The following is a 57,671-nucleotide window of genomic DNA, read 5'->3' as shown; positions in this document are numbered from 1 at the left end:
CCGCACCGAACCGCGAGGAGACCCGGTCGGACGGGAGTGCCGCGAAGTCACCGACGGTGCGCAGGCCCAGCCGGCGCAGCAGGTCCACCAACGCGGTCCAGGAACCGTCCGACCCGACCCCGGTCAGCTCGGTGACCCTGGCCAGTTCGGCGATGGGCAGCGGCGCGAGGAAGCTCCCGCTCTCCCCCACCGGCACCACCGTGCCGCGCCGGGCCGCCAGCGCGGCGGCGAACAGCCCGTCGGCCACTCCCACCTGGCACTCCAGGCCGGTGTCGATCGCCACCGCGTCGACGATCCGCTCACCCGCCCGGTCCTCACCCCCGAAGTAGGAGGCCGGGCCGCTGACGGGCAGGGTGAGCAGGCCGGGGCGCACCACCTCCACCCCGACCGCCACCCGCTCGACGGCCACCGCCACCGCCTCGAACTCCCGGGCGTCCCGGCCCTGGTCGTCGGCGACCACGACCAGGTCGGCGCACCGCGCCTGCGCCTCCCGCCGCCGGAGCCCCCGGCGGATCCCGGCGGCCCTGGCGGCCGACGAACAGGCCCGCACCCGGTTCGCGGAGAACACCGCGACCGGGTCCAGCGGGGACAGCCCCAGATCCCGTGCGGCGGCCACCACCGGCCAGTCCGGGCACCACAGCACGAGCAGCCGAGGCGGAGCGTCAGAACGGCGACGGCCGCCTCCCGGCGGAACGCCAGGGCGGTCCCCTGGGGACCCATCGCCAGCCCCGGCGCGAGAACCCACCCCGGCGCCGGCCACACCGGCCGGCGGCGCACCTCCCAGTGACGCCGCCCCGGGCGGGGGACCGGAATCCTCGCTCCCCTGGCCGGAGTCGGCCGCCGAGGGCGCTCCCCCGGGACCAGCACCGTCCGGCACCGCACCGCCCCCCCGCTCGGGGTGCCGCCCACCGGCTCCGGCAGCCACCCCCGGGTCCTCGACTCCACTCGGGGGTGACGTCGGCGAACGCCGGGAGCCTCGCGCCCCCGAGCCGCCGGGGAGGGCGGGTGGGGCCACACCGCCCGCCCGGGACCACTCGGCCGCGGTGGAGGGGGCGGGACCACCCGCCGGGTGGTCCCGTCGTCCGCCCAGCCCACCCAGGGCCTGGTCACACACCGGTCAGCCCCGTTCCCGGGCCGACGACCCGGGCCTGGCCGCCCGCCCACTGGCCGCCCCCGGCCAGGAGGAGCTCCGCGTCCTCGCTCCCGGCGAGGACGCGGCTCACACCCGGGACATCGGCGTTCCGGCCGGCCGCGTCCTCCGGGGTGGACGAACCGGCCGGCAACGTCAGGCGAACCCGTCGGGGTCTCGCCGCGGCACCCCGACCCCTCGCCCGCACGGACACCGTTCGCTCCAGGAGACGACCATCGCCCCGCCCCGGCCCCTGCCAGGTCGCCTCCGCGCAGCTCAGTTCGAGGTCGGCTCCCGGCCAGGGCTCCCGCCCCACCACCGGGAGCAACACGGCCGACCGCTGGCGTGCCCTGGCGCTCAACCGCCGGAGCCGGGTCTCCCCCACACCCGCGAAACCCGCGACCACCACCAGCTCGATGCCGTCCAGCAACGCGCCCACCACACCGGGCAGGTCGGGCCCGGGGTCAGGGACCAGCGGCATCCGGCGCACGGCCACCCCCGCCTCGGCGGCGGCCAGCACTCCGACGGCCGGCATCCCGACCACCGCGGCCCAGGAGCCAGCGGTCGTCGCCTCGGCGAGCAGCGACAGGAGCAGCGCGGTGGACCCGCGCACCGCCACCGTGCTGCCCCTGCGCAGACCACCCCACGGAAGCAGGGCGGCCAGTTCCGTTCGCACCGGCAACACACGCGGAGCCCCCGGACCAGCGCCCACGGCCATCCCCGACGCCGTGGCCACCCCGTCCATCGCGCTCAACGAGGCCACTGATGCGGCGACCACCAGCATCCCCTTCCGTGCCGGGCGACTGTCTCCACCAGACGGACACGACTGGTGGGCGGCCGAGCTGGTGCTCCGGCCGCGAGACCGCCACCGGGGGGAAGCCGGCGGACATGGGTCGGTGCACCCCACGACGGGCACCCCAACCAGTTGTTCGAACGCATGTTCGAACACGCTCCAGTAAACCCATTACCGGGGCAGACGTCAAGGGGCGCCCCCGACATCACTCGAGCGATACCGTGAACACCGGCCGGACCGCAGCGCCCAGGAGAAGGGGATCGTGACGTGAGCCAGCCGCCCCCACCACCGGAGAACCACGACAGGGCCGTCCCGCCACCCCGGGGAGCCATCGCGGTCCCCAGACCTGGCCGTCCTCGCGGCCGCCTCCGAGGAGCGGTCGCGCTGACCGGTGGCCTCGCGGTCCTGCTGGCCGGCGGCGGAGGCGTGGCCTGGTACCTCTCCCGTCCCGCCGAACCCGAAGCGGCCCCGATACCGCCCCCGACCTCCAGGGCGGCGCTGGACCACTGCGCCCTGGTCAGCGAGGAGTCGCTGCGAGCGGCGGGCACCCCCGACTTCCAGCCGTTCTCCCCTCCCGGGTCGAACGGCCCACCACCCGGCCAGTTGGTGGACGGCACGGCCTTCTGCTACTGGGGACCGCCGGTCGGCGCCACGGGAGGAGCCCCGGGGAACAGCCTCGCGGTCACCTTCGAGCGCCACCGGAGCGAGTCCCCCGGTAGGGCCGACGCGGAGGCCGCCGACTGGCTGGCACAACTCCGGCGGGACGGGCCGTCCGGCGAGGACGGGTTCCGGACGCTGCCCGATCTCGGGGACGAGGCCGTCATCCGCACGAGGACCCGGTACGACCAGGACGTCGAGGCCCATGCCGTCGCCCGGGCCGCCGACCTCGTCGTGCAGGTCGTCCACAGCGTCGGTCACCGACCGGACCAGGACGGCGCCGACGCCACCCACGCCAGCCGGATCGCCGAACACGTCGCCAGGGAGGTGCTGACCGCGCTCGCCAGCCGTTCGGGCTGAACACCCGGTCCCACGCGCGCCCTCCCCGGTGGCACCGGCATCCGGCCCACGGGGTGGAGGCCGGGCAGCGATGAACGTCGCGCTCACCCGTCCCTGGCCACTCGATCAGTGCCGTTCTCGGGGTTGACGACGCACCGGGCGAGCTGGCCCGCGAGCCACCCAGCTGTCCCTGTGACCGACCTCGTCAGGTCGCGACGTGCCCGTCCACCGGGTACCAACACTCCCGGGGTGCCATCACGCCTACCCGAATGGCCGGCGGGGCACGGTCGGCACGCCACCGGGAGCGCTGTCCCCACCGGGGGCACCGGTGACCTCCCGCCGGCGGCCCAGCGGGAGGCGTGCCGACGCGGCTGGTCGGAACCAGCTCACGCCCCGGGCTCAGTGGGCGAAGTGCCGGGTGCCGGTCAGGTAGAGCGTGACGCCGGCCCGCTCCGCGGCCGCGATCACCTGGGGGTCGCGCACGGATCCGCCCGGCTGGACCACCGCCCGGACCCCGGCCTCCAGCAGCACCTCCAGGCCGTCGGGGAACGGGAAGAAGGCGTCGGACGCCGCGACCGAACCCCGGGCCCGGTCCCCCGCCCTCGACACCGCCAGCCGGGCCGCGTCGACCCGGTTCACCTGCCCCATGCCGGCGCCGACGGTGGCGCCCTCGTTGGCGAGCAGGATCGCGTTGGACTTCACCGCCCGGCAGGCCCGCCAGACGAAGGCGAGGTCGGCCAGCGTGGCCCCGTCGGCGGGCGCACCGGTCGCCAGGGTCCAGTTCGCCGGGTCGTCGCCGTCCGCGTCGATCGCGTCCGAGGTCTGCACGAGCAGACCCCCGGAGACGGCCCTGGTCTCCAGGCCGCCCCGCGTCGGAGCGCCCGCCACCAGGATGCGGATGTTCTTCTTCCCCGCGAGGACCTCGACGGCACCCTCCTCGTAACCGGGGGCCACCACGACCTCGGTGAAGATGTCGGCCACCTGCTCGGCCATCTCGACGGTGACCGGCCGGTTCACCGCGATGACCCCGCCGTAGGCGCTCACCGGGTCGCAGGCGTGCGCCTTGCGGTGCGCGTCGGCCACCGCGGCCGCCCCCGCCAGTTCGGACACCGCGATGCCACACGGGTTGGCGTGCTTGATGATCGCGACGCAGGGCGACTCGTGGTCGTGGGCCGCCCGCCAGGCGGCGTCCGCGTCCACGTAGTTGTTGTACGACATCTCCTTGCCGTGCAGCTGCTCCGCCGTGGCCAGCCCCTCGGCGCCCTCGGTGGCGTAGAGCGCCGCCCGCTGGTGCGGGTTCTCGCCGTAGCGCAGCACGGCCGCCCGGTTCCAGGTCTGCCCGGTCCACCCGGGAAAACCACTGCCCTCGTCGTCGGGGGCGAGTTCGCCGCCCATCCACGAGGCGACCGCCGTGTCGTAGGACGCGGTGTGGCGGAACGCGTCGACGGCCAGCGCCCGCCGCTCCGCCAGGGAGGTTCCGCCCGCGCGAACCCGCTCCAACAGCCAGTCGTACCGCGAGGGGTCCACCACCACCGTCACGTTGGCGTGGTTCTTGGCGGAGGCGCGCAGCATCGCCGGTCCCCCGATGTCGATCTGCTCCACGCACTCCTCGGAGTCCGCGCCGGAGGCGACCGTCTCCCGGAACGGGTAGAGGTTGATCACCAACAGGTCGAAGGGCGCGATGCCCAGCCTGTCCAGCTGCTCCCGGTGCGACTCCCGGCGCACGTCGGCGAGCAGACCCGCGTGGACCCTCGGATGCAGGGTCTTGACCCGGCCGTCCAGGCACTCCGGGAAGCCCGTGAGCTTCTCCACCGGGGTCACCGGCACCCCGGCGTCGGCGATGCGGGCCGCCGTACCACCGGTGGAGACGATCTCCACGCCCGCCGCGTGCAGACCGGTGGCCAGTTCGAGCAGGCCGTGCTTGTCGGAGACCGCGACCAGCGCGCGGCGGATCGGCCGCCGGTCTGCGTCCTGGTCGGCGGTCTCGGTGTGGCCAGCGGTCACGGGATGTTCACCTCTCGTCCGGTCACGGTGCAGCCTTCCCGGGCCAGCCGGGCGACCGTGTCGACCAACAGCCGACGCTCCACCGTCTTGATTCGCTCGTGCAGGCTGTCCTCGGTGTCCCCCGGCAGCACCGGCACCGCCTCCTGGCCCACGATGGGGCCCGTGTCCACCCCGCCGTCGACCAGGTGCACGGTGGACCCGGTGACCTTGACCCCGTAGCGCAACGCGTCCGCGACGGCGTGCGCCCCGGGGAACGCCGGCAGCAGGGCGGGGTGGGTGTTGAGCACCCGTCCCTCGAACCGGCCGAGGAACCTGGGCCCGAGGATCTTCATGAAACCAGCCGAGACGACCAGGTCCGGCCGGTGGGCGTCCACCGCCTCCGTGAGCGCCGTGTCCCAGGCTTCCCGGTCCGGGTGGTCCCCCAGCCGGACGGTGAAGGTCGGGAGGCCGGCGCCCTCGGCACGAGCGAGCCCTCGGATGGCTGGGCGGTCAGCGCCCACCGCCGCGAGGGTCACCGGGAAGCCGGGGGTCCCGGTGGCGTCGATCAGGGCCTGCAACAGGCTGCCGGAACCCGACACCAGCACGACGACCCTGGCGGGCACCGGTAGTGCGAGCCGGACGGACGCGGGGTCGACATCCGAGTTGGGGGAGCTCAGCGTGTTCTCCTGATCGCTCGGCCGGAGGCGGGACAGTGAGCCGTCCCGGGCAGGGGTCGCGGCTGATCAGCGACGGTCGCCCACCCAGGAGGAGCGCCCCCAGCGTAGTAGCGGACCGTCCCGCGCCGGGCGTGAGGGGACCCCGGGCACGACGCGGAGAACCACCGGTCACTCCTCGTCCCCCCGGGGCCACACCGGCTCCCGCTCGCCCGGCCGGTTCGTCGCCCCGTCGCCGGCCGGCCCGGGGGGTGGGATCCGTGGGACGTCGTCCTCCGACTCGGCCGGAACCGGGGCAGGGGTTCGCGTCCCGCGCCCCCGCCCGCCGCCCAGGACCAGGACTCCGCGCTCGTCCGCCAGCCGTCCGAGCCGGGGCGGTCGTCGTGGCCGTCGGCCTCGCGGGGAGCGGGCGGGCCGGGCTCCGCGCCGTGTCCCTCGCCGGGGAGGCTTTCGTCGGCCCGGGTGCCTGGGGTCGTCCTCGGACGACCGGCGCGGGAACGCCGCCCTGGCGCGCCCCGACCGCCGCCCGACGTCTCCCCGCGCCCGCCCCGCCCCGTCGACCGCGGCCCTCCCGATTTCGGGGGCGGGGGTGCCATCCCCTGGTTCCGGGACGGCGCCGCCGGGGACCCGGTCGGCCCGCGAGGGGGACCCGGACGACGAGGTGTCGACCACGGGGGCCTCCGGGGCCCGCCCGGCGTCCCCGGACCACCGAGGCCCGGGGACCGCCGAGGAAGCCGGATCCCGGACGTCCTGAGTGGCCTGGGCATCCCCGGGCCACTCGCCGCCAGTCCCGTCCGCCGCCGCGACCGTTCCACCGTGGACGCCTTCGTGCCCCGCCACCTGGTCCTCGACGGTCGCCGCCGGACCCGGCCCGTCGGCCTGGTCCTCGCGTTCCTCCCTCCGCTCATCCGGGGAAGCGCCGTCAGCCTCGTCATCCGACGCGTCGGCCACCTCCACGTCGTCCGGCGGTGTCGGGTCGTCGGCGTCCCGGCCGGGGTGCCCGTCGTGGCCCTCGCCCGGCGTCGGGGCGCCACCCGCCGGGCCGGTGACCGATGCCGAGGGGTCGGTCACCGAGTGGTCGGCGGCACCGGCGGCCGTCGAGGCGGGCCGACGGGGGCCGAGGAACCAGGCGAGGAGCGCGCCGGGCACGGCGACCCAGCAGAAGACCGCGCTGGCGAACTCGCCGGCGGGGACGCGCATCGCGCCGAAGGGCCCGTCGGCGAGTTGGCCACCCGCGAGCAACGCGGCCGCGAACGCTCCGGTCGCGGCGACGGCCGCCGACACCGCGACCGGCCGCAGCCGGGCGACGGGGTTGGCGGCGTCGCCCCGGCATCGCCAGCCGACCAGCAGACCGCCGGCCAGAGGGCCGAGCACCACCGGCGCCCACGCCAGGTGCGGCCCCGTCCCGGGAACCGCCGCCAGCAGTGGGACGTCCGGGACGGACGCGGACTCCAGCCAGAACAACGACAGCTCGAGCTGGCCGAGCGACACCGGTACACCGGTGCAGAAGGCGGCGACGGCCAGGAGCATGTTCGGGAGGTAGGCGAGGGAGAGCAACAGGAGGCCCAGCGCCGCACCCGCGCCTCCCTCGGTGGTGAACAACTCGGCGGCGCGCCCTGCCGCGAACCCGAGGGCGACGACGAGGACGGCGGCGGCACCGGCCGCCACTGCCGAGAGCGCGAGGGCCGCGCCCCGGAAGCCGAGGGTGACGTGGGCCTCCGCTTCGGTGAACAGCCGGCGGTGCCAGCCGTCGACGAGGGCGGTGCCCACCAGCGCACCCGCTCCCGCCAGCAGACCAGGGTGGAGCGTGGCGGTGAGGACCGAGACCACCACCGGCCCCGAGCCGGGTGCGAGGCTGAGGGCGAGAGCCACCGTCGAGTGCGCCAGCGCGGTCGATCCGACGATCCACCACACCGCGCGACCCGCGCCACCAACCCGCCGGCAGGCGGCCCCGCCGCCGAGGCGACCAACGCGACCAGCAGGGCGGTCGGCAGGAGCGGCAGCATTCCCAGCGGGTGGTCGGCGATGAGGAGCGGCACCTGGAAGGCCGCCAGCCAGCCGGCACCGGCCGCACCCAGCACCGACGGCAGCGACAGCTCCGGCGCGCCGGCCAGCGAGAGCACCAGGGCGATGACGGCGGCGACCCCGAGGTAGCCGAGCACCAGACACCCGCTCGTGGCGGCGAACACGATCCGGACCCGTTCCCACCGCCCGGCGGGCTTCGCCGCCTCCGGGGTGGTGGCCTGATCGTCCTCGGAGCGTCGGGCGCGAGCCGTCTGCATCGTGATCATGTCTGCCAGACTGACAGAGAAGGTGCTCCGATCAGCCCAACGAGACTAGCTCTTTCGGGTGAGAAAAACGGCGGGCCGAGGCCCGCCGTTCCCCTGGTCACGTTGTTCGGTTGTCGTCCGGCCGTCCTGGTGGTCCACCGGTCCCCGCGTCGGTGGGCGTCGTCGGCCAGGTCTGGGGCGTCAGGCCCCGCTGCCGCCGGGGGGAGTCCCGGGCTGGCCGTACTGGCCGGGCTGCTGCGGCTGCTGGCCGTACTGGCCGGGGGCCTGGCCGTACTGGCCCGGCTGGCCGTACTGCCCGGGGGCCTGGCCGTACTGCTGCTCCTGCCCGTACTGACCGGGCTGGGGCTGCCCCTGCTGCGGGAACCCGCCGCTGGCGGGGTTCCAGCCACCCTGCGGGTAGGCGGGCTTCGGCGTCAGCTTGATGATCTTCTGCTCCAGCAGCCACGCCACGACCAGGGTCGCGGCCTGGAGCAGTCCGACGATGAGGGCGATGACCGGGACGGCCTCCATGTCCCCGGAACGGTGCACGATGACCTGGAGGAAGGTGAGGGCACCCAGCACGGAGAGGAGGGCCGCCGGCAGCAGCAGCCGACCCATGTCCGGCAGCAGGGTGAGGCCCGCGAGCACACCGGCGAGCAGCATCGCGGTCAGCGACGCGCCCGTGCCGGTGATGTTGAGGTAGACGCCGCCCAGGTCCTCAGCGAAGGCGAGCAGGTAGACGACCAGGGCCAGACCGGCCCCGGCGAGGGTGAGGACGAGTTGGAGGTTGAGCCCTCCGCTTGTGGGGGCCGGGCCTCCGGCCTGCGGGGGCTGGGCACCGTACGGGGCGGACATGGCGGGGTCTCCTCCACTAGGACGTGAACCGGCTGATCGGCTCCAAACGCTAACCGATACCGGGCTTGGACGGACCGATGCCCGGTCGCGTTCCACACGAAGAGCAGAGTGGGGCCGGTCTCCGCCCCGCGGAGTCCGGCCCCACTCTGCTCCCGGTGACCGCCCGGTCACCGGCGTTCACGCGCTCAGCCGAGGTTCTGGAACACCTCGCGTGCGAGCTGCGCGGTCTCGCTCGGGGTCTTGCCGACCCGCACGCCCACGGCCTCCAGCGCCTCCTGCTTGGCGGCGGCGGTGCCCGCCGAGCCGGAGACGATGGCACCGGCGTGCCCCATCGTCTTGCCCTCGGGGGCGGTGAAGCCCGCGACGTAGCCCACCACCGGCTTGGTGATGTTCTCCTTGATGTAGGCGGCGGCCCGCTCCTCGGCGTCCCCGCCGATCTCACCGATGAGCACGATGAGGTCGGTCTCCGGGTCCTCCTGGAAGGCGGCCAGCGCGTCGATGTGCGTCGTCCCGATGACCGGGTCGCCGCCGATGCCGACGGCCGTGGAGAAGCCGATGTCCCGCAGCTCGTACATCATCTGGTAGGTCAGCGTGCCCGACTTGGACACCAGACCGATCCGGCCGGGGCCGGTGATGTCGGCGGGGATGATGCCGGCGTTCGACTTGCCGGGGGAGATGACGCCGGGGCAGTTCGGGCCGACGATCCGGGTCTTGCCGCCGGTGGCGACGGCGTGCGCCCAGAAGGCGGCGGTGTCGTGCACCGGGATGCCCTCGGTGATGACCACGGCGAGGCCGATTCCGGCGTCGATCGCCTCGAACACCGCGGACTTGGCGAACTTCGGCGGAACGAAGATCACCGTCACGTCAGCGCCGGTGGCCTCCATCGCCTCGGCGACCGTCGCGAAGACCGGCAGCGCCTGACCGTCGAACTCGACCTTCTGCCCAGCCTTGCGGGGGTTCACGCCGCCCACGATCTGGGTACCGGCGGCGAGCATCCGACGGGTGTGCTTGCTGCCCTCGGACCCGGTGATCCCCTGGACGATGACCTTGCTGTTCTCGTTGAGGAAGATAGCCATCTCTGGTCTCACGCCCCCTGCGCGGCGAGTTCGGCGGCCTTGTCCGCCGCCTCATCCATGGTCTTCACCTGGACCAGCCCGGGCAGCGCCGCCTCGGTGAGGATGCGCCGGCCCTCCTCGGCGTTGTTGCCGTCGAGGCGGACGACGATCGGCCGGGTCACGGCCTCCCCCCGGCTCTCCAGCAGCTGGAAGGCGCTGACGATGCCGTTGGCCACCGCGTCGCAGGCGGTGATGCCGCCGAAGACGTTGACGAACACGGACTTCACGTCGGCGTCGGAGAGGATGATCTCCAGGCCGTTCGCCATCACCTCGGCGGAGGCACCGCCACCGATGTCGAGGAAGTTGGCCGGCTTGGCGCCCCCGTGCCGCTCGCCCGCGTAGGCGACGACGTCCAGGGTCGACATGACGAGGCCGGCGCCGTTGCCGATGATGCCGACCTGGCCGTCCAACTTGACGTAGTTGAGGTCCTTGGCCTTGGCCGCGGCCTCCAGCGGGTCCTCGGCGCCCTTGTCGACGAGGTCCGCGTGCGCCTCGTGGCGGAAGGCGGCGTTGTCGTCCAACGTCACCTTGCCGTCGAGCGCGATGATCTTGCCCTGCGGGTCGCGGACCAGCGGGTTGACCTCGACCAGCGTCGCGTCCTCACCGACGAAGCCGTCCCACAGCTTCACGATGACCTCGGCGACCTGGTCGGCGACCTCGGCCGGGAAGTTGGCGGCCTTGACGATCTCCTGGGCCTTGGCCAGGTCGACGCCGTTGATGGCGTCGACGGGCACCTTGGCCAGCGCCTCGGGCTTGGTGGCCGCGACCTCCTCGATGTCCATGCCGCCCTCGACGGAGGCCATGGCGAGGAAGGTGCGGTTGGCACGGTCCAGCAGGAAGGAGAAGTAGTACTCCTCCGCGATGTCCGAGGCTGGGGTCACCAGCACCCGGCGGACGACGTGCCCCTTGATGTCGAGGCCGAGGATGCCCTCGGCCTTCTCCTGGGTTTCGTCGGGGTTGTCGGCGAGCTTGACGCCACCGGCCTTGCCACGCCCACCGGTCTTCACCTGGGCTTTGACGACGACGGGGACGCCGAGTTCCTCGGCGGCGGCCCTGGCCTCGTCGGCAGTGGCGGCCACGGCGCCCGGCAACACCGGCACACCATAGTTAGCGAAGATGTCCTTCGCTTGGTATTCGTACAGGTCCACTCGAGTCTCCTGCGACGTCGGTGTCGGACTCAGCAGACCCTAGCGACCTGCGGGGACGCACGGGAAATCGCTGGCGGTGAGGTCAATCACGGCAGTGAGACGCATCGCACCGCCGGCCGGGGAGAGGGCGTCCGGTCGTCTGACCGCCGGCTCCGCGCGGACGCGGACGGACCCCGGCCCGAGGTCACGCACCGGCCCCCTGGGCCACGTTCCCGCGCACCCAGTCGACGATCTCGTGCGTGGGCGCTCCCGGGGTGAAGATCCGGGCGACACCGAGTTCGGCCAGCCTCGGCAGGTCCTCGTCGGGGATGATCCCGCCGCCGAACACGACGACGTCCTCGGCACCCTGTTCCCGCAACAGCTCGATGACCCTGGCGAACAACGTCATGTGGGCACCGGAGAGCACCGAGAGCCCCACCGCGTCCGCGTCCTCCTGCAGGACGGTCGCCACCACCTGCTCCGGGGTCTGGTGCAGGCCGGTGTAGATGACCTCCATCCCGGCGTCCCGCAGTGCCCTGGCCACGACCTTGGCGCCGCGGTCGTGGCCATCAAGACCCGGCTTGGCGACGACGACTCGAATCCGACCGCTCACGGTTTCCTCCTGGGGCGCACACGGGCACAGGCGGTGGCCAGGATCGCTGGCGAACCGCTGTCGCCCACGGGACGACGTTGTCCTCGGGGTCATGTCACACGAACCGCCACCCACCGCGCGAGGTGTTCTCCATCACCATCCGCCACCATCCGCCGAGAGACTAACGGCTGCCCTGGAACGTCGCCGCGCCCCGCCGCGACCGGGCGGCGAGCACCGCGCCGACCACGAGGGACACCAGGCAGCACCCGGCCAGCCACAGCCCGGCCCCGGGAGCGCCGTCCGCCACCCTCGCCACCGTGAGCGGGAGTTCGAGCATCCGCAGCGCGAGGAGGGCGGCCGCTCCCAGCAGGAGCCCCACCGCCTGGCCCGGCCGGGAGAACGGCGCGAGCGCGGCGGCCACGACAACGGCGATCAGGACCACGACCAGGCCAAGCGAGGCCACCCGGAAGTCGTTCCACAGGCCGGCGGCCGCGAAGTCCCGACCGGTGAGCACCGGGAGCCCGAAGGCCCCGACCGACCAGAGCAACGTCATGGCCACCGGTACCGCCAGCACCTGGTTGACGGTGCGCTCGCTGAGGTCGACGTCGTCCCGTTCCCCCGCGCCGGCGACCAGGGCGAGCACGCCGGCGAGCACGGCCAGCGGAACCGAGGCCATCGACGCCCAGGCCCCCGCCCCGAGTTCGACGCCCGGGTAGTCCAGCGTCATGAGGACGGGCTCCAACGCGCTCGTCACGGCCAGCGGAACAGCTGTCCAGCCGACGACGAAGGCGGGGCGGACCGCGACCGACCAGCGGGGCACCAGCATCGCGACCGACAGCCCGACCACCAGGAGCCCAGCGGGAACCAGGAGCCGGGCGGGGTACTCGGGCGGCTGGTCGGCACCCGTCACGACGACCAGCTGCCGCCCGGTGGCGGCGAGGACCGCCGCGACACCGGCCGCCAGCCCCGCCAGTCCCGCCGCCCGCCGCAGCCGCGCGGAGCCGGGCAGCACCACGGTGTCCGCATCGGGGCGCCGCTCGCTGGGCCGGGCCGCGCGCAGACCGGTCACCAGCCCGAGCGCGGCCAGCAGGGCAGCGGCGAGCAACGCCACCACGGGCCCCCAGCCCGCGCGCAGGTCCGCGCCGAGCAGGCCAGCCAGCAACACGGGCACCTCGAACCACGCCAACGCGAGCGCGGCGCCCACCAGGCCGCCGAGCACGGACTCCCCGGAGGAGGAGGTGGCGGCGAAGGTCGCGGCCAGCACGACGGCGACCGCGACGACGACGAGGCCGAGGCGTTCCCAGCCCGCCCCCTCCAGCGCCCCGCTCGGGAGGAGGTAGGGCGTCTCGGACTCGAACGGTCGCGTGAGGACCCCCGCCGCGGCCGCGACCGAGACGCACAGCACCAGCGCCAGCAACCCGGGTGAGCCCGAGGTGGCGCGGTTCTCTCCGCCGAACCCGTCGACGAGCCGGGCCCCGCCGTCGCCGCCGGTCGGTTCGGACAGGGCGAGGAGCCCCGCCAGCAGGACGAGCAGTGAGCCCACGAGCGAGAGCACGAGCCCCACCGATGGCGAGACCGGGTCCAGGGTGTCCAGGAGGAACAGCTCCGGCCGCGCGGCCAGGGCAGGCTCGACGGCGACCTGCACGTCGAGGACCAGGCGGCCGAGGGCGACGAGGGCCGGCCCCAGCAGCACCCACCTGGCGGCCACCGGCCGCCCCCGGGTGATCAGCAGCAGGCCCACCGCCGGGGCGAGGAGGCCGACCAACGCCATCCACGGCCACGAGGCGTAGGCGGGAGCGTGGCCCCCGTCGGTGACCCCGACGACCGGCGCCAGTGCCACGAGCACCCCGCCCGCCGCGGCGACCACCAGTGCGACACGCAGCCTCATCAGTGTGCTGACCTCCCGTGCTGTCCACGTCGGCGGCGAGTCGGCTGCCGGCGGGCTCCGTGGTCCCCTCGGCGCCCAGCCCCCACCGCGCCCGGCCGGTCCGGTTCTCCGGGCCGCCTCGGTCGATGTCGGGTGGCGGCGTCGTTTCCGGGCCCTTCCCGCGCCCGGGAGCGAGCCCTGGGTGAAGCTAACAAGGTCACGGGCTGAATCGCCGGAGCAGGCGGCCGTGTTGGTTGATCTTCCCGGATCGCCTGTCCGTCGCAGCGGGCGGCTACCGAGCGCGACGGGCCCGGCAGCGACGACCCCGGTGCCGGCCCCCGGCACCCGCCCATCCGAGCGCTGTCCACAGTGCCATCACGACCGTCGCTGACCTGCAAGGAAGTGACGAATTCAGTGGCACATCAGGAAAATTCGCCACCACTTCCCCTCGTTCGGGTGACATATATCACGTTTCACCCCGAGGTCCCGCCCGATCGACGCACCAGTACCGGCCATCCGAGCGACGGTTACTCCACTCGCCGTAAGAAAACCGGCGCCGTCGCCCCACCGTTCGACCCAGGGGTTCCATACCGAGAACGGTGATCACGCAAATGTCAACGGCACTGCCGGTGACAACTTGGAAGCCAGTGACCCCGGTCACCGATCCCGTGGTCCATTCGGGGCCCCAGGGATTTGCCCTTAGGGGTCGGCCCCCGTTACTGTCCCCCGGTCCGTTGTCACGGTCTGGTCACGAACAGGACGCGTCGCTGGTTACCCCGACCCGCGAACCGGGATCCCCCGCCCGGTGCCTCGACCAGACTCCCCGAAGACGGAAGGGCAGGCATTGGCTCGACACCGCTCACCTGGCGGCGCAAGCTCCCAGGTCGTTGAGGACGCGCTCGAAGGCGAACCCTCCAATCGGCCGAAGGGAGCGCACCGGCTTCCCCCGCCGCCGTCCGCGCTTCGCGGTCGCATCATGGTGGCCGCCGTGGCCGCCGGCGCATTCGTCGCCGCGGGCCAGACGATGCAGTTGCACCAACCAGACGGCAACAACCACGAGTCCACGGCGGACGGAGTCGTACCGCTGGCGGCGGCCGGCGGAGCGGCCGCCGCGGGACACCACCAGCAGTTCACCGGAGTTGGCGGTACCGCACCGGCCCCCGAGGTGCTCCCCGTCACCCGCACCTCGGACCAGTCGGACGAGGTCAACAACATCGTCAAGAGCCAGCAGATCGAGCAGGAGATCGCGGCGTACGAAGCCGAGCTGGCCCGCCCCAAGTTCTGGCTGCCGGCCGAGGGCCGCTACACCTCCGGGTTCGGCGCCCGCTGGGGCACCACCCACTACGGCATCGACGTCGCCAACGCCATCGGCACCCCGATCCGCGCCGCGCACGACGGCACCGTGATCGAGGCCGGGCCGGCGAGCGGCTTCGGCCTCTGGGTGCGCGTGCAGGCCGACGACGGCACCATCACCGTCTACGGCCACATCAACACCTACTCGGTCTACCCCGGGCAGAAGGTCAAGGCGGGCGAGCAGATCGCCGAGATGGGCAACCGGGGCTTCTCCACCGGCCCGCACCTCCACTTCGAGGTCTGGGACCCGGCGGGACGGAAGATCAACCCCGAGCCGTGGCTGAACGAGCGCGGCCTCTACCTCTGAGCCCCACTTCCGCCGGCGCGCCACCACGGGCGCGCCGGTGCGGACCACGAGCGGCGGGCCGGCCGCCTGGGCGCCCGAGCCACTGAGGGAGCCACGAGAAGCGGGCCGCGACCCGCCACCAGGTCCGCCCGGACTCGCCGTCCCGGCGCCCCCGGCGCCACCACCGCGCGAGCCGGTGCCGAGCGAACGGCCTCGTCCAGGCGAGCCGGACGGGCACCCCCGAACCGCCCGGCGACCCGGAGGCGCGGCGCTCCGCCACTCACACCGGCGGACGCGGGGTACAGGCCCCGCGTGCCGGCCGCGGGACCCCCGACGCCCCACGACCGACACCGGAGCCGTCGCCGACGCGCTGGACGCTTCCCCGATGTCGAGCGCCAGCGGACCCCGATCCGCCGCCACCCACATCCACCACGCCGACGACCGAACACCCGCATCCCGTTCCTGGCCACTCGCTTACCCAACCAACGCACAGTCAACCCGGGGCCCCCGACACAAATCGAACAGAGGTTCGAGGGCGGCACCCAATTCACCCGAAAAGAGCAGCCGCCGGGGCTGCCCCCACGCCCGGGTCCGGTATCCGGGGGTCGCCGGTCAGCTCCCGGTGCCGGCGGCCCCGTGCCGGCGCGAGGCGTCGTCCTGGCCGGACGACGCCTCGCCGGACGGCGGGGTGGGCCTCGCCGTCTCCCCCTGCTCGTCCAGGCCGTCGACCAGTCGTCGGTGCCCCCGCAGGACGGCCCACAGCGCGAGCGCCAGACCGAGTTGAAGCACCCCGCTCCCCAGGTAGAGGGCTCGCACGCCGAACTGGGCCGCCGCCACCCCGCCCAGCAACGCGCCGACCGGGAGCATCCCCCAGACCAGGGTGCGCCAGGCGCCCTGCACCCGGCCGAACATCTCCTGCGGGATGAGTGCCTGCCGCAACACCATCGTCGTCACGTTGAACACCGTCACGGCGGCGGCACCCACGAGCAGCCCCACGGCCAAGGTCGCCGGCACCACCACCAGCCCGGTGATGGCGAAGGCGCACCCGCTCACCAGGATGGTGAGCGGGATGATCCTGCTGCGGGAGATCCCGCGCACCAGGCGCTCCGAGAGCAGGCCCCCCACCAGACCGCCGGCCCCGGCACCCACCAGGAAGAACCCGAGGGCCGCCTCCCCCAGCGCCAGTTCCTCCAGCACGTACAGCACCAGCAGGGCCATGACGGCTTCCTGCGCCATCCCGACCAGGCTGACCAGCACCATGAGGGACCGGAGGAACCGGTGCCGCCACAGCCAGCGCAGGCCCTCGCCGATCTCCCGCCGCAGGTTCGCGCGCGGAGCCGCCCCGGTCGCGGCCACACCCGCCCCCTCCCCGCGCACCCGGTAGACACCGGGCACGAGGAAGAGCAGTACCGCGGCGATGAGGAAGCCCGCCGAGTTCGCCAGGAAGGGGCCCGCCGCGGCCACCACGAAGAGCGCACTGCCCACCGGCGCGCCCAGGAAGCTCTGGCAGGCGATCTCGGACGCCTCCAGCCGCCCGTTGCCCGCCTCCAGCTGATCCCGCCGAACCACCTGCGGCAGGATGGCCCTGGCCGCGCTGTCGTACAGCGTCTCGGCGGTGCCGAGCAGGAAGGCCGCGACGTAGAGCATCCAGATCCGCGCCTCGCCCGCCAGCACCGACGCGGCGAGCGCCCCCACCACGACCGCCCGGAACAGGTTGGCGGAGATCATCACCCGCCTGCGGTCCAGGCGGTCAACCAGAGCGCCGCTGACCAGCGCGAACAACAACCACGGCAGGAACGCGAACGTGGTGAAGCTCGCGATGAGCACCGGGTCCCTGGTCAGGGTCGCGGCCAGCAGCGGGAAACCCACCCGGCCGATGCCGTCCCCGAGGTTGGAGATCGTGCTCGACGCGAACAGGCTCCAGAACCGGCCGCCCAGGCCGCTCCGACGTGTCAGCACGCCGCCGGCCCAGCCCACCCGGCCGAGGAGGACGGCGGTCCGGACCGGTGAACGGGTGCTCGGACCGTGGGCGTCGCGGTGGCGGCAGGAGCAGAACGGAGCATCGCGCCAAACTATCCCCGGCACGGACACCTTGGCGATCCCTAGATCGCCCTAACGGCACTCCTCCGCTCGGCCGAATCCGCCGGCCCGTACCCGCCCGGGCGGTTCGGGGAGGCCGCGGGGTTCCCGCGACCTGGTCCTCCGCGCGAACTCGCGCTCCGGTGCCGTCCGGAACGGCCCCGTGGCGGACGAGGTCCGCACCGCCGCACCGCGCCTCCCGTCTCCCCGGAGACGCGCCCTCCTCGCGACGACCGCCCGGCACGACGTGAGCCGGGCTCGCGCGCCGGCGGGACCCGCCCGCACCCAGCGCCGGGGCGGGGCGGCCACGCCGCCGCTCAGAGCTTCGTCATGGGCACGCCGCCCATCAACATCAGGCGCACCTTCCCGGCGCTGCCGAAGTCGATGGTGGCGGTCGCCCTCGGACCGCTGCCGTCGGTGTCGACGACCGTCCCGAGCCCGTACTTGTCGTGGCTCACCCGGTCACCGACGTCGAGGGCGAGCGGCACCGTGGAACTCGCGCTGCTCCGCCTCCACCCGCCGAACCCGGTGGTCCTGGTGCCACCGGCGGCCAGACCCGCCTGCGCGGAGTCGGAACCTCCCCGGTCGGAGCCACGACTCCACCTGGTGACGGCGCCGGGGGCGGACCGCTCCGGCTCGGTGCGACGCCAGTCCAGCAGCTCCGCGGGCATCTCCGCGAGGAATCTCGACGCGGGGTTGGTCATGGGCTGCCCCCACGCGGAGCGGACCAGTGCCCGCGACACGTAGAGGCGCTGCCGTGCCCGGGTGATGCCCACGTAGGCCAGGCGCCGTTCCTCAGCCAGTTCCGTCGGGTCGCCCAAAGCCCGCAGGTGGGGGAACACCCCGTCCTCCATGCCGGTGCAGAAGACCACCGGGAACTCCAGCCCCTTGGCGGTGTGGAGGGTCATCAGGGTGACGACGCCCTCGCCGTGCTCCGGTACGGAGTCGGTGTCGGCGACCAGCGCGACCCGCTCCAGGAACGCGGCGAGCGATCCGGGCGCCGGCCCGTCGGGCTCGCCCCCGTCCTCGCCCTCGTCCTCGGTGACCGCCGCCCCTGCCTGTTCGACGAACTCCCGCGCCACCGTGACGAACTCGTTCAGGTTGTCCAGCCGGGAGGCGTCCTGGGGGTCGTCGCTCTCCTCCAGCTCCGCCCGGTAACCGGTCGAGCCGAGGATCCGCTCGGTCACCTCGGCGATGTCCGCACCCGCGTCCAGGCTGGCGCGCAGTTCGTCGAGCAGGTCCACGAACTCGGCGATCGGCCGTCGCGAACGCGGTTTGACGTCGGCGACCTCTCCCCGCGCCGCGGCTCGGAGCGCGGCGGAGAAGCCGACGCGTTCGCGGTCGGCGTGCTGGGCCACCAGTTCCTGGGTGCGGTCCCCGATCCCGCGCTTGGGCACGTTCAGCACCCGCCGCAGGCTCACCGCGTCGTCGGGGTTGTCCAGCACGCGCAGGTAGGCCAGGACGTCCCGGACCTCGCGCCGCTCGTAGAACCGCACCCCGCCCACGACCCGGTAGGGCAGCCCCAGCCGGATGAAGATCTCCTCGAAGACCCGGGACTGGTTGTTCGTCCGGTAGAAGACGGCGATGTCCCCGTTGGCGGCGTCCCCCGCGTCCACCAGCCGGTCGATCTCACCCGCGACGAACGCCGCCTCGTCGTGCTCGTTGTCGGCGACGTACCCGACGATGCGCTCGCCCTCGCCGGCGTCGGTCCACAGCCGTTTGTCCCGCCGCTCCGCGTTCCGCGCGATGACGGCGTTGGCCGCCGACAGGATGGTCTGGGTGGACCGGTAGTTCTGCTCCAGCAGGACGGTGTCGGCGTCGGGGTAGTCCCGCTCGAACTCCTCGATGTTGCGGATCGTGGCGCCCCGGAACGCGTAGATGGACTGGTCGGCGTCGCCGACCACGCACAGTTCCGCGGGCGGGACGGTGGGATGTCCGTCCTCCCCCTCCCCCGGCTCTCCCCGCCGGGAGGGGTCGACCCCGGCCGCCGCACCGCCGACCAGCTCCCGGACCAGGACGTACTGGGCGTGGTTGGTGTCCTGGTACTCGTCGACGAGCACGTGCCGGAAGCGCCGGTGGTAGTACTCGGCGATCGCGGGGAACCGCTGGAGCAGCTGGACCGTGCGCAGGATCAGGTCGTCGAAGTCGAGGGCGTTGCCCACCAGCAGCCGCCGCTGGTAGGCCGCGTACACGTCGGCGACCTTCCGTTCCAGGTCGGTGCCGGCCGCCTCCTCGGCCTCCTCCGGCGTCACCAGTTCGTTCTTGAGGTTGGAGATCCCGACCGCCAGGGTCCGCGGTGGGTAGCGCTTGGCGTCCAGGTCCAGGTCCCGGCTGACCTGGGTGATGAGCCGGCGGGAGTCGTCGCCGTCGTAGATCGAGAAGTTCGAGTTGAGCGACACCTCGGCGAGGCCGGCCTCGGCTGCCTCCGCCTCCAGCAGCTCGCGTAGGCCGCGCGCCTCCCGGCGCAGCAGGCGGGCGCACATGGAGTGGAAGGTCGACACCCACATGAGGTTCGCCCGGCGCCCGACCAGCGCGGCCACCCGTTCCTTCATCTCGGCGGCGGCCTTGTTGGTGAAGGTGATGGCCAACACCTGGCCCGGGTGCGCTCCCCTGGCGGCCATCAGGTACGCGATCCTGGTGGTCAGCACCCTGGTCTTGCCCGACCCGGCGCCCGCAACCACGAGCAGGGGCGCGCCGGTGTGGGTCACCGCCATCCGCTGCTGGGCGTTGAGGCCTGCCAGCAGGTCCTCCGGGACGGCGGCGGGGTCGTGGCCGTGGTGGGCGGGAGCATCCGGGGAGAGGTCGAAGAGCGCGCTCATCAGTCAGCCACCGTACTCCCACACCCTCCGCGGCCGGACACCACGGATCCCAGTGCGTTCCGCCCCGGCGCCGACGGGCGGAACTGGTCACGGTCAGCGGCTGACCGGGGGAAACCCGCTCCCGATCAGGCGATGGAGCTCGCCCGTCGGCCCACCGCCGTCCCAGCCTGTGGCAGACTCGTCGACGTGCGGCAGGTCTTCTCCTACTTTAGCTACGGGCACCGGACTCCGGCGCCCGTGGTCGTGTGACCTGCCAGCACCCCCACCACGCAGCCCCCGGAGTCCCAGGACCCGGGGCTTCGCGCGCTCCGGATCCGGGCCCACACCCTTTCCCTGGAGGAGTCCCGTGAACAACTCGGTACCGGCCAGCACGCCAGAACGCCCCGACCGCGTCCCCACCGAGGACGAGGTCGCCGACCTGCGGTTGGAGATCGACCGGCTCGACGCCGAGATCCTCCGACTCGCCCAGCGGCGGGCGGAGGTCTCCAAGACCATCGGACGCGCCAGGATGGCCGCCGGCGGCCCGCGCATCGTCCACAACCGGGAGATGGCGGTGCTCGCCCGTTACCGCGAGCTCGGGCCGGACGGGCGGGAGCTGGCGATGGCGCTGCTGCGCATGGGCCGCGGCCACCTCGGGCGGTCCAGCTGACCGCGCGCGCGTTCTGACCGGGCTCGCGGGCCCGTCACCTCCCGCGCAACACCGGCCAGTGGTCACCCAGGGCGGCTCGGACCGCGTCCAGATCACGTTCCGTCCGCTCCGGGTTGCTCTCGTGGTCGTCCGGCAGGTAGCTCAGCGGGTCGTCCACCAGGGCACCTCGCTCCCCCAGCAGCCCCTCGACCAGGGCATGGAGGCACAGGGCCGCGTAACCGCGCAGGTAACCCCCCTCCTGGGTGAGCACCAGGCGGCCACCGACGAGCTCGGCGGCCAGCCGTCCCACCCGCAGGCCGATCTCCCGGTACCCAGCGGGGGTGAGGTTGTGCCGGCCGTTCGGGTCGAACGCGGACCCGTCGAACCCGGAGGCGCACACCAGGGCGTCCGGCCGGAACTCCCGCAACAACGGCTCCACCAGCTCGTCGAACGCGAGCAGGTAGGCGGCGTCGCCCGCCCCCAACGACAGTTCGATGTTGGCGTTGTGACCGGCGCCCCTCCCGGCGCCGGTCTCGTCGGGGGTTCCCCGCTGGGGGTGGCTGGGCCCCCAGGCACCGTGCCTCATGTGCAGCGAGACGGTGAGGACGTCCGGGCTGCGGTAGAAGATCTCCTGGGTCCCGTTGCCGTGGTGGACGTCCCAGTCCAGCACCGCCACCCGGGTGAGCCCGAGGTCGAGGGCGGCCCGCGCGGCGAGCGCGGGGTTGTTCAGCAGGCAGTAGCCGTCCGCCTGGTCCGGCTGGGCGTGGTGCCCGGGCGGGCGGACCAACGCGTAGGCGGGTCGTCCCCGCAGCACGGCTGACCTGGCGGCCTCGATCGCGCAGCCGGCCGCGGCCAGGGCCGCCGGCCAGGAACCGGGCCCCACGGTGGTGTTGGGTTCCAGCGAGGTGGGCTCCGGGCCGTTGGTGGCCTCCCGCAGCAGCCGCAGGTATTCCGCCTCGTGCACGGCGAGCAGCTCGGTCACCGTGGCGGGCCGGCCCGGGTACCAGCGGAGCCGGTCGGAGAGCGGGCCGCGGGTCAGGGCCGCCCGGAAGGTCCGCAACCGGGCCGAGGACTCGGGGTGGGGCTCGGGCACGTCGATCCAGGGCGGGACCTCCGCGTGCTCCCACAGCCCGACGCCGGGGTCGTGGTCCAGGCACGCGTCGTCCCAGAAGAGGTCCAGCTCGCCCCGGGCCGTTGCCCACGTCTCGGTCATCCGCCTCCCGTCCGTCCTACCGGCCCGCTCCCGCGATCTCGGGGACATCACTGATGGCCTCCCGGGGCACCGGGCAGGCAGACTGGTCACCATGGTCCTGGATGTGATTGCTGGTGTGGTGGCGCTGGTCGGCCTGTTGGCCGCCATCGCCCATGGTGGCTACCTGGCCCTGCTCGGGTCGGCGGCCAAGAAGCGGGCCGGCGGTGGCCCGGTCGCGGAGTTCGTGCGCAGCCGCATGCCGATGGCCGGTGGCCTGGTCGGGGCCGGCCTCCTCGGACTCCTGTTCAGCACGGGAGGTGGGTTCGTGGACGTGCTGGCCATCATCGTCGGCGCCGGAACCGGCCTCGCCGCGACGAAGCAGCTGACCGCCGTCCGCGAACGCTACCGCACCTGAGCGGCGGCGCCACGACATCCGGGGCGTGGCCGTGAGTAGTCGACCGACCCCTCTCCGGAGTCCCACCGCGCCCGTCGTACCCTTGCTCAGGTGAGCACCGGGACGAGAACAGCGGGGGCGAGGGTCGCCCGGGTGCTCGTCGTCACGGCACACCCGGACGACGTCGACTTCGGGGCCGCCGGCACCGTCGCGGCCTGGCGCGCGGCGGGCGTCGAGGTCTCCTACTGCGTCTGCACCTCGGGGCAGGCCGGCGAGGTGGCCGACCTGCCCCGCGCCCAGGTACCCACGCTCCGCGAGCGTGAACAACGCGCCGCGGCGGCCGAGGTCGGGGTCACCGACGTGACCTTCCTGGGCTACCACGACGGCACGGTGACCCCGAGCCTCGCGCTCCGCCGGGACATCACCCGCGTGATCCGGACCGTGCGCCCGGACCGGGTCCTGACCCACTCGCCGGAGATCAACTGGGCTCGACTCGCCGTGTCGCACCCGGACCACCGCGCCGTCGGTGAGGCCACCGTCGCCGCCGTCTACCCCGACTCCCGGAACCAGTACGCGCACCCCGAGCTGGCCTCGGCCGGGCTCGCGGCGTGGAAGGTCCGGGAGCTGTGGTTGTCCGAGGCTCCCCCGGAGCGGGTCAACCACGCCGTCGACATCACCGAGACCTTCCCCCACAAGATGGCCGCGTTGCGCGCGCACGCCTCCCAGACCGGCCACCTGGCCGATCTGGAGGAGTGGCTCCGCGCCGAGCTCGCGGCCAACGGCCGGGCCCACGGGCTCGGCGCCGACCAGCTCGCGGAGGTGTTCCAGCTGGTCGACGTCGGCTGAACCGGGCAACGAGAGGGGCGGCGAGGACATGGGCGGTGAGGTTGATCCAGGCGGCGGTCGGCATCGGCTCAGGCCGGGTGTGGCCGGACGTCGCGCGCGGGGGCGGGTTCGCCGTGCGGGCGTCCCGGCCAGGAACGGCCGTCCCAGGCCCCGCCGGACGACGAGGACGCCCCCGGGCCACATGGCCTCCAGAAGTTCGACCTGGGCCTGGTACCCGCCTCCGTCACGCCGCCGCGCACCTGGCGGCGAGCCGCCTGGTTCACCGGCATCGCCACGGCGGCCGCGTTGACCGGCCTCGTCGGCATGAGCGTCGCCCTGTTCAGCCCCCGTCCCGAGTTCTCGATCGACTCGCTGCCCGCGGTCCCCACCGGGCAGCCGATGCCTCGGCTGGAACTGGTGCCCGGTCCGGACCGGGAGACCTTCCCCTCCCCGCCGACGGCGGTGGCGGACCAGTCGGAGCACGAGGGCTCCGCGTCCCCCCGCTGGGGGCAGGGCACCCAGGCGGACGGTCCCGACGGCGACGCGGCCGGTGGGCAGGCCGAGGACGCCGAGGAGCCCCCTGGCACCACACCGGGCGAGGGCGGGGGGTCCCCGGGGTCCGAGCCCGAGATCAGCACCCTGGGGCCCACGGCCACGGCGGCCCGCCCCGAACAGGCGAGCGAGGTGCCCACCGACGAGTACAAGCACCAGACGGTGGCCTTCCTCGACTCGGTGGTGCACGACCTCCCGGCCGCCTACGCGTTGTTGGGGGGCCGACTGCGAGCGGCGGGCCTGCCAGCGCTGCGGGACCGGTACGAGGACGTGCGGGACATCTCGATCGAGCACATCCTGATCGATCCGGCCAACGCCACGACGGTGTCGACCCTGGTCGTGACCCGCCCGGACGGCAGCCAGACCAAGGAGTACCGCCAGCTGCGGTTCCGCGACGTGGGCGGCCTGCGCATCGAGGACGACCAGGTGGTGGCGAAACCCGCCGGTTGACCCCCAGGCCGCCGCACCGGCCACGCGGGCACCACGACCGGGTGAGTCTGGGGAGGAACCCTGGCCACGCGTCGGCCCGTCGCGGTAGAGCTGTCCCACCGGTGCGCCCACGTGCGGTGCGGTCGGGAGACAGGTATCCGAGGACGAGGACGGGGTCGTGCGGCGTTCGAGCTCCAGCCTCCACACCGCCACCCCCGGCCAGGGGCCGGCCGTCGAGGCCAACCCCGACGGCGTGCCCTCCCCCGTCGAGGCGGTGCCGGACCGGCCCGGGCGGCGGCACGGACTGGCGACCGTGGCGGGGGCGCTCGTCCTGTTCGGAGCCGTCGTCGCCACCAACGCCACCACCAACCTCCGTCCGCCGAACGAGTCCGACTCGGCCGTACCCCGCAGGCTGGTCGGGCAGGGAGCGCTGGATCCCGGCCAGGTTTCCGCCCTGCTCACCGGGACTCCCCCGGACAGCACCACCCCCACGCCCACCCCCTCCGACCCGACGGCCCGCGAACGGGGGAAGGAGGACCTCGCGGCACGGTCCGCGTCGTCCTCGGAACCGACCGTCAACCCGCGCGCGTCCACCCAACGCCCCCGGAGCGGGGACGAACTGGTCCGCCTCTTCTACCGGCTCCTCGACGAGGACCCGGACCGGGCGGTGGGCCTGCTGGCCCCCGAACTGTCCAACCCCGACCCCGGTCGGCTGGTCAGCGCGTGGCGGGCCGTATCCTCGGTCGAAGTGCTGAGCGCCGTGCGCCGGGGTGGCCAGCGGGTGCTGGCGACCGTCGCGATCGAGCACCCCGACGGTGGCCGGTTCCGTGCCCAACACCTCGTCTCGTTGAGCGGGTCGGCTCCTTGGCGGATCATTCAGGTCGAACTGGTGTCAGCCCAACAGGGTTAGAGTCGCACCGGGTGTCCTCTCCGGCCAGGTGGTCCGAGCGGCCACCGGTTCGGACGCGGACGCACGGATGGAACACGAACGCTCACCGACCTCGGGATGACGGCGCGACCAGCGGGACGCGAGTCCCCGGTGGCGGAGTGAGCAGGAATGGGAGCTGCCAGTGAGCGACGAGGGTCGCCTGGTCGCTGGACGGTACCGGCTGGAGAAGCGCATCGGCAGCGGCGCGATGGGCGTCGTCTGGAAGGGCGCGGACGAGCGGCTCGGCCGGGTCATCGCGATCAAGCAGTTACTTCCCCAGGGCGGTCTGAGCCCCTCCGAGGCGGAGGAGGCGCGACAGCGCGCCATGCGTGAGGGCCGGATCGCGGCTCGTCTCCAGCACCAGAACGCCATCGCCGTCTACGACGTCGCGGAGGACTCCGAGGGGCAGCCCTGCCTGATCATGGAGTACCTGCCCTCCAGCAGCCTCGCCGCCGTCCTCTCGGAACAGGGGACCCTCCCCCCGAGGGAGGTCGCCCGCGTCGGCGAGCAGGTGGCCGCGGCGCTCGCCGCCGCCCACGCCGCCGGCATCGTGCACCGGGACATCAAACCGGGCAACATCCTGCTCGGCGAGCACGGCGTCGTCAAGATCACCGACTTCGGCATCTCCCGCGCGACCGGCGACGTCACGGTCACGAAGACGGGGATGCTGGCCGGCACGCCCGCCTACCTCGCTCCCGAGGTGGCCAAGGGGTACGACCCCGGGTTCGCGGCCGACGTGTTCTCCCTCGGGGCGACGCTCTACGCGGCGGTGGAGGGCGAGCCGCCCTTCGGGGTGCACGAGAACACCCTCGCCCTGCTCCACATGGTCGCCGCCGGACGCGTGAACCCACCGCGCCACGCGGGGCCGCTGACCGCGCTGATGATGCGGCTGCTCCGCGCGGAACCGATCGAGCGGCCGACGATGGCCCAGGTTCGGGAAGGTCTGCACGCCGTCGCCACCGGCCAGCCGGTGCCGGCGACGGCGATGCCCCCCTCCCCACCCGGCGCGACCACCGGGAACGGGGCCCCGCCCGGCCGCCGGGACCGATCGCCGCCGCGGCGACCACCCCCGTCCCGCCCGCGAACGGTCAGCAGGGGCCCCGCCCCGAACCGCTGAGGCCGGCCAGTCGTCCCGAGCCGACCAGGGTGGGGCCGAACCCGTTCGCCGACGACCCACCGCCGCCCGCGCAGCACGCCCCGCACGGAGGTCCGCCCCGCGACCGGGCGCACCAGGCGCACCAGGCTCGCTCCGGCCCACCGCACGCCCCGTCCAACCAGGGCGCCGCCCCGCCCCAGGAGGTCACGTCCCGCCGCAGGGCGATGGCTCTGACCGGGATCGCCGTGGTGGCCGCCGCCCTCATCGGCGTGCTGCTCGCGAGCGTGATCTTCGACAACAGCGGGGACTCGATCGACGCCGGTACCGGCGGCCGGCTCACCGGCGCGGAGACCTCCCTGGAGGTCTCCGACACCTCGGAACGGGCCGAACCAGAGGCACCGCCGGAGACCACGGAGGAGACGACCACCGAGGAGACGACTCCGGAACCCCCGCCGACGACGGAGGCGGAACGCGTCGAGGAGACCGAGGAGCAGGAGGACCCGGAGGACACCGCCGAGCGGTACGAGGACGCCGCCGAGGACTACTACGACATGCTGCCCGACGACGTCGAGGACGCCTGGCTGCTGCTCGCCCCCTCCGCCCAGAACGACCCCGAGAGCTACCGGAACTGGTGGGGCTCGGTGGAGGACGTCGACGTCCGGGGCAACCCCCGGTACAACGGCGACGGCACCGTCGACATCAAGGTGCGGTACGAGATGAAGGAGGACGGTCGGCGGTCGAACGAGACCGTGCGCCTGTACTTCGAGGAGATCGACGGGCGGTTGTTGATCGCCGACTCGCACCCCGTGTGACGCGGCGTGCGCCGGGGGCGCCGGGTGTCCCGGCTCGCGGTGGACGGCACCGGGGGGACCACCGCACGTCACCACGGCTGCCCGGCGGGGACGCGGCCGGCAGCCACTCCCCCGCCCACCGCCCGCGTGGGGCCGTCCCGCCCGGAGGTACCGGCTCCGCCTCCTCGTACCGCACCGGTCCGTCGGGCCCCCCGGGTCCGCCGGGTCAGATCAGCCGGCGGTCACTCGCCCACCGGGACAGCTCGTAGCGGTTGGACAACTGGGTCTTGCGCAGGACGCTGGACACGTGGGTCTCGACGGTCTTGACCGAGATGAACAACTCCGACGCGATCTCCTTGTAGGCGTACCCCCGCGCCAACAGCCTCAGCACCTCACGTTCGCGGGGTGTCAGCAGGTCCAGCTCGGGGTCGCTGATCGGCGGCGCGCCGGGGCGGTCGGCGAACGCGTCCAGCACGAATCCCGCCAGCCGGGGTGAGAAGACGGCGTCACCGTTGCGGACCCGCACCACCGCGTCCACCAGCTCCCTCGCCGAGATCGTCTTCGTGACGTAGCCCCTGGCCCCCGCTCGGATCACGGCGATGACGTCCTCGGCCGCGTCCGAGACCGACAGGGCGAGGAACACGACGGAGGAGCGCGTGGAACGCACCCTGCGCAGGACCTCCGCGCCGCCGCCGTCGGGCATGTGCACGTCCAGCAGCACGACGTCCGGTTGGTAGTGCGCGACACCGGCCACCGCCTCGGCCACCGAGCCCGCCTCCCCCACCACCGTGACGGCGTCGCCGGCCCGCTCCAGTTCGGCCCGCACCCCGGTGCGGAACAGCGCGTGGTCGTCGACCAGGAAGACCCGGACGGGATCACGTCCACCGGTCGGCGTCTGTTCGCTGCTGTTCATGTGGTTCGCCTCCACCTCCCCGGCCCGCCGTCAACGCCGGCGGCACCGCGTTCACTGCCTGTTCGCGTCCCGGGGCACCCGCAGTTGGACCTCCGTGCCCTCCCCGGGCGCGGTTCGGATCCTGGCGCTCCCGCCGTTGCGCTCCATCCTGCCCCGGATCGAGTCGGCGACGCCGTGCCGGTCCGTCGGCACCGCCTCCTGGTCGAAGCCCTTGCCCCGGTCCCGCACGAAGAACTCCACCTGGGTGGGCTCGATCTCCACGTACACGCTGACCTCACCGACCTCGGCGTGCTTCGCCGCGTTGACGACGGCCTCCCTGGTGGCGGAGACGGCGGCCGCGATGCGCTCGTCCACCACGCAGTCGCCGACCACCACCTGCTGCACCTTGATGGCGAAGGTGTCCTCCACCTCGCCGCAGGCCTCCGCGATGACCTCCGACAGCGACCGGCCGACGGGACTGTGGGGAGCCACCGAACCGCTGTCGGTGGGGTCGGCGGCGGGCGGCGGACCGGCCGGCCCCTGCGGCCCCGCCGCCGCGCCGCCGCCCCCGCGTCCGTAGCCCGAGGGCCCGTACAACCAGCCGCGGAGCTGCCGTTCCTGGCTGCGGGCGAGCCGACGCACCTCCTTGGTGTCCTCGGCCTGCTTCTGGATCAACGCCAGGGTCTGGAGCACCGAGTCGTGCAGGTGGGCCGCGATCTCGGCCCGTTCCTGGGACCGGATCCGCGCCCGCCGCTCCTCGTCCAGCGCCCGCACCGTCCGCAACCACCAGGGCACGGTGAGCACGGCCGCCCCGGCGAGGGTGGCGATCACCGCGAGAAGACCGAACTGGAGTTGGCTGAGGTCGAGGCTGCCGACCAGGAACAGCGCGATGCCGGTGACCACCAGCGCCGCCCCGGCCAGGGTCCGGGCCAGGGCGGAGCGGCCCCCTGCCCGACGAAGACCCCCCGCATCCCCGAACGCGCGCCGGCCGCCCAGCGCCGGCGCTGCGCGTCGTCGGCCTCCCGCCACACCACGGCGGCGCCGACGAGCACGACCAGCAACGGGACCACGAACATGCTGCCGAAGGAGCCGGCGGCCACCAACGCGCCGATGCCCAGCATGACGACGGCGATGGTCTGCTGGCGCTCGCTGGACGACGGGTCCTTCCCGGTGTCCACCGGCCGCTGCGGAACGAAGGCCCACAGCAGGGCGTAGGCGAGCAGGCCGACGCCGTTCCACACCGTGAGCAGCGCGAAGAAGGCCCGCACCCAGAGCACCTTGACCCCGAGGTGGTCGGCGACCCCGCCCGCGACGCCGGCGAGTGCCCGCGCGGACCGTCTCCGACGTAGCGGCACCCTGCTCCCGAGGTTCTCCCTGCTGGAAGGGGCACCCCGGTGCGGCGGGTGGGACGCGGCGCGGTGGGCGCGCGGTTCGTCCGCGGCGTCCGGTCGAACGTCCGGGTTGCTGTTCAGCTGAGCGGCCACGGGACCCATCGTCACACCGAGGCTCCCGCCGGTCATCGGGGGTGCACCCCCGTTCCCACCCCGGGCTCTCCGGGAACCTTTCAGGGGGCACCCTGATGTGTTCGCGGTACCCCCCGGGCGACCATGGACCCAACGGCGGGCAGGCACGACGTCAGCGGGGCCGGGTGCTCCCGTGCGACCCACCCGGCGGCAGCGAACGAGGGGACGGTGCATTCCAGTGAACGACTCCGAGCGGGGGCCGGGGGGACACCCCGGTGGACCCAGCACGGGTGACGGCGCCCGAGGGGCGGCCCAGTTCACCCATGCGTTCGGGGGGTCCTCGGGCGCCCGGCCGCCCAGGCGCGGCGACCAGGGCGTCGAGGAGACCCTGCGGGAGATGTGGCGGACCCGACCGGCTCGACCGGTGGACAACCGCAAGATCGCGGGTGTCGCCTCGGGGATCGCCCGCCGCTACCAGATCGACCCGATCCTGGCCCGGGTCGGGTTCGTCGTGCTCGCCACGATAGGTGGGGCTGGCCTGATCCTCTACCTCCTGGGTTGGCTCATGCTCGCGCAGGAGGGTGACGAGTCCGCCCCCGCGGAGGCGCTGGTCGGCCGTGGCTCCACCAGTACCTCCCCCGGTATGCCGATCGCCCTGGGCGCGCTGATCGTGATCAGCGTGATCATCATGCTCAACAACAGCACGCTGACCCTCTTCACCGGGCTCGTCCTGGGGGGCGGCGCGCTGTTCCTGCTCCACCGCCAGCGCCCGTTGGACGAACGCCAGCCGGCCACCACCCTCGGCGTCGCCGCCACCGACCCGGGCTGGCGTTCCTGGTCCGCGACGAGCGCGAGCCCGGCGGGTGCGGCCACGGCGGACACCTCGACGCCGGCCACCCCCGCCGAGCCCACCGCGGTCTACGAACCGGGTGCGCCGTCGACCTCCGGTCCGGACCCGGTCCCCGGCTCGGGCGCCGCCCACGACGGCCCCCCCGAGTGGGACCCGTTGGGCGTCGCTCCGTTCGCCTGGGACCTCCCGGATCCCGGCACTGGTCTCGTCGACCGTGAGGAGGAACCGCCCGCCGAACCAACCAGGCGGTCCAAGGTCACCCCGATCACCCTGGCCGTCGCGCTGGTCGTCCTGGCCATCGCCCTGCTGGACGGCACCCGCGTCGGCCTGGGCTGGTTGGAGATCCCCGCCCTCGTGCTCGGTGTCCTCGGCATCGGCATGATCATCGGTGCCTTCGTCCGGGGCGGGCGGGGGCTGTTCTGGGTGGCCGGGCCCCTCGCCGCGATCACGCTGCTGCTCAGCGCCGTCGCCCCGCCGACCGGCTGGCAGGGCATCGGGAGCCACGTCTGGACGGTCTCCGACGTCAGCCAGCTCCGCGACGAGTACCAGGTGTCGGCCGGTCAGCTCCACCTCGACCTGTCCGAGCTCACGATCCCCGAGGGGGAGACGGCCAGCGCGAGGGTCGAGGTCGGTGTCGTCGGGAAGTCCCTGGTCGTCCTGCCCCCGGACCTGCCCGTCAACGTCACCTGCAGCGTCAACCTCGGCGACAACTCCTGCCTCGGCACCGAGTCCAGCGGCAGTGACCTGGTCGAGCGAGTGGACAGCGTCGGCCAGGCCGACGAACTGGAGTCCGGCGTCCTCGAGCTCGAGGTCCACGTCGGCATGGGAGCCGTGGAGGTCGTGCGATGAGCGGGAACGGGAAGAACGCCCGGCGGCGGGGAGTGGATCTGGGCACGCTGCTCGCCGGCCTGGCGACGCTGGGGGTGGCGGGCTACGTGGCCGACGGCGCCGCCGGGTACCTGGGAGCCAACGACCTGCGGGTGGGCCTGGCGGCGGTGGCGGTGTTCATCGGGGTCCTGATCCTGGCGCTGTCGCTGCGTTCCCGGCGCGGACGGGGCTGACCGGCAGCGCGCCGCAGGACACCCCGTGATGGTGCCGTTACCGTGTGGGCGTGAGCAACACGGATTCGTTCCCCGACCCCGAGTCGCCGGCCAGCACCCCCACTCCCCGGGGGTGCTGGCTCGCCGGGGAGGAGGAACCGGGGCGGGCGGGCGTCGAGGTGGTGTCGCACCCCTACGACGGCAGTGAGGTCGCGACGGTCTCGATCCCGGACGGCGCGCAACTGCGGACGGCGGTCACCCAGGCCGCCGCGGCCCACGACCGGTCGCACGCCTTCGGCCCGGGTGAGCGGGCCGCGGTGCTGGATCGGGTCGCCCGGCGACTGGTCTCCGAGGCCGAGGACATCGCCGAGACCATCACCGCCGAGAGCGGCAAGCCGTTGACCTGGTCCAGGGCCGAGGTGGAACACGCCGTCGCCGTGCTACGGGCCGGGTCGGCCGCCAGCGCCGCCGCCACCTACGGAACGCCGGGGGCCGGGTCCCGGTGGCACGGCAGCGGCGAGGTGGTGGTCCGCCGACGGCTCGCCGCCGGCCCGGCGCTCGGGCTGGTGTCCTCGGACGATCCGCTGCTGAGTTCGGTCACCTGGGTGACGGCGGCGGTCGTCGTGGGAGCACCGGTCCTGCTCGCTCCCCCTCCGGCGACACCGCTGTCCGCCCTGCTGGTCGGTGAGCTGTTCGCCTCCACCGAACTCCCGAGGGGTGAGCTGTCCGTACTCCCCCTCGAACCGGCCCGGCTCCCCGAACTCGGATGGGACGAGCACGTGCGCGTCCTGGCGCCCCCGGTCCCCGACGGGGGAGGTTCCCCGCGTCTCGGCCCGGCCCGCCCCGACGGCCCGGGGGACACCGCGGTGCTGGTGGCGGCGGACTGGTCGTCCCCGTCCGACCTCGACGTGGTGGCCAGGCTCGTGGTGGACGGCGCGATGGCCCAGGCCGGTAGGTCCGCCGCGTCGGTCCGACGGGTGGTCGTGCCCGCAGCCACCGCCGAGGACCTCGTGAGCCGCATTCTGACCACGACCCGAGCACTCACCACGGGCAGTCCTCATGATCCAGCCGTGGAGGTGGGCCCGCTCGGCGACGAGCTGGCGGCCCGGGCCGCCCTGCGCTGGGTCGAACGCGCCGTGTCGGCGGGAGCCGTGCTGCGGGCCGGCGGTCACCGTGACGGCAGCGTCCTCGAACCCACCGTCCTCACCTCCGTGCCAGCCGATGCCGCCGCGTGGACCGAGCCAGCCCCGCTCGGCCCGGTGTTGCTGGTCACCGAGGCCACCGACGACACGGCCGCCACGCGTGCCGTGGCCAGCTCCGCTGCCGGTCGGCTGGCGGTGTTCACCCGCCGGCTCGGTCCGGCCCTCACCGCGCTCACGCGGGGGCCGGCGGCGGAGGTCGTGGTCGGTGGGCTTCCGTCCGTGTGGCCACTCGCCGCCTTCGACGCCGCGGCGGCGGCGGCGCGGGCCGCGCTGGACGCCGCGGTCGAGGCCCTCACCGTGGAACGCCGCCTGGTCCTCCGGGGCGGGGCCGGTGGGTGGCTCGGCTGACCACCGCACCGGGTCCCCACCCGGTCAGCGACGAACGGTCAGACCGACCTTCTGGAACTCCTTGAGGTCGGAGTAGCCGGTCTTCGCCATCGCGCGGCGGAGCGCACCGAAGAGGTTCACGGTCCCGTAGGGCTCCGAGGACGGCCCGAACAGCAGGGTCTCCAGATCGTGCGGCGGGTTCAGCGACGGGTAGAGGTCGCTCCGGGGCAGCGACGGGTGCGCGCCCGCCGCCGTCCAGTAGTAGCCCTGCGCCGGGGACTCGGAGGCGGTGGCCAAGGACTCACCCAGCACGACGGCGTCCGCACCGCAGGCGATGGCCTTGGCGATGTCACCCGAGGTGCGGATGCCGCCGTCGGCGAGCACGTGCACGTACCGGCCGCCGGTCTCGTCCAGGTAGTCCCGCCGAGCCGACGCGGCGTCCGCGATGGCGGTGGCCATCGGAACCCCGATGCCCAGCGTCTGGGTGGTGGTGGTCGCGGAGGAGTCGCCGAACCCGACGATCACCCCAGCCGCGCCCGTGCGCATCAGGTGCATCGCCGTGCGGTAGTCGCCGACGCCGCCCGCGATCACCGGGACGTCGAGGTCGCCGATGAACCGCTTCAGGTTCAACGGCTCGCCGTCCCGCTCCACGTGCTCGGCGGAGATGATGGTGCCCTGCACCACCAGGATCTCGACGCCGGCGGCGAGCAGGTCCGGGGTCAGCTCCTCGGCGTGCTGCGGGCTCACCCTGGCGGCGACCGTCACGCCCGACTCGCGCATCTGCTTGATCGCGGCGGAGAGCAGGTCGACCCGCACCGGGGCCGCGTGCAGTTCCTGGAGCAGCGACACCGCTGAGCTGGCGTCCTCGGCCTCCTCGGCCGCGGTCACCAGCCGGAAGATCGCGTCCTCCACGTCCGCGTGCCTGGCCCACAGGCCCTCCGCGTTCAGCACCGCGAGACCGCCGAGCTCACCGATCCGCACCGCGGTCGCCGGGGACACCACGGCGTCGGTCGGATGGGTCATGAGCGGGATGTCGAAGCGGTACGCGTCGATCTGCCAGGACAGCGACACGTCCTTCGACGACCTGGTCCGCCGTGAGGGGACGATCTCGACGTCGTCGAGGTCGTAGGCGCGCATGGCGGTGCGCCCCCTGCCTATCTCCACCTGATCCCGCACGTCAACTCCCTACACCATCCTCCGTACCGGACCCTACATTGTGGTTCGGCCGGTTCCGGCGTCCAACAGTGGGTCGTCGGTCGCCGGGCTCGGGCGGTCGCGGGGGGCGGGTGGGGCGCGTCGGAACCGGGCCCGACGCGCCCCAGCGCCGTCAGCGCGTCGTGTAGTTGGGGGCTTCCACCGTCATCGTGATGTCGTGCGGGTGGCTCTCCTTGAGCCCGGCGGCGGTGATGCGCACCAGGGAGGCGTCGTTCAGCTCGGCGATCGTGTTGGACCCCGTGTAGCCCATCGCCGCCCGCAGGCCGCCCACCAGCTGGTGGACCACCTGGGCCAGGGGGCCCCGGAACGGGACGCGACCCTCGATGCCCTCCGGGACGAGCTTGTCGTCCGAGAGGACGTCGTCCTGGAAGTACCGGTCCTTGGAGAAGGACCGGGCCTGTCCCCGGCTCTCCATTGCGGCGAGCGAACCCATGCCCCGGTAGGTCTTGAACTGCTTGCCGTTCACCAGGATGAGGTCACCGGGGGATTCGGCCGTGCCGCTCAGGAGACTTCCGAGCATGACCGTGCTGGCGCCCGAGGCGATGGCCTTCGCGATGTCGCCGGAGTACTGGATGCCCCCGTCGCCGATCACCGGGACGCCCGCGGGGCGACACGCCAGGTTGGCCTCGTAGATGGCCGTGATCTGGGGGACACCGACTCCGGCCACGACCCGGGTGGTGCAGATCGACCCGGGGCCGACCCCCACCTTGACGCCGTCGGCGCCGGCGTCGACCAGGGCCTGGGCCCCCGCCCTCGTGGCCACGTTGCCGCCGACCACGTCGACGGCGTCACCGAGTTCCTTCTTCAGGGCGGTGACCGTCTCCACCACGGCCCTGGCGTGCCCGTGCGCGGTGTCGACCATGATCACGTCCACCCCGGCGTCGACCAGGGCCATCGCCCGTTCCCGGGCGTCCGGTCCGACCCCGACGGCGGCACCGCAGAGCAGGCGCCCGTCCGGGTCCTTGGTCGCGTTGGGGTACTGCTCGGTCTTGACGAAGTCCTTCACCGTGATCAGGCCACGCAGCCGACCCGCGCCGTCCACGATCGGGAGCTTCTCGACCTTGTGGCGGCGCAGCAGCCCGAGGGCGGCCTCGGCGGTCACCCCGACCTCGGCGGTCACCAACGGCGCCTTCGTCATCACCTCGCGCACCTGGCGGGTGTGGTCGACCTCGAACCGCATGTCCCGGTTCGTGATGACGCCCACCAGGGTCCCGTCGGGATCGGTGACCGGGACACCGGAGATCCGGAACCGGGCGCACAGCGCGTCGACCTCGGCCAGCGTGTCGAGCGGCGAGCAGGTCACCGGGTCGGTGACCATGCCGGCCTCTGACCGCTTCACGACCTCGACCTGAGCTGCCTGCTCCTCGACCGCGAGGTTGCGGTGGAGCACCCCGATGCCGCCCTGCCTGGCCATCGCGATGGCCATCCGCGCCTCCGTCACGGTGTCCATCGCCGAGGAGGCGAGGGGAACCCGGAGCCGGACGTTCCTGGAGAGCTGGGCGGCGGTGTCCACGCCGCTGGGGATGACCTCGGATTCCGCCGGCAGGAGCAGCACGTCGTCGAAGGTCAGGCCGAGCATGGCGAATTTCGCCGGGACTCCCTGGTCGTCGCCCGGAAGCCCGACGGAGCCCCGGGTCGCAATCGAGTCACTGGTCATAACTGGTGCGATGCCTTCCTGGAGCACTGGCGCGGTGCGGTGTCGATCGGAGAACCGCAAGCCACGCCCGAGTTCGGTACCGCGACGGCGCCGGGCGGAACACGGGCCTGGTAGAGCGGTGCCGTCCATGGTATCCACGCCGAACACGGCGGTGCGCGCGGTACTGTGCGGCACGTGTCGCATGATGCTTTGCCGCCAGACCCGTTCGCCGGCGACCCGGAGGACCCGGCTCGCGCGCTGAGCGATCCGACCGACGAACCCGCCCGTCCGCTGGACGAGCACGAGAGCGCCGAGATCCTCGCCGATCTCGCTGACCTCGCCGTCTACCAGGACCTCCTCGAACCCCGTGGGGTTCGGGGGATCGTGGTGGACTGCGGCGACTGCGCCGAGCCCCACTTCCACGACTGGGAGCTGCTGCGGTCCAGCCTCGGGCAGCTGCTGTCCGACGGGCGGATGCGGCCGCACGAGCCCGCGTTCGACCCGGACCCCACGAACTACGTGACCTGGGAGTACTGCCGGGGGTACGCGGACGGCATGGCGGCGCGCGAGGAGCACTCGGGTACGCCGCACGTCCCCGGTCACTGAGTCGGCGTCCCGGCCCCGGAGCGCGAGGCTCCTCCCCGTCAGCCCTCCGGCCGGACCCGCGCCCGGCTGGTCCGGTGCCGGTCGGCCGTCGACCCTCGCGGTCCGCGTGAACGGGCCGGTGGATCGCCACCCGCCCCGGGCACACCAGTGGCCAGTGCCATCGGGTGACACTGGCCACTGGGGGGCGGTCTCAGGAGGTGGCGTCCTCCGGAGAGGCACCGGGGACGATCGAGATCCTGTTGCCCACGCTCGGGCTCTCCTCGTCGCTGCGGGAACCGTCCGGGGCGCTGCTGTCCGTCGGGTCTGGGTCGCTGGCGTCCGGCGGCGAGGACGGAGGCGTCGTCGGTGACGGGTCGGACGGTTCCGGGGCGCTGGGAGTGGTGGTCTCCGGCGTCGTCGTGACGACCGACACCGGCGGCTCTTCCTCCGACGCCGACTCCTCGCTGGATTCGGCGATGTGGGGCGGCGGCTCGTTCCCGCTGGTGTCCCCGCTGCCGGAGGGAGGTCCCCCGTCGCCGTCGTCCGGGTCGTTGAGCTCGCCGAGCAGGCGCTCGTGGAGGGCGAGCAGCGTCGCCTTGTCCTCGCCGGCGCCAATCCCGTCGAAGGACAGCCGCGCCTGTTCCAGCGCCTCCTTCGCCTGCGAGAACTCGCCGGCCCGCAGCGCCGCCTGAGCGAGGTCGAGGTGGCTGCGCGCCGTCGTGGCCGCTTCCACCGACGCGGCCTGCTCCGAGTACAGCACCCTGGTCAGACCCCAGAGCGTGTCGCCGGGACGGGCGTCCCTCGCGGCGACGCCCACCCCGGTGAAGGCGATGGCCAACACCGCGGCCGCGGTGGCCAGTGGCACCAGCATGGGTCGTCGGCGGCGCGTCCCGAGTGAGGTCGGCCACTCGGCCACGGCGGTCTCGATGCTCTCCCGAGAGGTCTCGGGGAGCGGATCGGTGTCGAGGTCCTGGCGCCACGCCATCAGGAGCGCACCCAGCTCCCGCTCGGCGATCGGCTGCCCCGCGACTTCGGTCTCCCCGCGGTTCAACGCGTCGATCAGCGCGTCGTCGTCCTGAACCGCGGCCAGGTCGATGTGCTCCGCACCCTCGTTGATGGACTCCTTCGGGGGCTGGGCGTCGTCCGGGGACCGACGTTGGCGCTCGGCCTCGTCATCACCCTGACCGTCCAGTTCACCCACTTCAGACCACCTCCTCAGTGGCGAGTGTCTTCCTCAGCCGAGCCAGCGCGCGGTGCTGGGCGACCCGAACCGCGCCGGGGGTGGAGTCGACCGCTTCGGCCGTCTCCTCCGCCGACAGGCCGACCACCACCCGCAGCAGGAGGATCTCCCGCTGCTTGGCTGGCAGGACCCGGAGCAGCTGCCCCATCCGCTCGGACAGCTCGTCCTGCATGGCGCGCTGCTCGGGACCCGCCTCACGTTCCGGTGCGTCTGGAACTTCGGAGACGGGCTCCGACTTGTTACGCGCGGCGGAACGGTGGGCGTCGGCGACCTTGTGCGCGGCGATCCCGTACACGAAGGCAAGGAACGGCCGCCCCTGGTCCCGGTAGTTGGGCAAGGCCGTCAGCACGGCGAGACACACCTCCTGAGCCACGTCGTCAGCGGAGGCGAAGGAGCGCTCCTGCCTGCCAACCCTGGCGCGGCAGTACCGCACCACCAGGGGACGAATGGTCGCCAACAGGCGATCGATCGCCTGGCGATCGCCGCGGACGGCGTCGCCGACGACGGCTTCCAGCCCGTCCCCCAAGTTAGTCATCGCAGAAAACAGCCCTGGCGTTACGGTAGGCGAACGTGAATGTCGACAGTGAGTAACCCACGACTCAGCGCGCCGATCGTGTCCACCGTACCGGGGACACTCGTTCGGACCGTGTGCTGGTCGTGATCACCACTCGACTCCTCTTCCCACGTGCAGGTGAGCTCGAACGTCGTAGTGGGCGCCCGGCGTGGGCGGGCCACCAAACCAGCAGTATGGCAAAACTCCGTGACGAGCGGATCAACTGGTGCTTCTCCGAGGCCCCTACCAGGCCATCCGTGAAGAACCTCACACCCGGGCGGAGCAGCGGGACACGCCCGGGGAGCGGGCGCCCCGCCACTGGGCGGCGGCACGCGGGGAGGGGTGCGGGGCGCCCGCGACGCTCGACCGAGCCGCCGGGAGGACGGGCTCCGGGAACACACCAACGGCGGTGCCGCGTCAGGCGCGAACTCTGCTGGACTGCCGGGGATGGGCATCCTCGTGACACGGCGACCGGGCCGCCGAACCTCGTTCCGGTGTCGCGCCGGAACCCGGGATGCCCCTTTCCACGCGGACGGCTCACGCGGTGGCGCCGGGCATGTCGCTGCCCGGCGCGCCGCCGTCCGCTTTCCGGTGGGGTGCCACCGGTCAGGACACCAGGCCGCGCCGGAATCCGTGCGCGACCGCCTGTGCCCTGTCCCGCACACCCAGCTTGCGGAACAACCGCCGGGCGTGCGTCTTCACGGTGTCCTCCGAGAGGTACAGCTCGCGTCCGATCTGCCCGTTGCTCTTGCCCTGGCTCATCCCCCTGAGCACCTGGAGCTCCCGCTCGGTCAGCTGCACTCCGGGGTCGGAGGGCTGACGAGGAGCGGGAACGGCGGTGCTGGCGAGGGTGTGGGCCAGCGCGGCGACCAGTTCGGGTCGGGAGGCGTCCCACCGGAGGTAACCGCGGGCCCCGCCAGCGATGGCGGCCGCGATGCTGCCGGCGTCGTCCGGGGCACCGAAGACGATGACGTTCGCCTGGGGATGGGCGGCCATCAACCTCCTGGTCGCCTCCACCCCTGTCGGGACCGCGCGCTGGGTGCCGACCAGTACCACGTCGACAGCCTGCCGCGAGAACCGAGCGAGCAGCTCGTCCCCGTGAGCAACGCAGTCGATCCGGCTCACACCGGGGACAGCCGACATCACGCGAGTGAGCCCTTCCCGGACGCTGCGCCGGTCATCGCAGATCAAGACCGTCGTCACGGGAACTCCTTCCTGCAGCCGAGTGACGTTCCACATCCCCTATCGGACGCCGAGCGCCAAACCTTGACCCGATCCGGTACTTAATCCGTCAAGAAATTGCTCCTAACAGTCTGCCCATCCGTTCACCGGATTGGACGAACGTCAGGCTACCTAGTCACACTGACGACGCAGAGGGCGTAAAGCAAGCGTCTTTGCGTGAACAAAGGCCGCCACGGATCTCCCAGTCGGGTGGCGACGATGTCGTAACCGGGTTTTTCGAGTGAAGGCCCCGAGCCCGTCCGAGTGCCTCGACGCGGCGGAGGAGCCGGCGCCGCGCACCGCTCCTCCCCCAACCGCGCGCTGCCCTCAGGAGCCGCCCACCACCCGCTCGACGGCGTCCACCGTCTCCTGGACGCCGCTCACCAACCGGACCCGGGGCGGCAGTGAGGACTCCTCCCACCCCGCGCCACCCGCGAACAGCCGCACCGGCTGCCGGGTCCTCGGCACCGCCGTGAAGAGCTCGGGATCCCCGCAACGGGGCATGGTCGCCCAGACCACCGCCACGGCTGGCGCGGTGCGGCGCACCGCCGCGACCAGCCCGTCCAGCGGCAGGTCCGCGCCGAGGAGCTGGGTCCCGATCCGTCGGGAGGAGAGTTCGGCCGTGATGAGGAAGAGGGGCAGGGCGTCCGGCTCACCCGGCGCTCCCGCCAGCAGCACCGCCCTGGGGTTCCGGGGGGGCTGCGCCCGGGCGATGACCGTGCTCACGGTGCTGATGACACAGGTGGAGAGCAACCGCGACGCCTCGATCCCCTCCCCGGTGTGCTCCCGACGCTCCTGGAGCGCCGCGAGGACCGGCGCCGCGACCTCACGCCACGTCGTGAGCACACCGTCCGACTCGATCCCCTCCAGCAGGAGGCGGTTGACCGACCACAGGTCCATCGCCAGGACCGCCCGTCCCAGCCCTCGTGCCCGCCGCGAGGCACCCGGGAGCCGGAGGCCCTTGCCGCCGACCCTGACCCTTTCGGCGAACTCCGGCACCACGACCTGCCCGGACACCAGCATCGCGCCGGGTCCCGCGCGGTGGTCGGTGGGCGGGGCCGGCGCGGACCGCCGGCTCACGGTGGCGGCCCGGGAGCCTCCGCCAGACCCGGCGGGATCCTCCCGCGCGTCGCGACCGGCGTCCGCCGCGGCCTGGATCGGCAGCGCCGAGGCCAGTGCGTACCGGGCCGCCTCCCGGGGGGAGGCCCCACGCAGCAGGGCGTGCTGCATCAGTTCGAGCCGGGCCAGGTCGAGCGGGCCGTAGCGGCGGTGACGGCCGGCGGTGTGACCGCTCGGGCCCAGCCCGTAGCGGCGGTCCCAGGTCCGCAGGGTCGCCGGTGCCACGCCGAGCCGGCGGGCGACGGCGGCGACCGTCAACAACGGTTCCGGGCTCCTGCTGTCGGCCAGGGTGTCGACCTCACCGACCGGGTCGACCTGGCCGTGATCGCAGTCGTCACCGTCACCAGGGGCTGGCTGCGTCGTCACCGGGCCAACGTCCGTTCACGTGATCTCGATTTCGACCGCCCGCGCGGCCGGTCGTCTGGGTGTCGGAACAAGGATAGCGCCCATAAGTGTGAACAACTTATGGAGCGAATGTCTTGAACAACCATTGAAGCGGTTTTAGCGTAGGTCCCTACACACGGGGGTGTGGGACCGCCGTCGCGGGCGGCGGCCACCAACAGCGGGGAGGCGAGGTCACTATGGCCGATACTCGGCGACTTCCGGGGCCGAACGCGGATCTGTGGGACTGGCAGCTCAAGGGGTCCTGCCGCGGGATGGACAGCGCGTTCTTCTTCCACCCCGACGGGGAGCGGGGGCCGGCACGGGCCAGGCGGGAAGCGCGCGCGAAGGAGGTGTGCCAGAGCTGCCCGGTGATGCAACAGTGCCGGGCGCACGCGTTGGCGGTCCAGGAGCCGTACGGGATCTGGGGAGGGCTCTCGGAGGCGGAACGGATCGCCATCATCAAGGCGAGCAAGCGGCAGCTCGCCGCCGTGGGCGGCTGACGGGGAGGCATCGGACGCTCACGGTGGAAGGGGCGGCGCCCGAGTTGGGCGCCGCCCCTTCACGTTCACCCGAAAGGGTGGTTCGGCCGGAGGTCAGTGGCCGTGACCGTGGCCCGCGGCGCCCGCGGGCTCCTCCTCCTTCTTCTCCACGACGGCGCTCTCGGTGGTGAGCACCATCCTGGCGATGGAGGCGGCGTTGGACACGGCGGACCGGGTCACCTTGACCGGGTCCACGACACCGGCGTCCAGCAGGTCGCGGTACTCCAGCGTGCCAGCGTCGAACCCGTTGCCCCACTCCAGCTCGGACACCTTGGCCACGACGACCGGCCCCTCGAGACCGGCGTTGGCCACGATCCAGTGCAGCGGCGCCGACAGCGCGCGACGAACCGCGCGGACGCCGGTCGCCTCGTCACCGGTCAGGCCGAGGTCACCCTCCAGCTGGTTGCCGGCGTGCACCAGGCTGGCGCCGCCACCGGGGATGACGCCCTCCTCGACGGCCGCCCTGGTGGAGGCGACCGCGTCCTCGATGCGGTGCTTGCGCTCCTTCATCTCGGTCTCGGTGGCCGCCCCGACCTTGATGACCGCGACACCGCCGGACAGCTTGGCCAGCCGCTCCTGCAGCTTCTCCCGGTCCCAGTCGGAGTCGGTGGCGTCGATCTCCCGCCGGATCTGCTCCGCGCGGGCGTCGATGTCGGCCTTGCCGCCACCGCCGTCGACGATCGTGGTGTCGTCCTTGGTCACCGTGACCCGGCGGACCTTGCCCAGGACGTCCAGCCCGGACTCGGACAGCTTCAGGCCGAGCTCGGGCGCGATGACCTTCGCGCCGGTGACGACGGCGAGGTCGTCGAGGAACGCCTTGCGCCGGTCCCCGAAGTACGGCGCCTTCACCGCGACGACCTTGACGGTCTTGCGGATGGCGTTGACGGTCAGCGTGGAGAGCGCCTCACCCTCGACGTCCTCGGCGATGACCAGCAGCGGCTTGCCCGCCTGGACGACCTTCTCCAGCAAGGGCAGGAAGTCGTTGAGCGCGGAGATCTTGTCCCGGTGCAGCAGGACGAGCGCGTCCTCCAGCACGGCCTCCTGCCGCTCCGCGTCGGTGACGAAGTGCGGCGAGACGAAGCCCTTGTCGAACTGGACGCCCTCGGTGACCTCCAGCCACGTGGAGAGCGTGGAGGCCTCCTCGACCGTGATCACGCCGTCCTCGCCGACCCGCTCGATGGCCTCGCCGCACAGCGCGCCGATCGTCTCGTCGCGGGAGGACACGGTGCCCACCTGGGCGATGTTGTCGCGGCCCTTGACCGGGGTGGCCTTGGTCCTGAGGACCTCGACCACGGCGTCGGCCGCGGCCTGGATGCCCCGCCCGAGGGCTGACGGGTTGGCACCGGCGGCGAGGTTGCGCAGCCCCTCCTTGACCAGGGCCTGGGCCAGCACGGTCGCGGTGGTGGTTCCGTCACCCGCGACGTCGTTGGTCTTGGTGGCGACGTTCTTGGCCAGCTGGGCGCCGAGGTTCTCGTAGGGATCCTCCAGCTCGATCTCCCTGGCGATCGTCACACCGTCGTTGGTGACGACCGGGGACCCGAACTTCTTGTCGAGGACCACGTGCCGGCCGCGCGGGCCGAGGGTCACCTTGACGGCGTCGGCGAGCTGGTTGACGCCGCGCTCCAGCGCGCCCCTGGCGTGCTGGTCGAACTTGATCTCTTTGGCCATCGTGGCCTCTTCTCCAAGGTTCTTGACGGGAGCGGGGATCCGGCGGGAACCCCCGGAAGACGCGAAACCGCCCCGGCGCCCCCAGTGGTCCTGGGCCGCCGGGGCGGTGAGGTATCGCCGGTGAACCGGTTTGTCAGTTCACCACGGCCAGCACATCGCGCGCGGAGAGGATCAGGTACTCCTCGCCGTTGTACTTGACCTCGGTACCGCCGTACTTGGAGTAGATGACGACGTCGCCGACAGCCACATCCACGGGGATGCGGTTGCCCTTGTCGTCCACCCGGCCCGGGCCGACGGCCAGAACCTTGCCCTCCTGGGGCTTCTCCTTGGCGGTGTCCGGGATAACGATGCCGGACGCCGTCGTCGTCTCGGCTTCGCTTGCCTGGACGAGGATCTTGTCCTCGAGCGGCTTGACGTTCACGCTCGCCACGGTGTGACCTCCACCTTCTGGGGCCTTCGAAGCGTTGGCAGATTCCGACGGCTCCTGCCGTCCCGTCGTCGCGGGTGCCGGGTGAGGCGGGTGCCGTTTACTCTTGGCACTCTAGCGTTGAGAGTGCTAATTCTCAAGTTCGGGGTGCCCCGAGGGCCCGGAAAACCCGTCCGCCAGGAGCGAAACCGTCAGCTGGTGGCCGACCGGGCGGTACGGCCCCCGTCGCGGCGACGACCGTCATTCCACCACGACCGTCCCCACCGGCAGCGCCGGATCCGCCCCGAAACCCGGGGCTGACGGCGGCGCCCCGGCGGCGACCAGGTGCGCTCCGAGCGCCGCGATCATCGCCCCGTTGTCCGTGCACAGCCGAGGTGGGGGCACCCGGAGCCGGATGCCGGCGCGCGCGCACCGCTCGGCGGCCAACTCGCCGAGCCGGGAGTTGGCGGCGACCCCACCCGAGACCACCAAGGTGTCCACGCCCAGCTCCGCCGCGGCGCGAACGGCCTTGGCCGTGAGCACGTCGGCGACGGCCTCCTGGAAGGACGCGGCGACCGACGCCACGTCGACCGGCTCGCCGGCGGCCCGCCGCCCCTCCACCCACCGGGCCACCGCCGTCTTGAGCCCCGAGAAGGAGAAGTCGTGCCGGCTGTCCCTCGGCCCGGTCAACCCGCGGGGGAAGGCGATCGAGTCCCGCGCGGCCGCACCGGCCGCCCTGGCCAACCGGTCGATGGGTGGGCCGCCCGGGTAGGGGAGGTCGAGCAACCTGGCGACCTTGTCGTACGCCTCGCCGGCGGCGTCGTCGATGGTGGAACCGATCTCGCGGACCGAACTCGCCACGTCCTCCACGAGCAGGAGCTGGGTGTGCCCACCGGAGACCAGCAGCGCCAGGCACGGCTTGGGCAGCGGGCCGTGCTCCAGGGCGTCCACCGCCACGTGACCGGCCAGGTGGTTCACCCCGTAGAGCGGCTTGTCCGCCGCGGCCGCGTAGGCCTTGGCCGCCGCCACCCCGACCATCAACGCCCCGGCGAGCCCCGGGCCCGCGGTGACGGCGATCGCGTCCACGTCGCGGAGCCGGCAGCCCGCGTCGACCAGCGCGCGCCGCACCGTGGGGGTCAGCGCCTCCAGGTGGGCCCTGCTCGCGATCTCCGGCACCACACCGCCGAACCTCGCGTGCTGTTCGACGCTGGACGCGACCACGTCGGCCACCAACCGGACCCGCCCGTCGCCGAACACCTCGACGAGGCCGGCTCCGGTCTCGTCGCAGGAGGTCTCGATCCCGAGCACGAGGGCGGAGGCCTCCGCACTGGCTCCGGTCACCGTGGTTCCCCTTCGTCTCGCTCTGGTCCGCCGGTCGGCGCCGCCACCTCGGCGGGTCCCCGCCGCATCGTGTAGGCGTCCGCTCCCGACGGCTGGTAGTAGCGCCGGCGCAGACCGACCCGCACGAAGCCGTGCCGTTCGTACAGCCGGATCGCCGAGTCGTTGTCGGTGCGCACCTCCAGGAAGGTGGGCGCGCGCAGGCTGTCGGCGTGGGCCAGCAGGGACCGCAGCAGCGCGGTTCCCACACCCCTCCCCTGCCAGGCGGGGTCGACGGCGATGGTGTGCACCTCCGCCTCGAGGTCGGGGGAGCGCCCCAGCACCGCGAGCCCGCCGTAACCGACCAGCGGCCCCTCGGTGTCCACCGGCCGCCAGGGACCGGCGGTCCGACCCGCCTTCCCCGCGTCGGCCGGTTCCTGCGGCGCAGCGTACGCGCCGACGTACCGGTGCCCGGCGGCCATCTCGGCCAGGAACGCCCGCTCGCTCCAGGGGTCGTCCCCCGGGAACAACTCCCGCTCGAGCTCGGCGCACCGGCCGGCGTCGATCCGGCGAAGCCGCCTGATCGCCACCGTCATGGCGTGCTCACCCGCTTCGGGGACCGTGGTTCGGCCGCGTCCGGTTGCCGGAGGTAGCGAGGGACGAGCGGGGCGGGCGGCCGCCCGGCGCGCAACTCCGCCGAGGCGGCGGCGACCAGACCGTCGGGCGTGGGGAACGCCGTGCCGAGCAGGGGGAGGCCGAGCTGGTCCGCGAGTTCCGCCATGCCCTCGCCCCGGGCGTCCCCCGGAGGTCTGAGGTTCCCGACGAGGTGCGTCGGACGGGTCGCCGAGGGCATGGCCGCGAGCTGTTCTCGCAGCTCGTCGGGCCGGGCGACACCGGGCCCCTCGACGCGGGCGCCGTCCGAGGTGTGCGCGCTCCAGTACACCTCCCGCCGGCGGGCATCGGAGACCACCAGGAACGGACCAGGGCTCACCACGCCGGCCGCGACGCCGTCCAACGTGCCCACCGGGTGGACCGGCCTGCCGAGCGCGTGTCCCAGGGCCGCCGCGGTGACCATGCCGACCCTCAGCCCGGTGAAGGGCCCCGGGCCGACGCCGCAGACGAGGGCGTCCACCTCCCCGAACTCCACGCCCGCCGCCGTGGCGGCCGCGCGGAGTCTCGGGGTCAGCAACTCGGCGTGGGACCGGGCGGCGAAGACCGGCTCGCCGGCGAGCACGCGGGGCGGCCCGGCGTCCTCGAGTTCGACGACGCCGGAGACGATGGCCGGAGTGGCGGTGTCGATGGCCAGTAGCAGCACGTCCCCGAGCCTACGAGCCGCCGAACGGGCGCGGCCGCCCCGCCCCGCCCACCGAACCTGGGCGGCGGGGCCGCCCCCTCGCCGGCACCCCGTGCCGCTGGCTCCACCGACCCCACCCGCCACTCGGCCCCGTCGTGACGCCCCCGGAGTCAGGGCGCGTCGGGCGTGGTCCGCCCTGGCACCCCGACGCCGTGCGCCACGGTGATCTCCGCGAGCCGCCCCAGGGATTCGGTGCCGGGGACGAAGTAGCCGTCGTGGCCGCTGGCGGTCCCCGTCGGGATGAGGCGGGCACCGAAGGACGGCTCGGTGGGGTCGGTGCCGTGACCGAGCCCTCCGAGGGAGAGGCCCGCCACCCAGCCGATCCAGTCGTCGTCCGCGCGCGTGGCCCAGACCTGGTTCGCCCCGGACAGCTCGGCGGCGGTCTCGGCGCGGAGACCGGGCGACCCGACCGCCACCAACGAGCCGACGTCGAGGTCGCCGCGCCGCGCGGCCAGCGAGCACACCACGCTTCCGTAGCTGTGGCAGACGAGGTGCGCGGTCGGCGGGGTGCCCGCGTCACGCCCCAGGGTGGCGAGGCCGGCGAGCAACCGCTCCAGGCGGACCGCGCCCGCCTCGGCGAGCGTGGCGGTGGCCGCGTCGAGCCCCAGTCCGCGCGGGCTGACGTAGCCGCTCCACGCGATGACGGCCGTCCTGACCTCCGGGTGCCGGGCGCGCTGCTCGGTGAACAGCGCCTCGCCCGCGCGGGCGGCGGACCGCGTCGGGGCCGTCGGCTGGTCGAAGCCGTCGAGGTCGCTGTCGTTGCCGGGAACGAGCACCGTGACCGAGTCCGCGTCCTCCACATCACCGAACACCTCGGCGACCAGGCCCCGCCCTCGGGGGTCGAAGACGAGGAACCGCCGGTCGCCGGCCAGCAGGTCGCGGTAGACCTCGGCGCGGTCGGCCGCCTCGCGTCGCCGCTCCCCGATCAGCTCGCCGTCGGAGGCCCGGGCCTCGACCTCGGAGAGGGCCTGCCGCAGCGCCCGTTCGTTGGCGTCCAGGCGCACGTCGACGGGCACGCCGTCGAGGTTGCCGACCACACCGGGGTGCTCACGCGCCAACCGATCGGTCTCGTCGCCGTCGAGGCGCGCGAAGAACTCCGACACCTCGGAGGGGGTGCCCGCACCCGGCGCTGGTGTCCTGTCGCCGGCCTCGGTGCGCTCGGCCGCCCACTCCACGGTCCCCGGCGGGGGAGCCACCAGGTCCCCGGTAGGGGTGGCGTCGAGCGCGGAGCTCGACCCCACCGCGGCGGCGGCCACCACCACCGTGCCGAACAACGAACGCAGCCGCCCCATCACCAGTTCTCCCGCCGCCGAAGCCGTTCTCGATCTGACGGGGGGAGTGTGCGAACGAGGTGGGTGCGCGGTCGTCACTCCGGAGTCGCCACCTCCGCGTCACACCGGGGAGGGGGATCGCGTCCTCGAGTGCCCCCTGGGGACGAGGTCGGGTGGGGTCCCGTCCGCGACGGGAGTGCCCTCGGGCCGGGGCCGCGGGCGTGCCCACGTGCCGACTGCTGGTACCCGACCGGGCCGGCGGAGCACGTCCGCCACACCGAGGAACGACCGGGAGTCGAGGCGCACCGCGCACGGGGGACCGCTGGCCCGTGCGGCGGGCCGGGACCGTCGACCCTGGGCTAGTCGTGCCCTCCGGCCGTCACCAGGCCGCTCTCGTAGGCGAAGACCACGGCCTGCGCCCGGTCCCGCAGGTCGAGTTTGGCGAGGACACGGCCGAAGTGGCTCTTCACGGTCTGCTCCGCCACGACCAGGTGCGCCGCGATCTCCTGGTTGGACAGCCCCCGCGCGACCAGTCGCAGCACCTCCGTCTCCCGTTCGGTCAGCGCGGCGAGCCTGCTCGACGCCCGGGAGACGACGGGACGCCGGCGGGCGAACTCGGCGATCAGTCGGCGGGTGACCGTGGGGGCCAACAACGCGTCTCCCCCGGCGACGACCCGGACGGCGGCGATCAGGTCACTGGCCGGAGCGTCCTTGAGGATGAAACCGCTGGCTCCAGCCCGGAGGGCGTCGTACACGTAGTCGTCGACGTCGAAGGTGGTCAGCATCAGCACCCGGGGCTGGTGCCCGGCCCGGGCGACCCGAACCGGGTCCAGCATGGTGCGAGCGGCCGCCAGGCCGTCCATCACGGGCATCCGGACGTCCATCAGCACCAGGTCCGGGCGAAGCCTGCCGACGAGTGCCACCGCCTCCGCGCCGTCGGAGGCCTCCCCCACCACCTCGACGTCGGGTTGGGCCGCCAGCAACGCGGCGAAACCGGCCCGCACCATGGCCTGGTCGTCGACGATCACGAGTCGCGTGGTCATCCGCGTTCGTCTCCTCCGTCCGGGACGCTTCCTCCCACGGGCAGGCGGGCCACCACCCGGAACCCGCCGCCGGGCAGCGGTCCGGCCTCCAGGTCGCCTCCCAGCGCGTCCACCCGTTGCCGCATGCCCGTCATACCGTGCCCGGTACCGACCCGCTCCAGGGGCGGGCGCCCCGAAGCGCGCGGTGCCTCGTTCGTCACCTCCACGGCCACCCGACCGGACGCGTACGCCAGGTCCACCGTCGTCGCCGCTCCTGGCGCGTGCCGCACCACGTTGCTCAGCGCCTCCTGCACGATCCGGTAGCAGGCCAACTGCACCGTCCCGGGCAGCTCTCGGACCACCTCGTCGGGAAGCGGCCGCAGGGTGACCGGGACACCGCTGCCCCTGGTGAGGTCCGCCAGTTCGGGGAGGGAGTCCAGCGCGGGTTGCGGGGCACGTGCGGACGACCCCGAGTCGGAACGGAGCACTCCGAGGAGCTGGCGCATCTCGGCGAGCGACCGGCGTGCCGAGGCGGCGATGGAGGCGAACTCCTCGGTGGCCGCGTCGGGGAGGTCCGCGATCCGGTAGGGAGCGGTTTCCGCCTGCACCGTCACCACCGACATGTGGTGCGCCACCACGTCGTGCATCTCCCTGGCGATCCGCGCTCGCTCCTCCAGCACGGTGCGGCGGGCCCGTTCCTCCTCGGCCAGCCGCTGGTGCTCCCGCAGTCGTCGGCGGAGGTCACGGCGCAACAACCAGACGACGCCGACCACCAACAGCACCACGAAGATGACCACCAGCGGAACGAGCGCATCGGGTTGGCGTTCGTCGGGAACGAGCCACGAGATCGCCGCGACGGCGAGCGGCTCCGCCAGCGCGGCGAGGAGCAGCGTCCACCACCGGCAACAGCCCACGAGCACCAGCAGGACCCCGAGGTGGGCTATCAGACCGGCCGCCGGCCACGGCCACGGTTCGCCGCCCGGTGTGGAGACCAGGGCGATCGCCGTTCCGGCCGCCAGGGAGATCGCCCAGGCCGCGACCGGCTGGACCAGGCTCAGCACCAGGGGCAGGGTCTGGAAGGTCTGGAGGGCGACGGCGAGACCGCCGCCGACGGCGTAGTTCTCGGCGAGCTGGATGGCCCCGCTGGGCAGGGTGATCAGGAGGAGGACCAGCAGGGCGAGCCCGACCGTCGCCAGCCGCCAGCCGTGCAGCAGGGCGACCGGGCTGTTCCGGTGCACGGGGAAGCGGAGGTGCGGCGGCTGGCGGTCCGGGGCGGGCGGGGGTGGCACCCGGCCACGCTATGCCGGGCGCCGCCCGGGGCGCATCACCTCGGGGTCCGAGTCGCCCCTCACCCCCTGGTACGACCTCCGGCCCGGCGGCGGCTGGTCGCGGGGGCGGTCGCCGGGACGTGCGGGTGGCTTCGGCCCACGCCGGCTCGTCGCCCGGCTCGCGTCCGTGCTCCGCGTCGCGCGGGTGACGGGCGGGCGGTCCGCGACCCGGCCGAGGACAGGGCCACACCCCCTCGTCTCGACGGCGGCCGCCTCGCCGGCGCCCGGTCGGCTCCGGCCCGCTCCCTCCGCCGAGGTCACCAGCGCCCCCGGCCGGGCGGTGTCCCTCCTCGCTCGACGGCGGGTTCCCGCCACCCCAGCCCGGTCGAGCACGGCGCACACGATCACAGGCGGGCGGGCCGGGAGCGGGCTGGCCGTCCCGTCACCCGTGGCTCGCCGCCTCCCACTCCTGGTCACCGATCTCGGCGCGCAGGTGCTCCAGGGACGCCTCGACCTCGCGCCGGGCGCCCGCGACGTCCACGCCCACCAGCTCGCCCCGGTGCTTGACCACCCGGCCGTTGACCACCACGGTGTCCACGTCGGCACGCCCGGCCTGGAAGACGAGGTGCCCGACGGGGTTGCTGAGCGGGCTCATGACGGTGGTGTCGGTCCGCAGCAGCACGAGGTCGGCCAGCTTGCCCGGGGTGATCGAGCCGATCTCGGCCTCCATCCCGAGCGCCCGGGCACCCCCCATCGTCGCCCACTCCAGCACCTCGGCGGAACGCAGGGCGTTCGACTGGAGCACCTCGCCGCGCTCGTGGGCGCGGAGGTGCGCCAGGCCGCGGTCCGCGTTGAGGGTGGCGCGCATGGCGGAGAACATGTCCCCGCTCCACCAGACCACCGTGTCCATCGACAGGGACATCCGGACACCGAACTCCCGGGCGCGGTGGCTCGGCGGGTAGCCCTGCCCCGCGTTCAGCTCGCTCTCGGCCGCGATGCTCAGGAAGGCTCCGGCGTCGGCGAGCCGCCGGTACCCGTCCTCGCCGTAGGCGCCACCGTGCACGAGGGTGATGTCCGGGGAGAGGAAGCCGTTGTCGGCGAGGAAGGTGATGGTCTCGTCGGCCGCGTAACCGACGATCCCGCCGTGCGAGGTCCACTGGAGGCCCCGGTCCCTGGCGAAGCGCAGGGCGGGGAGCAGTTCCTCGTCCGGGGGCACGATGTCGTAGGCGATCTGCGGGGTGACCAACTGGTCCCTGCTGGGGAACCTGCTGTCCAGCAGGCGGTCGACCTCGCCGCCGTGGATCCAGCCCGCCGAGTCGGCGAAGGCGTTGCCGATGCCGAACCTGGCGCGGGCGGGCACGGCGAGCAGTCCGTCCACGGCGGCGTCGGCGTGCTCGGGGGTCCGCAGGTTGTGGGACCAGTCCAGGACGGTCGTCACCCCCGCGTCGAGTGCCTCGACCATGCCCATCCGGTTGCCAGCCGCGAGGTCCTCCGGCCGGTAGGCGAGCCCCCAGCGGCCGAACATCCGCTCCATGTACTCGGCGAGGGTCCACTCCACCCCCACCCCCCGCAACGCCGTCTGCCACACGTGCCGGTGGGTGTCGACGAACCCCGGGGTGAGCAGCCCGCCGCCGGTCTCGACGACGGCGGTGCCCGGTGGCGTGGGCAGCGCGTGGCCCACCGCCTCGATCCTCGTCCCCACGACCAGCACGTCCGCGTCGGCCAGCACACCGAGTTCGTCGTCCATCGTGACCACGGTGGCGCCGCGGAAGACGATCGGGCGGCCCGGGCGGAACCGTTCGGCCGACGGAGGTTCGACGGCGTGCGCGGTGGCGGCCCCGCCCACCACGGCCGCGCCCGTCGCCACGCCCGCCACGCCCGCCGCGGCGGCCGCGCCTCCGAGCAGCGACCTCCTGCTGACCTGGTTCGAGCGCCGGCCATCCCGCTGGTCCCGCATGCGTCCGCCTCTCCTCGTCCTGGTGCGCGGCCGCGCGCCCACGCGGCCGGCGGTGGCTCGTGGTGGTGATCGTGATCCGAACCTAGGAGCCGCCGAGATGACATGTCAACTGACCTGGACGCCGCTGCCTAGGATGCGGTGATGTCGAACGAGGAGTGGTTGGACGAGCGGGAGCAACGGGCCTGGCGGGGCTTCTACACGATGCAGCGACACCTCCGCCGACGGCTCAACCAGCGCCTCCAGCGGCATTCCGGCCTCTCCGAGGCCGACTACGCCGTGCTGGTGGCCCTGTCCGAGGCGCCGGGAGGTCGGCTGCGGGCCTTCCAGCTCGCGACGGTCACCCAGTGGGAGAAGAGCCGGTTGCACCACCAGCTCGGGCGGATGGTGGACCGGGGCCTGGTCGTGCGAGAGCCCTGCCCCGAACACCCCAGGGGCTCCGTGGTCGCTCTCAGCGAGGCCGGCAGGGACGCCATCGTGTCGGCGGCGCCGCTGCACGTGGCCGACGTGCGACGGCACTTCGTCGACCTGCTGACTCCCGCGCAGCTCGACGCCGTGGCCGAGATCTCCGAAACCGTCCTCGCCGTGCTGGACGGGGCGCCCGACGAGGGCGCCGACCCCCTGCCCGCCACCGAGCGGGGGTGAGGCCGAGGTCCGGGCCGCCCCGCGAGCGGAACGCCGGACGGCCGGCTCGGCGGTCCCGCCGCCCGCGCCCCCGGGCCCCGCGCCCAGTGCGCCGGTCGATCGTGGGCGTGGGTGCTCGACGGCGGCGCACCCGCCCCTGGGTGACTCCTGCGACCGGTCGTCAGCCCGCACCGGAGGCAGATGCGCCCATCGCACCGCCCCTGCCCACGCGGAGGTCGATTCCGGCGGTCAGAACGCCGTCCCCGAGCCCCCGGCACCGCCGCCCGAGTTGGACGTCCTCGGCGTGCCACCGACCAGCCCCCGCCGGCTCGGCGCGTCGCACGCACCCCACCCGGACCTCGACGGCCCGGGGCGCCCCCACGGCCCGGGCTTCACGACGACCCCGAGGACGCCAGGGCAGCCCGAGACGACAACCGCCGGCAGGGCGGAGCCGCGGCGTCAACCGGGGCGCGTCCACCCCGGCCGCCCATCCGACCGCGCCCCCGGGACACGGGGTACCGGGAGTCAGCTCCGCTGGCCGCTGCCGTCGGGCGGATTCAGGTCGGCCAGCCGACGCTGCCAGCTCTCCCCGTGCGGGACCAGCGTGGCCAGTCGGACGTCGTCGTCCCGCCGCCGCAGCCGCACCAGCAGGTGCTCCTCGGCGAGCTGCTCCGCCGTCCCGGCGCCCCACTCCACGACGACGAGGCTGTCGGAGAGGTCGCTGACGAGGTCCAGGTCCTCCAGCTCGGCGAGCCCTCCCAGCCGGTAGGCGTCGACGTGGACCAGCTGCACCCCGCGTCCCTCGGGGGTCGGGCGGTGCACCCTGGCGATGACGAACGTCGGCGAGGTGACCCGGCCCGTCACCCCGAGGGCCGCCGCGACGCCACGGGCGAACACGGTCTTGCCGGCGCCCAGCGGCCCGTCGAGCAGGATCAGGTCGCCGGCCAGCGCCACCTCGCCGACGCGTCGCCCCAGCCGCTCGGTGTCCTCGGGCGTGGGCAGGTCGACCGACCAGTGGCCGGTCCGTGTCCCCGTCGTGTCGCTCATCAGCCTTCCCGTGCCTCGTGCTGGTCGAGAGGTGTGCCCGTCCCGTACCGGTGGTGGGCCCACGCCCGGGCCGGCCGGTCGTGGTCGGCGATCCGGTGGAACCCACCATGCCTCCGCGGTGAACGCCGCGCCAGCGATGTCCCCCGTTCCAACACCCACCGCGTCCCGGGACCCCGCCGCGCCTGGGTCACCGACCGCTCCGCTGCCGGCCGCGGTGCGACTCCCGGTTCTCCACCACCCGGCGGATCAACCCGCGCAACGCCTCGGTGGTCAGGTCGGAGCGCTCCAACATGACCATGTGGCCGGCACCGGCGACGCTGACGAACTCGGCGTCCGGCAGTTCCGCGGCGATGATCTCCGAGTGGGAGAAGGGCGTCACCCGGTCGGCGTCCCCGGCCAGCACGAGGGTCTCGCAGTGCGCCAGGCCGCTGAGGGCCGCCACCCGGTCGTGGGTGGTGAAGGTGTCCACGAAGTCGGCGAACACCCGCATCGGCGTCGCCTGGATCATGTCGTACATCAGGTTCACCAGCGCGGGGTCCACCGACTTGTCGCCGAAGGCCACCGCGCGGGTCGCTCCCCAGGTGAGGTGGTTGCCGGCCCGACGGGCCGCCTCCAACAGCTCGGGCTGCCAGTCGGCGAACCTCCCGAGGCCCCGGGTCACCGGGTTGCGGCGGGAGAGCAACGTCCTCGGCAGGCCGCTCTTGCCCACGTCCCCGGCCGCGGTACCCACCAGGGCCACCCCCCTGACCAGTTCCCCGAAGAGTTCCGGTTGCTGTTCGGCCAGGGCCATCACCGTCATGCCGCCCATCGAGTGGCCCACCAGGACCACCGGGCCGGTGGGCGCCGCGACCCGCAGCACCGCGGCCAGGTCCCTGCCCAGCTGCTCGATGGTGGCGGAGTCGCGGCGACCCCGGCCGGAGCGGCCGTGGCTGCGCTGGTCGTAGAGCACCAGCCGCACCCTCGGTGACTCCGACTCCGGCAGGTCCCGCCGCTGGAAGTGCCAACACCGGCGGTCGACCACGTACCCGTGCACGAGGACCACGGTGACCTCGGCCCCGCCACCGACCGGGTCGATCTCCTCGACCGCCAGCGGCAGCCCGTCGTCGGCGGCGACGGTGTACTCGCGGTCGGCCGGCGACACCCCGAGCTCGGCGAGCTCACCGCGTTCCCGCAACGCGGCGAACCTGGCGCTCTGGGCGGCGGCGCCCACCACCGCACCGCCGAGGGCGGCACCGATCACGCCGCCGACCATGCCGACCACCTGCCAGGGCCTCACCGGCGACGCTCCTCGCGGACGGCCCGCACCGGGTGCGGGGCGCCGGTGACCTCGAACCGGTGGCCTCGCGGCCGGTACATCCCGGTCACGATCTCGTAGTTGATGGTGCCGATGGCGTCCGCCCACTCACTCGCGGTGGGTTCTCCGTGGTCCCCCGGCCCGAAGAGCACCACCTCGGTTCCCTCGGACACCGCGTCGTCACCGCAGTCGACCACGAACTGGTCCATGCAGACCCGACCCGCGATGGGGCGACGTCTGCCGGCCAGCCACACCGACATCCGCCCGGAGACCGCCCTGGGCACGCCGTCGGCGTACCCGACCGGGACGAGGGCCAGCGTCGTGTCCCGCTCGGCGGTCCACGTGTGCCCGTAGGACACCGACTCCCCGGCCCGGACCCGTTTGACCAGGGCCACCACCGACCGGAAGGTCATCGCCGGCCGCAGCGGAGGTGTCGCGGCCTCGGGCACCGGGTTGAGACCGTAGATCGCGATCCCGGGGCGCACGAGCTCGAAGTGCAGGTCGGGCCGGGTCAACGTCGCTGGGGAGTTCGCCAGGTGCCGGATGGGGTCGAGCCCGGCGGCCCTGGCCGTTCGGTACGCGTCCTGGAACCGTTCCGCCTGGCGGTCGATGGAGGGGTGGTGGGGTTCGTCCGCGCAGGCGAGGTGCGACCAGACGGCCACGACCCGGACCAGGCCCGCGCGTTCGGCGTCCGCCGCCGCGCCCACGAGGGCCGGCCAGTCCTCCTCGGTGGCACCACCCCGGGACAACCCGGTGTCGATCTTGAGGTGGATGCGGGCCGCGCCGCCCACCTCCGCGGCGGCGGCGATCACCGCCCGCAGGGTGTCGAGGGTGGCCACGGACAGGTCGATGTCGGCCCGGACGGCCTCGGTGAACGTCTCCCCGGGCAGGTGCAGCCAGCACAGCACCGGGGCCGTCAGGCCATGCGCCCGCAGGTGCAGGGCCTCGTCCTGGGACCGCACACCCAGCCAGCCAGCCCCACCGCGCAGGGCCGCCCGCGCCGCCGCGACCGCGCCGTGCCCGTACCCGTCGGCCTTGACCACGGCCATGGTCCCGGCGCCCGACCGGGCCGCGATGGCGACCAGCAACTCGACGTTGTGCTGGATGGCCGCCGTGTCCACCACCACGTCCGCCCGGGACAGTGGCGCGTCCTGTTCTGCGCTCATGACGACTCCATGGTGTCACGACGAGGAGCCGGGTCCCGGCAGGCGGGCCGGGTTCGGGGCGACCGCTGGAGTCACGGCAGCAGTCCGGCGGAACGCCGCAGCACCCGGATCGCCTCGGACACCGAGGGGACCAGCGCGGACGCCCCGATCGGCGCTCCTCGCGCCGCGAGTTCCCCGGCCAGTTCGTGGGCGCTGGCCGCCCAGGCGGCGGCGAGCGCTGGTTCCGCCCCCGAGGCCAGCAGGGCACCGATCATCCCGGTCAGCACGTCCCCCGACCCCGCGGTCGAGACCCAGGACGAGGTCGAGCGGTTCACCAGGACGTGGCCGTCCGGGTCCGCGACGACCGTGGTGTTCCCCTTGAGCAGGACCACGCAGCGGAACCGGCGCGCAGCCCGGCGGACGGCGTCCACCCGGTCCGTGCCGACCTCGCCGGCCAGGCGGGTGAACTCGCCCTCGTGCGGGGTCAGGACCCACGTCGTGTCGGGGTCGTGGAGGTCCCACAGTTCCTCGTGCCGCGCCAGGAGCGTGATCGCGTCGGCGTCCAGGCACGTCGGCAGCCCGGCCGCGAGGACCTGTTCCAACACCCTCCGCCCGGTCTCACCGACCCCGATGCCCGGTCCGGCGGCCCAGGCCTGCACCCGCCCCGCGTCCTCCACCGACCCGGTGACCACCACCTCCGGCCAGGTGGAACGCACGGCGTCCGCGGCCGGTCCGGCGTAGCGCACCATGCCCGAGGTCGCCGCGACGGCCGCTCCCGTCGCCAGCACCGCCGCCCCGGGGAACACCGAGGAGCCGGCGGCCACCCCGACGACGCCCTGCGTGTACTTGTCGTCGGCCGGCCCGGGCACCGGCCAGCCCAGCCCCACGTCGTGCCGGTCGAGCGCCCGGAGGTCCGGCTCACCCAGCTCCGGGCCGAGACCGATGTCGACGACCCGCAGCTCCCCGACGTGTTCGCTTCCCGGGCCGAGGAGGTGCAGGGGTTTGCGCGCACCGAAGGTGACGGTGGCGGTGGCCCGCACCGCGGGCCCGGGCACCGCTCCGGTGTCCGGGTCGACGCCGCTGGGGAGGTCGACCGCGAGGACCGGGCAGGACAGCCGCGAGACCACCTCGGCGGCGACCGGTCGCAACGGCCCGGACGCGGAGATCCCGACGATCCCGTCCACCGCCAGATCGGCGGCGGCCAGGCGGGGGGCCACGGCGGTCACCTCGTCGTGGTCCCCGACCTCCACCACTCGGCCGCCGGTCCGGCGCAGGGCGGCCAGCCCTTCCGGGTGGGCCCGGCCGGGAGCCAGCAGCAGCGCCGTGACGTCCACCCCACGGCGGCGGAGGAAGGCGCCGGCCCACAGCGCGTCCCCGCCGTTGTTGCCCGCACCCACGAGGAGCACGACACGTCGACCGCTGGTACCTCCGGTGTGCGCCCGCAACATCACGGCCGCCTCCACCGCGACCCCGTACGCCGCGCGCCGCATCAGCCGGGCGGACGGCACCCGGCGCAGCAACCGGTCCTCGGCGTCCCGAACCCGCGTCGTCGTCCACGCACCCCGCACTTGCCCTCCCGCTGGCCGCAGTTCGGCGGACCGGACGGCCCGGCCGAGGTGGGGGAGCGCCCCCGTGGACCGCCCCGGTCGGGGGCTACCCGCGCACCACCGTCCTCACCCACCGCGTCCAGCCTCGCGCAGGGCGAGGGGATCGGGCCAGCCCCGCCGGGCGACCCCGCGACCCACCGAGCGCGAGGTCACTCCACGGTGACCGACTTCGCGAGGTTGCGGGGCTTGTCGACGTCGTACCCCTTGGCGCGGGCGATCTCCGCCGCCAGCACCTGGAGCGGGATCGTCGACACCAACGGCTGGAGGAGGGTCGGCACGGCCGGGATCTCGATGAGGTGGTCGGCGAAGGGGCGCACGGTGTCGTCGCCCTCCTCCGCGATGACGATCGTGCGCGCCCCCCGCGCCTGGATCTCGCGGATGTTCGACAGCAGCTTCGAGTGCAGCACCGCCCGCCCCTTGGGGGAGGGCATGACCACGACGACGGGAAGCCCCTCCTCGATCAGGGCGATGGGGCCGTGCTTCAGTTCCCCGGCCGCGAAGCCCTCCGCGTGCATGTAGGCGAGTTCCTTGAGCTTGAGCGCGCCCTCCAGGGCCACCGGGTAGCCGACGTGCCTCCCGAGGAAGAGGACGGCCTTCGCGGTGGCCAGGTCCCGCGCCAGCTCCCGCACCTGGGGAGCGGTGCCCAGCACCGTGG

50 protein-coding genes and 1 pseudogene (2 of these 51 running past the window's edge) are annotated in these 57,671 nt (G+C 73.6%); 16 read left to right on the top strand and 35 right to left on the bottom strand.

Annotation, left to right across the window (positions count from 1 at the left end; translation table 11 throughout):
* Both G443_RS19050 and imuA' read right to left on the bottom strand, forming a co-directional pair.
* Positions 1-616 carry the beginning of a DNA polymerase Y family protein gene (locus G443_RS19050; RefSeq protein WP_245588858.1) on the bottom strand. Its footprint begins 971 nt before the window's first position, so the window shows 616 of its 1,587 coding nt (coding positions 1-616); the start codon lies at positions 614-616; the stop codon falls past the left edge of the window.
* Between the two features lie 490 nt (positions 617-1,106).
* Positions 1,107-1,913 carry a DnaE2-dependent mutagenesis accessory factor ImuA' gene (gene imuA' / locus G443_RS19045; protein WP_245588859.1) on the bottom strand — a complete coding sequence of 269 codons (807 nt, stop codon included), beginning with the start codon at positions 1,911-1,913 and terminating at the stop codon, positions 1,107-1,109.
* A gap of 276 nt (positions 1,914-2,189) precedes the next feature.
* Here imuA' and G443_RS19040 point away from each other — a divergent pair, with 276 nt between their 5' ends.
* Positions 2,190-2,939 carry a hypothetical protein gene (locus tag G443_RS19040; protein ID WP_026419450.1) on the top strand — a complete coding sequence of 250 codons (750 nt, stop codon included), beginning with the start codon at positions 2,190-2,192 and terminating at the stop codon, positions 2,937-2,939.
* A 378-nt stretch (positions 2,940-3,317) separates the two neighbouring features.
* Here the strand turns inward: G443_RS19040 and purH are convergent, their stop codons facing one another.
* The 3 genes from purH to G443_RS19025 form a co-directional block, all read right to left on the bottom strand.
* On the bottom strand, positions 3,318-4,922 hold the full coding sequence (purH, locus tag G443_RS19035; RefSeq protein WP_051314114.1) for a bifunctional phosphoribosylaminoimidazolecarboxamide formyltransferase/IMP cyclohydrolase: 1,605 nt from the start codon (positions 4,920-4,922) through the stop codon (positions 3,318-3,320).
* On the bottom strand, positions 4,919-5,524 hold the full coding sequence (gene purN / locus G443_RS19030; protein ID WP_026419452.1) for a phosphoribosylglycinamide formyltransferase: 606 nt from the start codon (positions 5,522-5,524) through the stop codon (positions 4,919-4,921). Before purN ends, purH begins: the two co-directional genes overlap by 4 nt.
* 222 nt (positions 5,525-5,746) lie before the next feature.
* The gene (locus G443_RS19025; RefSeq protein ID WP_272500833.1) at positions 5,747-7,633 is read right to left on the bottom strand and encodes a cell division protein PerM; all 1,887 of its coding nucleotides are present in this window, start codon (positions 7,631-7,633) and stop codon (positions 5,747-5,749) included.
* On the opposite strand from G443_RS19025, the gene G443_RS25170 reads away from it, so the two are divergent.
* Positions 7,601-7,729: a hypothetical protein gene (locus tag G443_RS25170; RefSeq protein ID WP_272501094.1), complete on the top strand. Its 129-nt coding sequence runs from the start codon at positions 7,601-7,603 to the stop codon at positions 7,727-7,729. The two genes, G443_RS19025 and G443_RS25170, sit on opposite strands and share 33 nt — an antisense overlap.
* 317 nt (positions 7,730-8,046) lie before the next feature.
* Here G443_RS25170 and G443_RS19020 read toward each other — a convergent pair whose 3' ends face one another.
* From G443_RS19020 to G443_RS19000, 5 genes are all read right to left on the bottom strand, one after another.
* Positions 8,047-8,700: a DUF5336 domain-containing protein gene (locus tag G443_RS19020; protein WP_026419453.1), complete on the bottom strand. Its 654-nt coding sequence runs from the start codon at positions 8,698-8,700 to the stop codon at positions 8,047-8,049.
* A gap of 185 nt (positions 8,701-8,885) precedes the next feature.
* Complete coding sequence (gene sucD / locus G443_RS19015; protein ID WP_026419454.1) at positions 8,886-9,776, bottom strand: succinate--CoA ligase subunit alpha; 891 nt, start codon at positions 9,774-9,776, stop codon at positions 8,886-8,888.
* An 8-nt stretch (positions 9,777-9,784) separates the two neighbouring features.
* On the bottom strand, positions 9,785-10,963 hold the full coding sequence (sucC, locus tag G443_RS19010; RefSeq protein WP_026419455.1) for an ADP-forming succinate--CoA ligase subunit beta: 1,179 nt from the start codon (positions 10,961-10,963) through the stop codon (positions 9,785-9,787).
* A gap of 184 nt (positions 10,964-11,147) precedes the next feature.
* Positions 11,148-11,555: a coenzyme B12-dependent isobutyryl CoA mutase small subunit gene (gene icmB / locus G443_RS19005; RefSeq protein WP_026419456.1), complete on the bottom strand. Its 408-nt coding sequence runs from the start codon at positions 11,553-11,555 to the stop codon at positions 11,148-11,150.
* A 160-nt stretch (positions 11,556-11,715) separates the two neighbouring features.
* Complete coding sequence (locus G443_RS19000) at positions 11,716-13,422, bottom strand: hypothetical protein (RefSeq protein WP_051314117.1); 1,707 nt, start codon at positions 13,420-13,422, stop codon at positions 11,716-11,718.
* Positions 13,423-14,377: 955 nt separating this feature from the next.
* Between G443_RS19000 and G443_RS18995 the strand changes: the two genes are divergently transcribed.
* A complete protein-coding gene (locus G443_RS18995) occupies positions 14,378-15,061 on the top strand; it encodes a M23 family metallopeptidase (protein ID WP_026419457.1) in 684 nt (227 codons plus the stop codon).
* A gap of 591 nt (positions 15,062-15,652) precedes the next feature.
* Here G443_RS18995 and G443_RS18990 read toward each other — a convergent pair.
* Together G443_RS18990 and pcrA are read right to left on the bottom strand one after the other, a co-directional pair.
* On the bottom strand, positions 15,653-16,999 hold the full coding sequence (locus G443_RS18990; protein ID WP_211237564.1) for an MFS transporter: 1,347 nt from the start codon (positions 16,997-16,999) through the stop codon (positions 15,653-15,655).
* Between the two features lie 437 nt (positions 17,000-17,436).
* Entirely contained in the window at positions 17,437-19,938 is a 2,502-nt protein-coding gene (gene pcrA, locus G443_RS18985) for a DNA helicase PcrA (protein ID WP_026419458.1), read from the bottom strand.
* A 346-nt stretch (positions 19,939-20,284) separates the two neighbouring features.
* On the opposite strand from pcrA, the gene G443_RS18980 reads away from it, so the two are divergent.
* The gene (locus tag G443_RS18980) at positions 20,285-20,587 is read left to right on the top strand and encodes a chorismate mutase (protein ID WP_026419459.1); all 303 of its coding nucleotides are present in this window, start codon (positions 20,285-20,287) and stop codon (positions 20,585-20,587) included.
* A 34-nt stretch (positions 20,588-20,621) separates the two neighbouring features.
* On the opposite strand, the gene G443_RS18975 is transcribed toward G443_RS18980, so the two are convergent.
* Positions 20,622-21,779, bottom strand: coding sequence for an arginase family protein (locus G443_RS18975; RefSeq protein WP_026419460.1), 1,158 nt, complete (start codon positions 21,777-21,779; stop codon positions 20,622-20,624).
* 91 nt (positions 21,780-21,870) lie between these two features.
* Between G443_RS18975 and G443_RS18970 the strand changes: the two genes are divergently transcribed.
* The 6 genes from G443_RS18970 to G443_RS18945 all read left to right on the top strand — a co-directional run bounded on the left by G443_RS18970 (position 21,871) and on the right by G443_RS18945 (position 26,794).
* Positions 21,871-22,173 carry a hypothetical protein gene (locus G443_RS18970; protein ID WP_030104425.1) on the top strand — a complete coding sequence of 101 codons (303 nt, stop codon included), beginning with the start codon at positions 21,871-21,873 and terminating at the stop codon, positions 22,171-22,173.
* A 90-nt stretch (positions 22,174-22,263) separates the two neighbouring features.
* Positions 22,264-22,998, top strand: a complete 735-nt coding sequence (locus G443_RS18965; RefSeq protein ID WP_026419462.1) for a PIG-L deacetylase family protein — start codon at positions 22,264-22,266, stop codon at positions 22,996-22,998.
* A 303-nt stretch (positions 22,999-23,301) separates the two neighbouring features.
* Entirely contained in the window at positions 23,302-23,979 is a 678-nt protein-coding gene (locus G443_RS18960) for a hypothetical protein (protein WP_253860246.1), read from the top strand.
* 157 nt (positions 23,980-24,136) lie between these two features.
* Positions 24,137-24,868, top strand: a complete 732-nt coding sequence (locus G443_RS18955) for a hypothetical protein (protein WP_026419464.1) — start codon at positions 24,137-24,139, stop codon at positions 24,866-24,868.
* Positions 24,869-25,028: 160 nt separating this feature from the next.
* Positions 25,029-26,003 carry a serine/threonine-protein kinase gene (locus G443_RS18950; RefSeq protein ID WP_372492992.1) on the top strand — a complete coding sequence of 325 codons (975 nt, stop codon included), beginning with the start codon at positions 25,029-25,031 and terminating at the stop codon, positions 26,001-26,003.
* Positions 26,004-26,206: 203 nt separating this feature from the next.
* Positions 26,207-26,794: a hypothetical protein gene (locus tag G443_RS18945; protein WP_253860245.1), complete on the top strand. Its 588-nt coding sequence runs from the start codon at positions 26,207-26,209 to the stop codon at positions 26,792-26,794.
* Between the two features lie 205 nt (positions 26,795-26,999).
* On the opposite strand, the gene G443_RS18940 is transcribed toward G443_RS18945, so the two are convergent.
* Both G443_RS18940 and G443_RS18935 read right to left on the bottom strand, forming a co-directional pair.
* Complete coding sequence (locus G443_RS18940; protein WP_026419466.1) at positions 27,000-27,686, bottom strand: response regulator; 687 nt, start codon at positions 27,684-27,686, stop codon at positions 27,000-27,002.
* A gap of 51 nt (positions 27,687-27,737) precedes the next feature.
* Positions 27,738-29,158, bottom strand: a pseudogene (locus G443_RS18935) (ATP-binding protein).
* Between the two features lie 208 nt (positions 29,159-29,366).
* Here G443_RS18935 and G443_RS18930 point away from each other — a divergent pair.
* Genes G443_RS18930 through G443_RS25580 form a run of 3 tightly spaced genes read left to right on the top strand, consistent with a single transcriptional unit; the run spans position 29,367 to position 32,568 of the window.
* Complete coding sequence (locus G443_RS18930; protein ID WP_051314118.1) at positions 29,367-30,827, top strand: PspC domain-containing protein; 1,461 nt, start codon at positions 29,367-29,369, stop codon at positions 30,825-30,827.
* Positions 30,824-31,039 carry a hypothetical protein gene (locus tag G443_RS18925; RefSeq protein ID WP_026419468.1) on the top strand — a complete coding sequence of 72 codons (216 nt, stop codon included), beginning with the start codon at positions 30,824-30,826 and terminating at the stop codon, positions 31,037-31,039. Before G443_RS18930 ends, G443_RS18925 begins: the two co-directional genes overlap by 4 nt.
* A gap of 50 nt (positions 31,040-31,089) precedes the next feature.
* A complete protein-coding gene (locus G443_RS25580) occupies positions 31,090-32,568 on the top strand; it encodes an aldehyde dehydrogenase family protein (protein WP_162147320.1) in 1,479 nt (492 codons plus the stop codon).
* Positions 32,569-32,592: 24 nt separating this feature from the next.
* Here G443_RS25580 and G443_RS18915 read toward each other — a convergent pair whose 3' ends face one another.
* Both G443_RS18915 and guaB read right to left on the bottom strand, forming a co-directional pair.
* Entirely contained in the window at positions 32,593-33,723 is a 1,131-nt protein-coding gene (locus tag G443_RS18915; protein ID WP_026419469.1) for a GuaB3 family IMP dehydrogenase-related protein, read from the bottom strand.
* A gap of 151 nt (positions 33,724-33,874) precedes the next feature.
* Positions 33,875-35,419, bottom strand: coding sequence for an IMP dehydrogenase (gene guaB, locus G443_RS18910; RefSeq protein ID WP_026419470.1), 1,545 nt, complete (start codon positions 35,417-35,419; stop codon positions 33,875-33,877).
* A 174-nt stretch (positions 35,420-35,593) separates the two neighbouring features.
* Between guaB and G443_RS18905 the strand changes: the two genes are divergently transcribed.
* Positions 35,594-36,004, top strand: coding sequence for a DUF5319 domain-containing protein (locus tag G443_RS18905; protein ID WP_103057047.1), 411 nt, complete (start codon positions 35,594-35,596; stop codon positions 36,002-36,004).
* Between the two features lie 190 nt (positions 36,005-36,194).
* Here G443_RS18905 and G443_RS18900 read toward each other — a convergent pair whose 3' ends face one another.
* From G443_RS18900 to G443_RS18885, 4 genes are all read right to left on the bottom strand, one after another.
* Positions 36,195-37,184, bottom strand: coding sequence for an anti-sigma-D factor RsdA (locus tag G443_RS18900; RefSeq protein WP_051314121.1), 990 nt, complete (start codon positions 37,182-37,184; stop codon positions 36,195-36,197).
* A 1-nt stretch (position 37,185) separates the two neighbouring features.
* The gene (locus G443_RS18895; protein ID WP_026419471.1) at positions 37,186-37,758 is read right to left on the bottom strand and encodes a sigma-70 family RNA polymerase sigma factor; all 573 of its coding nucleotides are present in this window, start codon (positions 37,756-37,758) and stop codon (positions 37,186-37,188) included.
* Between the two features lie 624 nt (positions 37,759-38,382).
* Positions 38,383-38,979: a response regulator transcription factor gene (locus tag G443_RS18890; protein ID WP_026419472.1), complete on the bottom strand. Its 597-nt coding sequence runs from the start codon at positions 38,977-38,979 to the stop codon at positions 38,383-38,385.
* 345 nt (positions 38,980-39,324) lie between these two features.
* Complete coding sequence (locus G443_RS18885) at positions 39,325-40,374, bottom strand: MerR family transcriptional regulator (RefSeq protein WP_026419473.1); 1,050 nt, start codon at positions 40,372-40,374, stop codon at positions 39,325-39,327.
* 323 nt (positions 40,375-40,697) lie between these two features.
* Here G443_RS18885 and G443_RS18880 point away from each other — a divergent pair, with 323 nt between their 5' ends.
* Positions 40,698-41,000: a WhiB family transcriptional regulator gene (locus G443_RS18880; RefSeq protein ID WP_026065652.1), complete on the top strand. Its 303-nt coding sequence runs from the start codon at positions 40,698-40,700 to the stop codon at positions 40,998-41,000.
* A 93-nt stretch (positions 41,001-41,093) separates the two neighbouring features.
* On the opposite strand, the gene groL is transcribed toward G443_RS18880, so the two are convergent.
* The 9 genes from groL to G443_RS18835 all read right to left on the bottom strand — a co-directional run bounded on the left by groL (position 41,094) and on the right by G443_RS18835 (position 51,302).
* Positions 41,094-42,707, bottom strand: coding sequence for a chaperonin GroEL (groL, locus tag G443_RS18875; protein ID WP_026419474.1), 1,614 nt, complete (start codon positions 42,705-42,707; stop codon positions 41,094-41,096).
* A 133-nt stretch (positions 42,708-42,840) separates the two neighbouring features.
* A complete protein-coding gene (groES, locus tag G443_RS18870) occupies positions 42,841-43,137 on the bottom strand; it encodes a co-chaperone GroES (RefSeq protein ID WP_016700712.1) in 297 nt (98 codons plus the stop codon).
* A 237-nt stretch (positions 43,138-43,374) separates the two neighbouring features.
* Positions 43,375-44,454, bottom strand: coding sequence for a tRNA (adenosine(37)-N6)-threonylcarbamoyltransferase complex transferase subunit TsaD (gene tsaD / locus G443_RS18865; protein ID WP_026419475.1), 1,080 nt, complete (start codon positions 44,452-44,454; stop codon positions 43,375-43,377).
* Positions 44,451-45,026 carry a ribosomal protein S18-alanine N-acetyltransferase gene (rimI, locus tag G443_RS18860; RefSeq protein WP_026419476.1) on the bottom strand — a complete coding sequence of 192 codons (576 nt, stop codon included), beginning with the start codon at positions 45,024-45,026 and terminating at the stop codon, positions 44,451-44,453. The genes tsaD and rimI overlap by 4 nt, the downstream gene beginning before the upstream one ends.
* Complete coding sequence (tsaB, locus tag G443_RS18855) at positions 45,023-45,745, bottom strand: tRNA (adenosine(37)-N6)-threonylcarbamoyltransferase complex dimerization subunit type 1 TsaB (protein ID WP_026419477.1); 723 nt, start codon at positions 45,743-45,745, stop codon at positions 45,023-45,025. The genes rimI and tsaB overlap by 4 nt, the downstream gene beginning before the upstream one ends.
* Positions 45,746-45,894: 149 nt before the next feature.
* Entirely contained in the window at positions 45,895-47,076 is a 1,182-nt protein-coding gene (locus G443_RS18850) for an alpha/beta hydrolase (RefSeq protein ID WP_051314122.1), read from the bottom strand.
* A gap of 338 nt (positions 47,077-47,414) precedes the next feature.
* A complete protein-coding gene (locus tag G443_RS18845) occupies positions 47,415-48,098 on the bottom strand; it encodes a response regulator (protein ID WP_026419478.1) in 684 nt (227 codons plus the stop codon).
* On the bottom strand, positions 48,095-49,366 hold the full coding sequence (locus G443_RS25575) for a sensor histidine kinase (RefSeq protein WP_155886198.1): 1,272 nt from the start codon (positions 49,364-49,366) through the stop codon (positions 48,095-48,097). Before G443_RS25575 ends, G443_RS18845 begins: the two co-directional genes overlap by 4 nt.
* Positions 49,367-49,787: 421 nt before the next feature.
* Entirely contained in the window at positions 49,788-51,302 is a 1,515-nt protein-coding gene (locus tag G443_RS18835; protein ID WP_051314124.1) for an amidohydrolase family protein, read from the bottom strand.
* 141 nt (positions 51,303-51,443) lie between these two features.
* Here G443_RS18835 and G443_RS18830 point away from each other — a divergent pair, with 141 nt between their 5' ends.
* Complete coding sequence (locus G443_RS18830) at positions 51,444-51,944, top strand: MarR family winged helix-turn-helix transcriptional regulator (RefSeq protein ID WP_035292498.1); 501 nt, start codon at positions 51,444-51,446, stop codon at positions 51,942-51,944.
* Between the two features lie 504 nt (positions 51,945-52,448).
* Here G443_RS18830 and tsaE read toward each other — a convergent pair.
* The 5 genes from tsaE to glmS all read right to left on the bottom strand — a co-directional run.
* Complete coding sequence (gene tsaE, locus G443_RS18825) at positions 52,449-52,970, bottom strand: tRNA (adenosine(37)-N6)-threonylcarbamoyltransferase complex ATPase subunit type 1 TsaE (protein WP_051314125.1); 522 nt, start codon at positions 52,968-52,970, stop codon at positions 52,449-52,451.
* A gap of 187 nt (positions 52,971-53,157) precedes the next feature.
* Entirely contained in the window at positions 53,158-54,246 is a 1,089-nt protein-coding gene (locus tag G443_RS18820; RefSeq protein ID WP_026419481.1) for an alpha/beta fold hydrolase, read from the bottom strand.
* Positions 54,243-55,430 carry an alanine racemase gene (alr, locus tag G443_RS18815; protein WP_026419482.1) on the bottom strand — a complete coding sequence of 396 codons (1,188 nt, stop codon included), beginning with the start codon at positions 55,428-55,430 and terminating at the stop codon, positions 54,243-54,245. Before alr ends, G443_RS18820 begins: the two co-directional genes overlap by 4 nt.
* 71 nt (positions 55,431-55,501) lie before the next feature.
* On the bottom strand, positions 55,502-56,977 hold the full coding sequence (locus tag G443_RS18810) for a bifunctional ADP-dependent NAD(P)H-hydrate dehydratase/NAD(P)H-hydrate epimerase (protein WP_026419483.1): 1,476 nt from the start codon (positions 56,975-56,977) through the stop codon (positions 55,502-55,504).
* Between the two features lie 188 nt (positions 56,978-57,165).
* Positions 57,166-57,671 carry the 3' end of a glutamine--fructose-6-phosphate transaminase (isomerizing) gene (glmS, locus tag G443_RS18805; RefSeq protein WP_026419484.1) on the bottom strand. 1,366 nt of this gene lie beyond the right edge of the window, so only the last 506 of its 1,872 coding nucleotides appear in the window; its start codon lies off the right edge, out of view — the gene reads right to left on this strand; its stop codon occupies positions 57,166-57,168.

The sequence above is a fragment of the Actinoalloteichus caeruleus DSM 43889 genome, assembly GCF_000429185.2.
GTDB classification, from domain to species: Bacteria; Actinomycetota; Actinomycetes; order Mycobacteriales; family Pseudonocardiaceae; genus Actinoalloteichus_B; species Actinoalloteichus_B caeruleus.
Note: the sequence above shows the minus strand (reverse complement) of the source record. Positions and strands in the feature narration are given on the sequence as shown.

Bases quoted from the DNA above. Each gene is read 5' to 3' on its own strand.
- imuA' (WP_245588859.1), bottom strand. From the start codon at position 1,913: ATGCTGGTGGTCGCCGCATCAGTGGCCTCGTTGAGCGCGATGGACGGG.
- G443_RS25170 (WP_272501094.1), top strand. From the start codon at position 7,601: ATGAGGAGCGGCACCTGGAAGGCCGCCAGCCAGCCGGCACCGGCCGCA.
- G443_RS19020 (WP_026419453.1), bottom strand. From the start codon at position 8,700: ATGTCCGCCCCGTACGGTGCCCAGCCCCCGCAGGCCGGAGGCCCGGCC.
- sucD (WP_026419454.1), bottom strand. From the start codon at position 9,776: ATGGCTATCTTCCTCAACGAGAACAGCAAGGTCATCGTCCAGGGGATC.
- G443_RS19000 (WP_051314117.1), bottom strand. From the start codon at position 13,422: ATGAGGCTGCGTGTCGCACTGGTGGTCGCCGCGGCGGGCGGGGTGCTC.
- G443_RS18995 (WP_026419457.1), top strand. From the start codon at position 14,378: ATGGTGGCCGCCGTGGCCGCCGGCGCATTCGTCGCCGCGGGCCAGACG.
- pcrA (WP_026419458.1), bottom strand. From the start codon at position 19,938: ATGAGCGCGCTCTTCGACCTCTCCCCGGATGCTCCCGCCCACCACGGC.
- G443_RS18975 (WP_026419460.1), bottom strand. From the start codon at position 21,779: ATGACCGAGACGTGGGCAACGGCCCGGGGCGAGCTGGACCTCTTCTGG.
- G443_RS18970 (WP_030104425.1), top strand. From the start codon at position 21,871: ATGGTCCTGGATGTGATTGCTGGTGTGGTGGCGCTGGTCGGCCTGTTG.
- G443_RS18960 (WP_253860246.1), top strand. From the start codon at position 23,302: ATGAGCGTCGCCCTGTTCAGCCCCCGTCCCGAGTTCTCGATCGACTCG.
- G443_RS18945 (WP_253860245.1), top strand. From the start codon at position 26,207: ATGGCTCTGACCGGGATCGCCGTGGTGGCCGCCGCCCTCATCGGCGTG.
- G443_RS18940 (WP_026419466.1), bottom strand. From the start codon at position 27,686: ATGAACAGCAGCGAACAGACGCCGACCGGTGGACGTGATCCCGTCCGG.
- G443_RS18925 (WP_026419468.1), top strand. From the start codon at position 30,824: ATGAGCGGGAACGGGAAGAACGCCCGGCGGCGGGGAGTGGATCTGGGC.
- guaB (WP_026419470.1), bottom strand. From the start codon at position 35,419: ATGACCAGTGACTCGATTGCGACCCGGGGCTCCGTCGGGCTTCCGGGC.
- G443_RS18895 (WP_026419471.1), bottom strand. From the start codon at position 37,758: ATGACTAACTTGGGGGACGGGCTGGAAGCCGTCGTCGGCGACGCCGTC.
- G443_RS18880 (WP_026065652.1), top strand. From the start codon at position 40,698: ATGGCCGATACTCGGCGACTTCCGGGGCCGAACGCGGATCTGTGGGAC.
- groL (WP_026419474.1), bottom strand. From the start codon at position 42,707: ATGGCCAAAGAGATCAAGTTCGACCAGCACGCCAGGGGCGCGCTGGAG.
- rimI (WP_026419476.1), bottom strand. From the start codon at position 45,026: ATGACGGTGGCGATCAGGCGGCTTCGCCGGATCGACGCCGGCCGGTGC.
- G443_RS18850 (WP_051314122.1), bottom strand. From the start codon at position 47,076: ATGGGGCGGCTGCGTTCGTTGTTCGGCACGGTGGTGGTGGCCGCCGCC.
- G443_RS18845 (WP_026419478.1), bottom strand. From the start codon at position 48,098: ATGACCACGCGACTCGTGATCGTCGACGACCAGGCCATGGTGCGGGCC.
- G443_RS18835 (WP_051314124.1), bottom strand. From the start codon at position 51,302: ATGCGGGACCAGCGGGATGGCCGGCGCTCGAACCAGGTCAGCAGGAGG.
- G443_RS18830 (WP_035292498.1), top strand. From the start codon at position 51,444: ATGTCGAACGAGGAGTGGTTGGACGAGCGGGAGCAACGGGCCTGGCGG.
- tsaE (WP_051314125.1), bottom strand. From the start codon at position 52,970: ATGAGCGACACGACGGGGACACGGACCGGCCACTGGTCGGTCGACCTG.
- alr (WP_026419482.1), bottom strand. From the start codon at position 55,430: ATGAGCGCAGAACAGGACGCGCCACTGTCCCGGGCGGACGTGGTGGTG.